Origin of the sequence: Streptomyces sp. NPDC005955 (genome assembly GCF_042871255.1) — a bacterium.
Classification (GTDB): domain Bacteria; phylum Actinomycetota; class Actinomycetes; order Streptomycetales; family Streptomycetaceae; genus Streptomyces.
In genome coordinates this window covers 519,813-576,064 of record NZ_JBIAIF010000004.1, presented here as the reverse complement: position 1 = coordinate 576,064, position 56,252 = coordinate 519,813, and the positions used below count along the sequence as shown (strand labels likewise).

Annotated in this window: 53 protein-coding genes and 2 riboswitches (2 of these 55 cut by a window edge); of the genes, 18 read left to right on the top strand and 35 right to left on the bottom strand. The window is 74.3% G+C overall.

All coding sequences use genetic code 11. The annotated features are described in order from the left end of the window. The 4 genes from ACFYOU_RS14240 to ACFYOU_RS14225 all read right to left on the bottom strand — a co-directional run. Positions 1-687, bottom strand: the 5' portion of a protein-coding gene (locus ACFYOU_RS14240) for an alpha/beta fold hydrolase (RefSeq protein WP_391305681.1). 210 nt of this gene lie to the left of the window's left edge; only the first 687 of its 897 coding nucleotides appear in the window; the start codon lies at positions 685-687; its stop codon lies beyond the left edge, outside the window. Between the two features lie 67 nt (positions 688-754). Continuing rightward, entirely contained in the window at positions 755-2,104 is a 1,350-nt protein-coding gene (locus ACFYOU_RS14235) for an MFS transporter (RefSeq protein WP_391305679.1), read from the bottom strand. Beyond that, complete coding sequence (locus ACFYOU_RS14230; RefSeq protein WP_391305678.1) at positions 2,101-2,760, bottom strand: helix-turn-helix domain-containing protein; 660 nt, start codon at positions 2,758-2,760, stop codon at positions 2,101-2,103. Before ACFYOU_RS14230 ends, ACFYOU_RS14235 begins: the two co-directional genes overlap by 4 nt. Positions 2,761-2,943: 183 nt before the next feature. Beyond that, positions 2,944-3,513: a TetR family transcriptional regulator gene (locus ACFYOU_RS14225; protein WP_391305676.1), complete on the bottom strand. Its 570-nt coding sequence runs from the start codon at positions 3,511-3,513 to the stop codon at positions 2,944-2,946. 90 nt (positions 3,514-3,603) lie between these two features. Between ACFYOU_RS14225 and ACFYOU_RS14220 the strand changes: the two genes are divergently transcribed. Continuing rightward, complete coding sequence (locus ACFYOU_RS14220) at positions 3,604-5,484, top strand: ATP-binding cassette domain-containing protein (RefSeq protein WP_391305674.1); 1,881 nt, start codon at positions 3,604-3,606, stop codon at positions 5,482-5,484. Between the two features lie 59 nt (positions 5,485-5,543). Here ACFYOU_RS14220 and ACFYOU_RS14215 read toward each other — a convergent pair whose 3' ends face one another. From ACFYOU_RS14215 to ACFYOU_RS14185, 7 genes are all read right to left on the bottom strand, one after another. Beyond that, positions 5,544-6,281, bottom strand: a complete 738-nt coding sequence (locus tag ACFYOU_RS14215; protein ID WP_391305806.1) for a (2Fe-2S)-binding protein — start codon at positions 6,279-6,281, stop codon at positions 5,544-5,546. A gap of 53 nt (positions 6,282-6,334) precedes the next feature. Further along, on the bottom strand, positions 6,335-7,183 hold the full coding sequence (locus ACFYOU_RS14210) for an ATP-binding cassette domain-containing protein (protein WP_391305672.1): 849 nt from the start codon (positions 7,181-7,183) through the stop codon (positions 6,335-6,337). Further along, positions 7,180-8,262, bottom strand: coding sequence for a FecCD family ABC transporter permease (locus tag ACFYOU_RS14205; RefSeq protein ID WP_389767614.1), 1,083 nt, complete (start codon positions 8,260-8,262; stop codon positions 7,180-7,182). The genes ACFYOU_RS14210 and ACFYOU_RS14205 overlap by 4 nt, the downstream gene beginning before the upstream one ends. 32 nt (positions 8,263-8,294) lie before the next feature. Beyond that, positions 8,295-9,275, bottom strand: a complete 981-nt coding sequence (locus ACFYOU_RS14200; protein ID WP_389767511.1) for an ABC transporter substrate-binding protein — start codon at positions 9,273-9,275, stop codon at positions 8,295-8,297. 59 nt (positions 9,276-9,334) lie between these two features. Then, complete coding sequence (locus tag ACFYOU_RS14195; protein WP_389767513.1) at positions 9,335-9,724, bottom strand: (2Fe-2S) ferredoxin domain-containing protein; 390 nt, start codon at positions 9,722-9,724, stop codon at positions 9,335-9,337. 60 nt (positions 9,725-9,784) lie between these two features. Further along, positions 9,785-9,912, bottom strand: a riboswitch (cobalamin riboswitch). Between the two features lie 148 nt (positions 9,913-10,060). Continuing rightward, positions 10,061-10,696 carry a sigma-70 family RNA polymerase sigma factor gene (locus tag ACFYOU_RS14190; RefSeq protein WP_385753506.1) on the bottom strand — a complete coding sequence of 212 codons (636 nt, stop codon included), beginning with the start codon at positions 10,694-10,696 and terminating at the stop codon, positions 10,061-10,063. Positions 10,697-10,757: 61 nt separating this feature from the next. After that, positions 10,758-11,423, bottom strand: coding sequence for a hypothetical protein (locus ACFYOU_RS14185; RefSeq protein WP_391305670.1), 666 nt, complete (start codon positions 11,421-11,423; stop codon positions 10,758-10,760). A gap of 182 nt (positions 11,424-11,605) precedes the next feature. On the opposite strand from ACFYOU_RS14185, the gene ACFYOU_RS14180 reads away from it, so the two are divergent. Then, entirely contained in the window at positions 11,606-12,631 is a 1,026-nt protein-coding gene (locus ACFYOU_RS14180) for a ferric reductase-like transmembrane domain-containing protein (protein ID WP_391305668.1), read from the top strand. A gap of 33 nt (positions 12,632-12,664) precedes the next feature. Here ACFYOU_RS14180 and ACFYOU_RS14175 read toward each other — a convergent pair whose 3' ends face one another. Both ACFYOU_RS14175 and ACFYOU_RS14170 read right to left on the bottom strand, forming a co-directional pair. Next, positions 12,665-13,177, bottom strand: coding sequence for a DUF4430 domain-containing protein (locus ACFYOU_RS14175; RefSeq protein ID WP_391305665.1), 513 nt, complete (start codon positions 13,175-13,177; stop codon positions 12,665-12,667). Positions 13,178-13,338: 161 nt separating this feature from the next. After that, positions 13,339-13,411: riboswitch (cobalamin riboswitch) on the bottom strand. A gap of 165 nt (positions 13,412-13,576) precedes the next feature. After that, positions 13,577-14,011, bottom strand: coding sequence for a VOC family protein (locus tag ACFYOU_RS14170; RefSeq protein ID WP_391305664.1), 435 nt, complete (start codon positions 14,009-14,011; stop codon positions 13,577-13,579). A gap of 208 nt (positions 14,012-14,219) precedes the next feature. On the opposite strand from ACFYOU_RS14170, the gene ACFYOU_RS14165 reads away from it, so the two are divergent. The 3 genes from ACFYOU_RS14165 (at position 14,220) to ACFYOU_RS14155 (ending at position 17,579) form a co-directional block, all read left to right on the top strand. Beyond that, entirely contained in the window at positions 14,220-15,230 is a 1,011-nt protein-coding gene (locus tag ACFYOU_RS14165) for an alcohol dehydrogenase catalytic domain-containing protein (RefSeq protein ID WP_389767522.1), read from the top strand. Positions 15,231-15,442: 212 nt separating this feature from the next. Next, positions 15,443-16,837, top strand: a complete 1,395-nt coding sequence (locus ACFYOU_RS14160) for a rhodanese-like domain-containing protein (RefSeq protein ID WP_391305661.1) — start codon at positions 15,443-15,445, stop codon at positions 16,835-16,837. Beyond that, complete coding sequence (locus ACFYOU_RS14155; protein WP_391305659.1) at positions 16,830-17,579, top strand: TSUP family transporter; 750 nt, start codon at positions 16,830-16,832, stop codon at positions 17,577-17,579. The genes ACFYOU_RS14160 and ACFYOU_RS14155 overlap by 8 nt, the downstream gene beginning before the upstream one ends. A 65-nt stretch (positions 17,580-17,644) precedes the next feature. Here ACFYOU_RS14155 and ACFYOU_RS14150 read toward each other — a convergent pair whose 3' ends face one another. Next, positions 17,645-17,926: a metal-sensitive transcriptional regulator gene (locus tag ACFYOU_RS14150; protein ID WP_385494482.1), complete on the bottom strand. Its 282-nt coding sequence runs from the start codon at positions 17,924-17,926 to the stop codon at positions 17,645-17,647. Between the two features lie 102 nt (positions 17,927-18,028). On the opposite strand from ACFYOU_RS14150, the gene ACFYOU_RS14145 reads away from it, so the two are divergent. Further along, complete coding sequence (locus ACFYOU_RS14145) at positions 18,029-18,613, top strand: rhodanese-like domain-containing protein (protein ID WP_391305657.1); 585 nt, start codon at positions 18,029-18,031, stop codon at positions 18,611-18,613. A gap of 395 nt (positions 18,614-19,008) precedes the next feature. On the opposite strand, the gene ACFYOU_RS14140 is transcribed toward ACFYOU_RS14145, so the two are convergent. Genes ACFYOU_RS14140 through ACFYOU_RS14130 form a run of 3 tightly spaced genes read right to left on the bottom strand, consistent with a single transcriptional unit; the run spans position 19,009 to position 22,671 of the window. Then, positions 19,009-21,315 carry an FtsX-like permease family protein gene (locus tag ACFYOU_RS14140; RefSeq protein ID WP_391305656.1) on the bottom strand — a complete coding sequence of 769 codons (2,307 nt, stop codon included), beginning with the start codon at positions 21,313-21,315 and terminating at the stop codon, positions 19,009-19,011. Between the two features lie 4 nt (positions 21,316-21,319). Continuing rightward, positions 21,320-22,165, bottom strand: a complete 846-nt coding sequence (locus ACFYOU_RS14135) for an ATP-binding cassette domain-containing protein (protein ID WP_391305654.1) — start codon at positions 22,163-22,165, stop codon at positions 21,320-21,322. Continuing rightward, positions 22,162-22,671, bottom strand: a complete 510-nt coding sequence (locus ACFYOU_RS14130; protein WP_391305652.1) for a helix-turn-helix transcriptional regulator — start codon at positions 22,669-22,671, stop codon at positions 22,162-22,164. Before ACFYOU_RS14130 ends, ACFYOU_RS14135 begins: the two co-directional genes overlap by 4 nt. Positions 22,672-22,872: 201 nt before the next feature. Between ACFYOU_RS14130 and ACFYOU_RS14125 the strand changes: the two genes are divergently transcribed. Together ACFYOU_RS14125 and ACFYOU_RS14120 are read left to right on the top strand one after the other, a co-directional pair. Further along, positions 22,873-24,162, top strand: coding sequence for an extracellular solute-binding protein (locus ACFYOU_RS14125; RefSeq protein WP_391305650.1), 1,290 nt, complete (start codon positions 22,873-22,875; stop codon positions 24,160-24,162). Between the two features lie 266 nt (positions 24,163-24,428). Next, complete coding sequence (locus ACFYOU_RS14120; RefSeq protein WP_391305648.1) at positions 24,429-25,157, top strand: hypothetical protein; 729 nt, start codon at positions 24,429-24,431, stop codon at positions 25,155-25,157. Positions 25,158-25,215: 58 nt separating this feature from the next. On the opposite strand, the gene ACFYOU_RS14115 is transcribed toward ACFYOU_RS14120, so the two are convergent. From ACFYOU_RS14115 to ACFYOU_RS14105, 3 genes are all read right to left on the bottom strand, one after another. Continuing rightward, entirely contained in the window at positions 25,216-26,217 is a 1,002-nt protein-coding gene (locus tag ACFYOU_RS14115) for an ABC transporter substrate-binding protein (RefSeq protein ID WP_391305646.1), read from the bottom strand. A gap of 91 nt (positions 26,218-26,308) precedes the next feature. After that, positions 26,309-28,117 carry an ATP-binding cassette domain-containing protein gene (locus ACFYOU_RS14110; RefSeq protein WP_391305644.1) on the bottom strand — a complete coding sequence of 603 codons (1,809 nt, stop codon included), beginning with the start codon at positions 28,115-28,117 and terminating at the stop codon, positions 26,309-26,311. Continuing rightward, positions 28,114-30,006: an ATP-binding cassette domain-containing protein gene (locus ACFYOU_RS14105; RefSeq protein ID WP_391305642.1), complete on the bottom strand. Its 1,893-nt coding sequence runs from the start codon at positions 30,004-30,006 to the stop codon at positions 28,114-28,116. The genes ACFYOU_RS14110 and ACFYOU_RS14105 overlap by 4 nt, the downstream gene beginning before the upstream one ends. Before the next feature lie 197 nt (positions 30,007-30,203). On the opposite strand from ACFYOU_RS14105, the gene ACFYOU_RS14100 reads away from it, so the two are divergent. From ACFYOU_RS14100 to ACFYOU_RS14090, 3 genes are all read left to right on the top strand, one after another. After that, positions 30,204-30,854, top strand: a complete 651-nt coding sequence (locus tag ACFYOU_RS14100; RefSeq protein WP_391305640.1) for a TetR/AcrR family transcriptional regulator — start codon at positions 30,204-30,206, stop codon at positions 30,852-30,854. Positions 30,855-30,998: 144 nt separating this feature from the next. Beyond that, entirely contained in the window at positions 30,999-31,847 is an 849-nt protein-coding gene (locus ACFYOU_RS14095; RefSeq protein WP_391305638.1) for a helix-turn-helix domain-containing protein, read from the top strand. Positions 31,848-31,935: 88 nt separating this feature from the next. Next, positions 31,936-32,703 carry a glucose 1-dehydrogenase gene (locus tag ACFYOU_RS14090; RefSeq protein WP_389767551.1) on the top strand — a complete coding sequence of 256 codons (768 nt, stop codon included), beginning with the start codon at positions 31,936-31,938 and terminating at the stop codon, positions 32,701-32,703. Positions 32,704-32,925: 222 nt separating this feature from the next. On the opposite strand, the gene ACFYOU_RS14085 is transcribed toward ACFYOU_RS14090, so the two are convergent. After that, complete coding sequence (locus tag ACFYOU_RS14085) at positions 32,926-33,312, bottom strand: VOC family protein (protein WP_391305636.1); 387 nt, start codon at positions 33,310-33,312, stop codon at positions 32,926-32,928. Positions 33,313-33,724: 412 nt separating this feature from the next. On the opposite strand from ACFYOU_RS14085, the gene ACFYOU_RS14080 reads away from it, so the two are divergent. Further along, on the top strand, positions 33,725-35,950 hold the full coding sequence (locus ACFYOU_RS14080; RefSeq protein WP_391305634.1) for a tetratricopeptide repeat protein: 2,226 nt from the start codon (positions 33,725-33,727) through the stop codon (positions 35,948-35,950). A gap of 31 nt (positions 35,951-35,981) precedes the next feature. Here the strand turns inward: ACFYOU_RS14080 and ACFYOU_RS14075 are convergent, their stop codons facing one another. From ACFYOU_RS14075 to ACFYOU_RS14065, 3 genes are all read right to left on the bottom strand, one after another. Further along, positions 35,982-37,856 carry a serine hydrolase gene (locus ACFYOU_RS14075; RefSeq protein WP_391305632.1) on the bottom strand — a complete coding sequence of 625 codons (1,875 nt, stop codon included), beginning with the start codon at positions 37,854-37,856 and terminating at the stop codon, positions 35,982-35,984. 262 nt (positions 37,857-38,118) lie between these two features. Then, positions 38,119-38,295, bottom strand: coding sequence for a hypothetical protein (locus ACFYOU_RS14070; protein ID WP_391305630.1), 177 nt, complete (start codon positions 38,293-38,295; stop codon positions 38,119-38,121). Beyond that, the gene (locus ACFYOU_RS14065) at positions 38,292-39,146 is read right to left on the bottom strand and encodes a methyltransferase domain-containing protein (protein ID WP_391305628.1); all 855 of its coding nucleotides are present in this window, start codon (positions 39,144-39,146) and stop codon (positions 38,292-38,294) included. The genes ACFYOU_RS14070 and ACFYOU_RS14065 overlap by 4 nt, the downstream gene beginning before the upstream one ends. Positions 39,147-39,174: 28 nt before the next feature. Here ACFYOU_RS14065 and ACFYOU_RS14060 point away from each other — a divergent pair, with 28 nt between their 5' ends. The 3 genes from ACFYOU_RS14060 to ACFYOU_RS14050 all read left to right on the top strand — a co-directional run bounded on the left by ACFYOU_RS14060 (position 39,175) and on the right by ACFYOU_RS14050 (position 42,230). Continuing rightward, complete coding sequence (locus ACFYOU_RS14060) at positions 39,175-40,668, top strand: aminotransferase class I/II-fold pyridoxal phosphate-dependent enzyme (protein WP_391305626.1); 1,494 nt, start codon at positions 39,175-39,177, stop codon at positions 40,666-40,668. A gap of 142 nt (positions 40,669-40,810) precedes the next feature. Beyond that, entirely contained in the window at positions 40,811-41,053 is a 243-nt protein-coding gene (locus tag ACFYOU_RS14055; RefSeq protein ID WP_387005297.1) for a DUF397 domain-containing protein, read from the top strand. Positions 41,054-41,324: 271 nt separating this feature from the next. Further along, positions 41,325-42,230: a universal stress protein gene (locus ACFYOU_RS14050; protein ID WP_391305624.1), complete on the top strand. Its 906-nt coding sequence runs from the start codon at positions 41,325-41,327 to the stop codon at positions 42,228-42,230. A 63-nt stretch (positions 42,231-42,293) separates the two neighbouring features. On the opposite strand, the gene ACFYOU_RS14045 is transcribed toward ACFYOU_RS14050, so the two are convergent. Beyond that, entirely contained in the window at positions 42,294-43,007 is a 714-nt protein-coding gene (locus ACFYOU_RS14045) for a pyridoxal 5'-phosphate synthase (protein WP_391305622.1), read from the bottom strand. 132 nt (positions 43,008-43,139) lie between these two features. Here ACFYOU_RS14045 and ACFYOU_RS14040 point away from each other — a divergent pair, with 132 nt between their 5' ends. After that, positions 43,140-43,760 (top strand): ABATE domain-containing protein, encoded by a 621-nt coding sequence (locus ACFYOU_RS14040; protein WP_391305620.1) that lies wholly within the window; start codon positions 43,140-43,142, stop codon positions 43,758-43,760. A gap of 64 nt (positions 43,761-43,824) precedes the next feature. After that, positions 43,825-44,325, top strand: coding sequence for a hypothetical protein (locus ACFYOU_RS14035; RefSeq protein WP_385494501.1), 501 nt, complete (start codon positions 43,825-43,827; stop codon positions 44,323-44,325). 46 nt (positions 44,326-44,371) lie between these two features. Here the strand turns inward: ACFYOU_RS14035 and ACFYOU_RS14030 are convergent, their stop codons facing one another. The 10 genes from ACFYOU_RS14030 to ACFYOU_RS13985 form a co-directional block, all read right to left on the bottom strand. Next, positions 44,372-45,739 (bottom strand): MFS transporter, encoded by a 1,368-nt coding sequence (locus ACFYOU_RS14030; protein ID WP_391305617.1) that lies wholly within the window; start codon positions 45,737-45,739, stop codon positions 44,372-44,374. Then, positions 45,736-46,554, bottom strand: a complete 819-nt coding sequence (locus ACFYOU_RS14025; RefSeq protein ID WP_389767577.1) for a Rossmann-like domain-containing protein — start codon at positions 46,552-46,554, stop codon at positions 45,736-45,738. Before ACFYOU_RS14025 ends, ACFYOU_RS14030 begins: the two co-directional genes overlap by 4 nt. 104 nt (positions 46,555-46,658) lie before the next feature. Beyond that, on the bottom strand, positions 46,659-47,447 hold the full coding sequence (locus ACFYOU_RS14020; protein ID WP_391305616.1) for a phytanoyl-CoA dioxygenase family protein: 789 nt from the start codon (positions 47,445-47,447) through the stop codon (positions 46,659-46,661). Positions 47,448-47,565: 118 nt separating this feature from the next. Beyond that, on the bottom strand, positions 47,566-48,597 hold the full coding sequence (locus ACFYOU_RS14015) for a pyridoxal-phosphate dependent enzyme (RefSeq protein ID WP_391305614.1): 1,032 nt from the start codon (positions 48,595-48,597) through the stop codon (positions 47,566-47,568). A 50-nt stretch (positions 48,598-48,647) separates the two neighbouring features. Beyond that, positions 48,648-49,418: a methyltransferase gene (locus ACFYOU_RS14010; protein ID WP_391305612.1), complete on the bottom strand. Its 771-nt coding sequence runs from the start codon at positions 49,416-49,418 to the stop codon at positions 48,648-48,650. After that, positions 49,415-51,046: an ATP-binding cassette domain-containing protein gene (locus tag ACFYOU_RS14005; RefSeq protein WP_391305610.1), complete on the bottom strand. Its 1,632-nt coding sequence runs from the start codon at positions 51,044-51,046 to the stop codon at positions 49,415-49,417. The genes ACFYOU_RS14010 and ACFYOU_RS14005 overlap by 4 nt, the downstream gene beginning before the upstream one ends. Beyond that, on the bottom strand, positions 51,043-51,894 hold the full coding sequence (locus ACFYOU_RS14000) for an ABC transporter permease subunit (RefSeq protein ID WP_391305608.1): 852 nt from the start codon (positions 51,892-51,894) through the stop codon (positions 51,043-51,045). The genes ACFYOU_RS14005 and ACFYOU_RS14000 overlap by 4 nt, the downstream gene beginning before the upstream one ends. Beyond that, positions 51,891-52,853 carry an ABC transporter permease subunit gene (locus ACFYOU_RS13995; protein ID WP_391305607.1) on the bottom strand — a complete coding sequence of 321 codons (963 nt, stop codon included), beginning with the start codon at positions 52,851-52,853 and terminating at the stop codon, positions 51,891-51,893. The genes ACFYOU_RS14000 and ACFYOU_RS13995 overlap by 4 nt, the downstream gene beginning before the upstream one ends. Then, positions 52,841-54,400, bottom strand: a complete 1,560-nt coding sequence (locus ACFYOU_RS13990; protein WP_391305605.1) for an ABC transporter substrate-binding protein — start codon at positions 54,398-54,400, stop codon at positions 52,841-52,843. Before ACFYOU_RS13990 ends, ACFYOU_RS13995 begins: the two co-directional genes overlap by 13 nt. A 308-nt stretch (positions 54,401-54,708) precedes the next feature. Beyond that, entirely contained in the window at positions 54,709-55,896 is a 1,188-nt protein-coding gene (locus tag ACFYOU_RS13985; RefSeq protein WP_389767591.1) for an aminoglycoside phosphotransferase family protein, read from the bottom strand. Positions 55,897-56,139: 243 nt separating this feature from the next. On the opposite strand from ACFYOU_RS13985, the gene ACFYOU_RS13980 reads away from it, so the two are divergent. Next, on the top strand, positions 56,140-56,252 hold the 5' portion of the coding sequence (locus tag ACFYOU_RS13980; RefSeq protein ID WP_385761605.1) for a hypothetical protein. 1,381 nt of this gene lie beyond the right edge of the window; only the first 113 of its 1,494 coding nucleotides appear in the window; its start codon is at positions 56,140-56,142; its stop codon lies off the right edge, out of view.

The window sequence follows — 56,252 nt, the reverse complement described above, 5'->3', positions numbered from 1 at the left end:
CTGCGGGGGCCGCTCCAGCAGCGACCGCAGACCGTCCGTCACCGCCGCGAGTTCGGCGCCACGGGTGCGCATGGCCCGCGGGGTGAAGCCCTCCCGACGCATGTCGGTCCCGGCGTCGGGCGGCAGCGCGTCGGTGAGCGGACGGAAGGCGGGCCCGAGTTGACCCGTACGGGCGAGCTCCGCGCTCTTGCGCTGGGCCGCACGCTCCAGCGCGCGGGACGCCGGGTCGAACAGCGGCTCGCACGCCTCGTCCGTGGCGTCGACCAGGACGACCCCTGCGATCCGCCCGGGGGCCGCCGCGGCGGCCACCCGGACCACCGGACCGCCCCAGCTGTGACCCGCCAGGACGAAGGGCCCCGGCCCCAGGTGGTCCAGCAGGTCGCCCAGGTCCCGGGCCAGCCGTTCGAGGGTGCGCGGCGCCCGGCCGCGCGGGCTGCGGCCGAGGCCGCTGCGGTCGTACACCACGGTGTCGGCGTCGTCCGCGAGCTCCTCCTGGACGAGCGCCCAGTACGAGCGGCTCGCCGCCAGTCCGCCCTCGAACACCACCGTCGCCGCGGCGCCCGGCGGCCTCGCGGTCCGCCGCTGGTAGTAGAGGGTGCGGCCGTCACGGGTGCGGGCCCGGCCCACGACCCCCTGGGTGTGCCGCGCCGTGTGCTCCGCTCCGGTCGCCGTCCGGTCCTGCCGCATCCGTTCGTCCTCCACGCATCAGTGCCCGGGGACCACATGACCCCGCGTCAGATTGGGTGAGGTAACCCTAACTTGCCGTCCGGATGGTCTCCGGCACCGGTGCGGAGGGGGCCGGCGGCACGTCCCGTTCCGGTGCCCGACACCACAACAGGGCAGCCGTGAGCAGCAGGGCCGTGGCGAGCAGCCAGGGCAACGGGCCCACCCCGAGCGACGCGACGAGCAGGCCGGTGACCGCGCCGGACAGTTGGAGGGCCAGGGACTGCACGGACAGGGCGGTGGCCCGGCCGGACGAGGTCACCGCGCGGTGCAGCAGTTCGTTCTGGTTGGGGCCCGCCGCCCCCAGCCCCAGGTACAGCAGCCCGTAGCCGAGGGCACCCAGCGCCCAGGCGGGCGGACCGGAGACGGCGGCGGTCACGCCGAGCGGCAACAGCCCGACCGCTGCGGTGGCCAGGGCCACCAGGACCGCCCGCTGTCCGCTGCCGGCACGTCGGGCGACCGGCGGGGCCAGGTGACTGCCGAGGGCCGAGCACGCGAAGCCGGCACAGGAGAGCGCGCCGAACACCAGCGTGCCGGACTCCGGAGCGCCCGTCAGCGTCGCCACCCGCCCCGGGGTGAGCAGTTCCGTGGTGGCGAGCGCGCCACCGATCGCCGCCGTGCTCCACAGCACCCGTCGGACCAGGGTGCTGCGCCCGCCGAGCCGCAGTCCTTCGGCCACGGTCGTGGGCACGCCCCGCAACACGCCGGGCAGGGTCACCGGGGCGCGCGGGGGTTCCCGCAGCGCGGTCAGCACGTATCCGGTGAAGCACAGGACGACGACGGTGCCCAGCAGCAGGGGCGCGGACAGCGGCAGCACCAGGTCCGAGGTGGCCGAGGCGATGCGGTCGCCCGGGCCGAGGTCCAGTAGCCAGGGCAGCGCACCCCCGATCAGGGTGCCGAGGGCGAGGGCCGCGGAGGTCGCCGCACCACCGCGCGCCAGACCGGTGCGCAGTTCGGCGTCGGGACCCCGGGACGCCTGGACGGCGTCGACGTACCAGGCTTCGGCGGGGCCGCTGGACAGGGCGCGGCCCGCACCCATCAGTGCCATGCCCAGGGCGAGTGCCCAGGCCGTGGTGGACAGCGCCTGGAGGGTGAAGGCCGCGGCGTTGAGCAGTCCGGCGGCGGCGAGGACCGCCCGGCGGCCGATGACGTCGGAGAGACCGCCGGTGGGCAGTTCGAGCACGGCGGCGGTGAGGGAGTGCGCGAGGAAGAAGCCCGCGACGGCGGTGAGGGCCATGCCGCGTTCGGTGAAGAGGAGGACGAGCGGTGCGATCGTCAGCCCCATGGGCAGCCAGAAGAGCGCGCAGGTCGTGACGTAGCGGCGGCGGGCCGACCGGGGGTCGATCCGCGGCCCGGCGATTATGCCGCCGGGGGCGCTCACCGGTGCTCCTCGGTGTCCGGTTCCGTGGCGCCTTCCGTCGCCCCGGTCGTGGGCGGGGCGGGCGGCGCGGGTGGCTCGGGGGCGAGCGGGAGGCCGGCGGTGATGAGGACGACCTGTCGGGCGCGCGGGTCCTCGGCGTCCCGGGCGGTCAGTTCGGCGAGCCGTTCCTCGAAGGCCAGCCACAGTTCGGTCACGGACTCGGGGGTGAGTCGGGGGAGCAGGTCGGTGATCCCGGAGGGTTCGCGCCACTCCTCCCCGAGCCGGCCCGCCTCCATGTCCTCCTCGTGCCGGGTCAGCGAGCTGGCGAGGTGCTCCAACTGGCGCCGGCGCAGCGCGCTGACGGCGGCGCGGCCCCCAGGCGAGGCACCCATGGCGGAGTTGCTCCAGGAGGTGACCGCATGGACCGCGCGCCACCGGCGTTCCCGCCCGTCCCGGTGCTCGGCCTCGGTGACGAAGGCGTACTTCGCCAGGACCCGCAGGTGGTAGCTGGTGGAGGCGGAGGACTCCCCGGTGCGCACGGCCAACTCGCTCGCGGTGGCGGGCCCGTACTGGCGCAGCAGACCGAGCAGGCGCGTCCGCAAGGGGTGGGTGAGGGCCTTGAGGGCGGCGGCGTCCGTCTCGGGGTCCAGGACGCGGTGGTGCTCTTGACTGGTCACTCATCGAGCATAGGACGCTCCCGACAGTTTCCCAAAGTATTTTTGCAGAATTTATTTGGGAGAATTTCTACGCCCGGGTCTCGCGGGGCGTCGGACCTCGTTCGGTGCCGGGTCCGAGGGGGCGGGTCTGAGGTGGGCGGGTCCGAGGGGGGATCGGGTGGCGGCCCGGGGTGCCCGGTGGGGCTACTCGGCGCGGACCGCCTTGGTGAGCGTGGTCAGACAGGCGGCCAGGGAGTCGTGCTTGGTGGCGCCGTGGTCGCGGACGTAGGTCCAGGCCGTGTACAGGGTCACCCACAGCACCTGCACGATCCATGTGTCGGTGAGTCGGTCGTCCAGGGCCTTCTCCGCCCGACCGCGCGCCAGGAGCGCGTGTAGGGCGACGTCCGTCGCCGACTCGGTGTCCCCGTCCTGCTCGTCCTCCCAGCCGGGGCTCACCAGCATCACGATGTCCCCGAGGTCGAACAGCTCGTGGATGAGGCGGCGTAGGGCGTCCAGGGGAGGACCCTCATCAGTCCGCGCCTGCCGGGTGGCCTCGTCGATCTGCTCGGACGCGTACGCGGAGAGTGCGGCGAGCAGGGCGGCGCGGTCGGCGAAGTAGCGCTGGAGCGTGCTGCGGGCCACTTGGGCGGCGTCGGCCACCTGGCTCAACGGCGCGGAGCGGTCCTCGCTGAAGACCGTGACGGCGGCGTCGAGGATCGCCCGGCGGGTTCGTGACCGGGTGCGGGACTCCTCCGGAGGCATCTGTTTCAGCACGGGGCCAGTGTATCGGTGCGGGTAATCAGTTGCCGGATATTGCTATGCCGTGCTCTTATCTGGGTCATGGATGACCGATTTAATGAACCGGTGGCCTCTTCGACCACCTCCCCGACCACGGAAGGACCGGCGCCCGTCCCGGCAGCCGCGAAGGGCAGTGCCTTCGCCCGGCTACGGATTCTGGGGAGCTTCGCCCGCCCGCACCGCCGGCGCCTCGCCCTCGGGCTGCTCCTCGCGCTCCTGGGCTCGGCGATGGAACTCGCCACCCCGATGACCACCAAACTGGTGCTCGACTCGCTGGGCGGCGACATGCGACTCGCCTGGCCGATCACCGTGCTGCTCGGCCTCCTCGTCATGGGAGCGGTCGTGGGGCTGTGGCAGACGATCCTGCTCGGCACCGTCGCCGAACGGATCGTGCTGGACGCCCGCGAGTCCGTCGTGCGCCGCTACTTCCGCGCCGCCCTGCTCCCGCTCAGCGCGCGCCCCACCGGGGAACTCACCACCCGCGTCACCTCCGACACCGTGCTGCTGCGCGAGGCCGCCTCCTCCAGCATCGTCGGCCTGATCAACGGCGGGGTGCTCCTGGTCGGCACCCTCGTGCTGATGGGCGTGCTCGACCTGGTGCTGCTCTCGGTCACGGTCGCTGCCGTCGTCCTGATCGCCGCCGTCTTCCTGCTGCTGATGCCGAAGATCGCCACCGAACAGGAGAAGGCGCAGGCAGCCCTCGGCAGCATGGGCGGGGCGCTCGAAGGGGCGTTGCGCGCCCTGCGGACCGTCAAGGCGGCCCGCGCCGAGGCCCGCGTCGCCGAACGCATCGTCGGCCACGCCCGGACGGCCGCCGCACACGGCGTCAACTCCGTGCGGCGCGAGGCGGTCGCCTGGACCGTCGCCTACGGCGGCATCCAACTCGCGCTGATCGGCATCCTCGGCTTCGGCGCCTGGCGGGTCTCCAACGGGAGCCTGGAGGTCTCCAGCCTGATCGCCTTCCTCCTCTACACCTTCGGACTCATGGGACCGGTCACCGAACTCTCCGGCCACGTGACCGCGCTCCAGTCGGGCATCGCCGCCGCCGCGCGCATCCGCGAGGTCGAGGACGTCCCCCTCGAACGGCAGGCGGAGCAGGTGCCCGACACACGCCGCCCGGGCGCCACGGCCGCGGCGGCGGTCCCCGTGCGCCCGGAGGAAGACGGCGGGCGCCCGCTGATCGAACTCCGCGGGATCACCGCCCGCTACGCACCCGGCGGGCAACCCGCCGTGCGCGGGGTGGACCTCGACATCCCGGCCCGCGGCCACACCGCGATCGTCGGCCCCTCCGGCGCCGGCAAGACGACCCTGTTCTCGTTGCTGCTGCGCTTCGTCCACCCCGAGCACGGCCGGCTCCGGCTCGACGGCACCGACTACGCGGACCTGTCGGTCGCCGACATCCGCCGTCGCTTCGCCTACGTGGAGCAGGACACCCCGCTCGTCCCCGGGTCGGTCCGCGACAACATGCTGCTCGCCCACCCGGACGCCACCGAGGAGGAGTTGTACCGCGCCCTGGACGAGGTGCGGCTCGGTGACCACGTCCGCACGCTGCCCGACGGACTCGACACCGAGCTGAGTCCGACCTCGCTCTCCGGTGGCCAGCGCCAACGCGTCGCCCTCGCCCGGGCCCTGCTGCACGCGCCGGACGTCCTGCTCCTGGACGAGGCCACCGCCCAGATCGACGCCCTGACGGAGGCCGCCATCACCGAACACGTCCGTGCCCACGCGGACCGTGCGGCCGTGCTGTCCATAGCCCACCGGCTGTCCACGGTCGTCGGCGCCGACCGGATCGTCGTGATGGAGGAGGGCGGCATCCGCGCGGTCGGCACCCATCGGGAACTCCTGCGCAGCGACCGGCTCTACCGGGACCTCGTCGAGGCGCTGCACATGACCGGGCCCGCGACCGCCGAGCCGTCCGTGGAGTACGCGGGCCGCGCCGGGCGGTGACCGGGTGGGCCGGGCGGTGACCGGGAGCGGTCAGGTCGCCGGGCGGCCGACCCGGGAGGTCAGGGCTGCTGTTCCGCCAGACCGCAGTCCCCGCACTTCGCCCCTGCCGGGGCCCGGTAGTACAGACAACAACTGCGCCGTCGGAACGTCAGGTCCGGGCCGGTGACCGAACCCGTACCGGTGAGGCGGCCCGTGCCCAGCAGCCGGTCCACCAGGGGCTCCAGCCGCCCGCGCACGCCCGGCCGGGCGGCCAGGACGGCCCGCCCCGCCTCGACCAGCGCGGAGGCGGCGTTCCCGTCCAGGAGCCGGGGGGACACCTTGACGGGGAGCCCGGCGCGCAAGACGTCCAGCCGCCGGGTCACCACCGTGTCGTACAGCTCGTCCACGAGTCGCGGGACCCGGGCCGCGTACCGCCCGGTGGCCCGCGGCAGCCGCAGCGCCGGCCCTTCGTCGGCGCGTTGCAGACGGGACAGATCGGGCACGATGCCGTGCAGCACCGTGCACGCGAGGAGCGGTGACCACAGCCGGGCCGCCTGCCCGAGCTGGGTGATCGACGCGGCGACCCGCGGTTCCTCGCTGCGGTGGCGGGCCGTGGTCGCCGCGATCAGATCGGGCACGCCGCGCGCGTACGCCTCCCCGAGGGAGTGCCAGCCGGTGTCGGGTCCACCCACCCGGACCGAGAAGAAGCCGCCGAGTTCCGCCACGTCGCGCAGGGCCGCGGCGACCTCGGCCGGCGGGGCCGTCGCCTCGCCGGGGTGGCCGGGGTCGACGGGGGCGTCCGGCTCGCCGGGGTCCACGGCGTCCGGGCGCTCGTCCGCCCGGCGGTGCCCGACCGGGTGCCGGGAGCCCGTCACGGGCGGAACGCCCGGGTCGGACCCTCGTCCCCGGTCACCAGGGTGATGTGCGGGACCCCCGTGACCGGATGTGCGTCGACCTCGGCCTCCACCCGGTACACCTCGGACAGCAACTCCCGGGTGAGGACCTCCGCCGGCGGGCCGAGCGCGACGACCCGACCGGCCGCGAGCACGCAGAGCCGGTCGCAGAAGGCGGCGGCGAGGTTCAGGTCGTGCAGGGCGACGACCGTGGTGACGCCGAGGTGCCGCACCAGCCGCAGCACGTCCAACTGGTGGCGCAGGTCCAGGTGGTTGGTCGGCTCGTCCAAGACCATCGTGCCGGCCTGCTGGGCGAGGGCGCGGGCGATCAGGACGCGCTGCTTCTCCCCACCGGAGAGCCGGTTGAAGGGCGCGTCCGCGAGCCCGTCCACGTCGAGGCGGGCCAGTGCCGAGGCGATCACGGCCCGGTCGTCGGCGTCATCGCCGGCGAAGGCCCGTTTGTGCGGGGTGCGCCCCATCGCCACCACGTCGTACACGGTGAGTTCGAAGTCCCCCGCGCTCTCCTGGAGGACGGCGGCCAGCTGCCTCGCCAGTCGCTTGCCGGGCATGCGCCACACGTCCTCGCCGTCCAGCAGCACCCGCCCCGAGGTGGGCCGCAGCGTGCGGTACACCGTGCGCAGCAGGGTGGACTTCCCCGCGCCGTTGGGGCCCGCGAGTCCGAGCACCTCACCCGGGGCCACCCGGAGCGACACCCCGGTGACCAGGGCCCGGCCGCCCACGGCGACCGTCACGTCCTCGATCTCCAGGGCGCCGGGCACGGCCGTGCCGGGCAGCTGCGCGCCCTCCTTCTCGATCGGCGCCGTCATGACGTCCTCCGTCGCATCAGCCACAGGAAGAAGGGGCCGCCGACCAGTGCGGTGAGGATGCCGACCGGGACCTCCTCGGGGCTCATCAAGGTCCGTGCCGCGAGGTCCGCGGCGATGAGGAACGCCGCGCCCAGCAGCGCGGCGGCGGGCAGCGCCCGGCGGTGGTCGGCGCCCACCAGCAGCCGCACGACGTGCGGCATGATGAGGCCGACGAAGCCGATCTGACCGCTGACCGCGACGATGGTGCCGATCATCAGGGCGACGACGGTGAACATGGCCGCTCGGAAGCGGTGCACGTCGAGCCCGAGCGCGGTCGCCGCCTCCTCGCCGGCCAGCAGCAGGTTCAACGGACGGCTCACCCCGAGCAGCACCACCGTGCCGGCGAGCACGACCACGGCCGGTATCCACAGCATCGACCACGTGGTCCCGGCGAGCCCGCCGAGCATCCAGCGCAGCGCCGACTGCGTCTTGTGCGGGTCGTTGGAGGTGACGATCAGGAAGCTGGCGAGCGCCGACAGCACCTCGGCGGTGGCGACGCCCGCGAGCACCAGACGGATGGTGGTCATCCGCCCGCCCGACCGGGCGAGGAAGTACACGGCGATCAGCGCGGCGAGCGCCCCGCAGAACGCCGCCAGCGGCAGGGTCACCAGGCCGAACGCCGTCAGGTTGAACACCAGGACGCTCACCGCGCCGACCGAGGCGCCCGAGGAGACCCCGAGCAGCATCGGATCGGCCAGCGGATTGCGGACCAGGGCCTGGAGCGCGGTCCCGGCGACGGCGAGTCCGGCGCCGACCACCGCGCACAGCAGGACGCGCGGCAGCCGCACGTCCATGACGATCGTCTCCCGCACCGGGGTCCAGGTCGCCTCGGCCAGTCCCGGGTGCACCCGGTGCAGCAGGATGCTCCAGACCTGGCCCGCGGGGACGTTGACCGAGCCGACGGCGACGCCCGCCGTACCCGCCACCGCCACCAGGGCGGCCAGCAGCACGAGGACCAGTGCGTACGGCGGCTTGGCCCGACCCGTCCGGACCTCCGACGAGTCGGGCGACGGGGCCGGGTCCCGTCGGGTGGTGTGCAGCGCACCGGCCCCGGCCGTCCGGGGCGCGCCGGTCACTGGAAGCGGTCCGGGTGCAGCTGACGGGCGAGGTCCGACACCCCGGCCGGCACCCGGACGCCGAGCACCGTCGAGGACAGCGGCAGCACCGCGAACCGCTTGTTCTTGATCGCCGGGACGTCCTTCAACGCGGGGTGCGCGAGCAGGAACTTCTTCTTCTCGGCGACGGTCTTGTCCCCGTAGTCGTAGATGACGACGGCTTCCGGTGCCCGCTCGGCGACCTGCTCGAACGAGACGTCGCCGAACTGCTTGTCCAGGTCGTCGAACTGGTTCCGGCCGCCCGCCTCCTTGATCATCTCGTTGCCGATGCCGGCACCGCCCGCGGTGAACGCCGTCTTGTCGCCGCTGTCGTAGACGAACACCTCGACCGGGTCGACGCCCTTGAGCTTCCCCTCGACACCGCTCAGCGTCGTGCGGACCTTCTTGACCTCGCGTTCGGCGCGGTCCTTCACCCCGAAGATCTTCCCGATCGAGCGGAGTTCCGTCTCGATCTGGTCCATCGTCACCGGACCCTCGGGGCACTCCTCCACATTGAGGTAGGAGTTGACGCCCGCCTTGGTCAGCGCGGCGCGGCTGCGGCCCTCCTGCTCGTCGAAGGTGCTCGCGAACCCCGCGTAGGCGAAGTCGGGTTCGGCGGCGAGCAGCGCCTCGAAGGACGGGTACTCGTCCGCGAGGACCTTGATGCCGCGGTAGGCGTCCGCGTACTCGGGCAGGATCTCGTCGTCCAAGTAGGCGGTGCCCACCATGGACTTCTCCAGTCCGAGCGCCAACAGCACCTCGGTGGCGTGCTGGTTCAGGGAGACCGCCCGCTGCGGGGGACGCTGGTACGTCGTCTTCACCCCGCAGTTGGTGACGGTGACCGGGAAGCCCTCGGGCGCGGAGGCCGCGCCGTCGGTCTTCTCGTCGGTGCCACCGCCACCGCAACCCGCTATCAGGAAGGCGGCTGCGGCGAGCAGGGCGACGGAGCGTCTGGCCATGGTGTGGTCGGTCCTCTCACCACGGACGGCACGGCGCCGCCCGCGGTCGGTTCGTGGGTTCAGCGCGTCGCGTCGGACTGCGCGGTACGGACCCGCCGCGGCGGGGTGAAGACGTAGAGGTCGAGGACGTCCGGTGGTGCGGCGACCCCCGGACCGCCGGCGCGGACCCAGGAGACGATGTCCTCGGTCGCGGCGGAGTCGTTGACGAGGCCGAGCCAGACGGGACGCGCCCCGGCCGCGCGTCCGGCGGCCGACGGGCGGACGACGATCACATTGGCCTGATCGCAGACGTCCAGGCAGGCGGCGACCGTCACGGAGGTCGCCTCGCTCAGCCGCGCCACCTGCGCGGAGTGATCGACTCCGGTCACCTTCGCGCTGCCGCAGCAGCAGTCCCGGCACACCACGACCCGGCACGGTACCGGATCGTCGGCCAGCGGCCCTTCGGGCATTCCGACTCACGCTCCCCTCTGGGGAGATCCGCCCCAGTTCTGTCGAGGAGGCGACCGCGTGAGTCTCCTGGCTCTCGGGTCACCGCTCGCCCCGCCCTTCCCACCCGCATAGGGGCAGTGGGCCGTTCGGGGTTCGCTCGCCGATCACAGTGGCGGGACCGCACCGGATTCACACCGGTTTCCTCGTTCCGCCGTCGCCTTTCCGCGTCATCATGACAGACCCGGCGCCCGGAACCCATGCCTGGGGCGCGGTTGCTGCGCAGGTCACACGGGCGGAACGGGGGAGCGGGCCGGTCCCGGTGCGCGCGGCGAGCGCCGCCCGCACCGGGAGGGCGGTCAGGCCGCCACGAGGGCGGGGGCTCCGCTGGGTTGCTCCAGCCAGCTGGCGGCCAGGTCCCGACGGGCACGTGCCACCCGGGAGCGGATGGTTCCCACGGGGCAGTCGAGGGCCTCCGCGGCCTCCGCGTAGGACAGGCCGAGGAGCCGGGTCAGGGCGAACGCCTGGCGCCGTCCGGGTTCCAGCGAGTCGAGCGCGTCCATGAAGGCCACCGATTCCTCGAAGCCGGGGAGGTGGCGGGGCTGCGCGCGCTCCGCCGCGGTCAGCCAGTCGGCGCTGTCGGCGATCCTGGGCCGTGCGGAGGCCCGGCGCAGCCGGTCCACGACGACCCGGCGGGCGATCGCCAGCAGCCAGGTGCGTGCGCAGGAGCGTCCAGCGAATCCGCTGAGGCTGGTCAGCGCGCGCAGAAAGGTTTCCTGGGCCAGGTCCTCCGAACCCGGTACATCGGTGGTCAGATGGGCGACGAACCGCCGTACGTCGTCATAGGTGGCGTGGACGAAGAGTTCGGCGGCGCGCTGGTCGCCGAGGCCGGCGGCCAGTGCCCAGGTGGTGATCTCCGCGTCGCGGTGTGCGTGCCGGGCGGCGGCAGCGCCGCTGCGGGTGGATCGTGCGCCTTCTCCAGGTGAATAAGGCATGACAAATCGCCCTTCGCGTCCGGGACTTAACCCGTCAAAGGTGAAATAAGTGGACAAAACCTCAGGACGCGAAAAGAGGGGGCCCTCGTCGAGGGGCCGCGCGCAACAGGGCGAGCGGAGACGGGAGGCGGTCGGACGCGCGACGCTCGACCGGGGCGGGCGTCGCCGCCGGCAGGACCTGCGCCCCGCACAGGGCGGCCACGGCGAACCGCAACAGGCCCCCGAGGAACAACGCCAGCGCCCGGCCGAGTTGGGCGAGCGAGCGCTCCCCCCGCCACAGCCACCAGCCGCACACCGCACCCGCGAGCACGTGCGCGCTGGCCATGCCCGAAGTGACCGAAGAGAGGTCGAACAGGCCGCGCAGGGAGCGGAAGAGGGCGAGCGCGGTGCTCCCGGCCAGACCCGTGCCGTCCGTGGTGACGGGGCGCGGATGGGCCGTGTGGACCCCGTGGCCCGTGCCGCCCGGCCCGTGGGTCAGACCGAACAGCGCGTGCAGCATGACCTGGGCCCCGGCGCTCGCCCCGATCACCGCACCCGCGGACCGTTCCCGGCGGGTCAGGCGCCAGGCGAGCAGGGACACCGGGGGAACCGCGATCACGTACCCCTGGAGCGAGGGCGAGACCCCCGACGCCAGGGCGTGGCCGAGCCCGGACACCACGACGCACACGGCGACGAGGATCGTCGTGTGCGTGAGGCGGAGTGCGGTTCCGGCTCCCATGAGAGTCATGGTGCCAGTGGGATACGGGTCCCGGGTAAGGGCTTTGACCGGACAGTTGGCGCGATCGCCCCCGTTTGTGGACACCGTGTGTCGTGACCCATGTCACTACCCGCTCCCGGGAACTTTCCGCCCTCCGCATCCGACTACGTGTGCGACCGGCCCCACCCGGTCGTGCGCGACCTCATTGACACGTGACAGAAGCGGAGCCGCCCGCCGTGAACCCCACAAACGACCGTGCTGCGCCCGGTACCGAGCCCCCGCCCGCCGCAGGTACGAACCCCGGACCGTCGGGCGTGTCGACGCCGCCCCGCCCCCGGGTGACCCTCCGCGGCGACCTGCGGGCGGGGGTCCTCGACGGCTCCTTCGCCCTGCTCGTCACGGGCGCCGTCTTCGTGCTGCTCTACGTCCGGATCGAGGCCGAAACCTCGTCCACGCTCACCGTGATGCCGTTCATGGCCGACACCGGTGCCTTCTGGATGTACTTCCTCAGCCAGGCGTTCGGCTGGTCCGCGCTGCTGTGGGCCTGGGGCACCGTGGTCCTCGGACTGCTGCTGTCCGGCCCCCGCCCGAGCTGGCTGCCCCTGTCCGGCCCCCGCCTCGAACGGCTCCACCGCACCACGAGCATCAACACCATCGCGCTGATCGCCGCTCATGCACTGCTGTTCGCCGCCGAGTTGGTCCGGCACGACACCGACGCCTGGTACGCCGGCACCGCCACGGCCTTCGTCGAGGCCTTCGTGCCCGGCGGTTACGCCTCCGGAACCGGCCGGATCGCGATCCCCGTCGGTCAGGCCGCGCTCTACCTCGCGATCCCCCTCGGTCTGCTCTTCTACGTCCGGCACCGCATCGGCGCCAGGGCCTGGCGGGTCATGCACCGCTTCGTCCTCGTGGTGTACGTCCTCAGCGTCTGGCACACCCTGCTGTACGGCACGAACGTGTGGTACGACGGCTGGTTCCGCACCACGGTGTGGCTGCTCCAACTCCCCGTCGCCGCACTGTTCCTGGCGCGGCTGATGAGCCCGGCCCGGCGTTCCCAGCGGCTCGCGGCCCCCGGTGTCCGGTCGGGGGCCAAGGCCGTCTGGACGTTGCGGTTGGGCGGGCGGCTGGCCGTGGTCGCCGTCCTCGGGGTGCTCGTGGCCGTCCTGGTCACGGGCCGGGACGGCGGACGCACCGAGCCGCCCGCCGACACCACGTCCAGCCACACCGAACACGGCTGATGCCGGGGCCGCTCCGGGGTCGGCGCCGGAGGGTTACAGGGCGGTCCAGGTGAAGGCCACCCGGTCCCCGGCGTGGATTCTGAACTGGCAGCCGCCGACGGGGGTCGGCGTCCCGTTCACGGAGATGTTCCAGTAGGCGGTCGCGCCCCCCTCGACGTTCTTGATGGACTGCACGAAGTAGTCCTCGAACGACGGGTACCAGGTGCCGTCCCAGGCGAACCCGCGCTTGCGGGCCGCGTCGTCGAGGGCGGCCGTCGGCGTGGGCACCGCACTGGGGTGGGCGCCGCCGTTCGTGCCGTCGCAGCGCTGGGTGCCGCCGGTGGTCGGGGTGACGTCGTGGCCCTTCGTCCGGATCTTGCCCCGGAACAGCACCCCGTCGGGCCCGCGCACGGTCAGCGTGACCTTCACCGGGGTGTTGGTCCCGGCCGTCAGGGTGCTCCCCGCGGCGGGCGCGGTGCCGGGGGCGGCCAGCGCGGGGGCGCCGGTGAGGACGAGACCGAGCAGGGCCGCGGCGACGGCGGTGCGACGGAAGAGGTGGTGACGCATGGGGCCTCCTGGCGGGTACGGGCCCACGGGGTGAAGGCCCCGCACTTCCCCCTGCGTTGACCCGTCCGTCCCTCTCCTCATGGACGGGCGGCCGGTGCGCGGGACGCCAGGGCTCCACCTCCGCAGACCATGACAGAGGGAAGCGGTGTACGGGGAACTCCGGGCGCTCCGACTCACGGCACCGCAGTGCCGCACACGGTTGCAGGTCAGCGCCGGATTCCCACCGGCTTCCCCCGGACGTCCCCCATGCCGTTGTGGTGTCCGGCGGCCCGCGCCGAACAGGGGCATCGTACGGCCGTCGGGCCCCCCGGGTCCGGTGATCGGGAGGTTCCGGTGCGGCGCACTGCCGTCACCGCGACCGTGCGGCGCGACGGGTGGGGCGCAGGAGGCCCGGGGTGCTCAGCGTTGCGCGAGGGGCGTCGGCGCTTCTTGGACGGCCCAACCGTTGCCGTCCGGGTCGGCGAACGGGAAGAAGGAACTCCACGCCTCCTCCGCGTACCCCTCGACCCAGCCCTCGGCGCCCAGATGGCTCAGCGGGCCGACCGGGACGCCCCGCTCCGCGAGTTGGGCGTGCGCCCGCCGCAGATCGGGTACGCAGAGCTGGAGCCCGTGCAGGGCTCCCGGCGCGGTGACCGCGGTGCCGGGCAGGGGCGGGACGCCGGTGCCGATCACGATCGAACAGCGGGAGCCGGGTGGGGTGAGCTGGACGATGCGCACCCCTGGACCCGGTGCCGTGTCGTGGTCGACCGTGAAGCCGCAGCGGTCCGCGTAGAACTCCTTGGCGCGGTCCACGTCGGCGACGGGGACCACGACCAGTTCCAAGGTCCAATCCATGACGGCCTCCTCGGTAACTGCCGCTCGTGCGGCGCGTGTTGCCGGATCCGCCCAGCGTGCCACGAGCCACTGACAACGCCGCCCGACCGGCGCGGCGAGGCAGCGGCCGCTCCGTCGTCTCGCCGGGCCCGGCGATGACCGGGCCCGGCGGGTGCCGTCCGGATGCCCCCCGCCGGCACTCCGCGCACGATGGAAGCGGGAGGCCGTCATGAAAGCTGCCGTGGTCCGTGCGTTCCGTGAACCCCTGGTCATCGAGGAGCGGCCCGACCCCGTGCCGGGCCCGGGACAGGTACTGATCGCCGTCGAGGCGTCGGGCCTGTGCCACACCGACATCCACGCGGCGCACGGTGACTGGCCGGTGAAGCCGACGCCGCCGTTCGTGCCCGGCCACGAGGCCGTCGGAACCGTGGAGACGCTGGGTGACGGGGTGAGCCACCTCTGTGTCGGCGACCGGGTCGCCGTGCCCTGGCTCGGCTGGGCCTGCGGGCGCTGCGAGCACTGTCTGTCGGGCTGGGAGACGCTCTGTGAGCAGCAGGTCAACACCGGGTACGGCACCGACGGCGGGTACGCCGAGAAGATGCTCGCCTGGGCCGACTTCGCGCGCCCGGTGCCGGACGGCGTCGACCCCCGGGACGCGGCACCCCTGACCTGCGCGGGAGTGACCACGTACAAGGCGCTCAAGGTCGGCGGGGTGCGGCCCGCCCAACTGGTCGCGATCTCGGGCGTGGGCGGGCTCGGCCACCTCGCGGTGCAGTACGCCAAGATCGCCGGGGCGACCGTCGCGGCGATCGACGTCACCGACGAGAAGCTCGCCCTCGCCCGTTCCCTCGGCGCGGACATCCTCGTCAACGCCGCCACCGAGGACCCGGCGGAGGTGCTGCGCGCCCACGGGGGTGCGCACATCGGGCTCGCCCTCGCCGTGAACGAGGCCGCGTTCGGTGCGCTGAACGCGGGGCTCAGGCGGGGCGGCCGGTTGGTGATGGTCGCCATGCCCGCGGGCGGAACGATCAAGGTGCCGATCTTCGAAACGGTACTGGGCGGCACCGCCGTGCTCGGGTCGATCGTCGGAACCCGGCAGGACCTGGACGAGGTCTTCCGGCTGCACGCGGCGGGGCGCACCCGGGTCATCCGCGAGACGAGGCCCCTGGAGTCGGTGAACGACTCCATCGCCCAGGTGCTGGCGGGGGACGTACGGGCGAGGATCGTCTTCACCTTCTGACCGGCCGGGTGAGGCGCGGTCCCTGCTCCTCGTGCCCCCGCCCCTGCCTAGTGCTGCCTCCCACCCCTCCCACCAGCGGTCCTTCCGGCCGTCCCGGGTTCCTGCGCGCTGTTCCGAGCCGGCAGCTCCGGGGTCGTTCTATACCCCCCTGGGTATTTGTTAGGGTGCAGGTATGGATACCCCGGGGGGTACAGCGAGAGGAGTGTGCAGCCGTGTTCTTCGTCGACACCCTGGAGTTCGAGGGCCTGGGCAACCGCAGCTATCTGGCGGGCGGCCCGGACGCGGCCGTGGCCGTCGACCCGCCGCGTGACATCGACCGGGTCATCGCCGCGGCGGCACGCCGGGGCGTACGGATCGCCCACGTCGTGGAGACGCACCTGCACAACGACTACGTGACCGGAGGGCTGGAGCTGGCCCGGGTCACCGGGGCGCACTACCTGGTGCCCGCCGCCGCCTCGGTCTCCTTCGCCCGCACGCCCGTCAGCGACGGCGACACCGTCCAGGTGGACGAGGGCCTGGTGCTCCGGGCCGTCGCCACCCCGGGCCACACCCCCCACCACACCTCGTACGTGCTGGTCGAGCAGGGGCGTGACGTCGCCGCGTTCACCGGGGGCTCGCTCCTCATCGGCGGGGTCGGCCGCCCCGACCTGGTGGAACCCCGCCTCACGACGGAGCTGGCCCGGGCGCAGCACGCCTCTGCCCACCGACTCGCGGACACCCTCGACGACGACGTCGCGGTGCTGCCCACCCACGGCTTCGGAAGCTTCTGCTCCTCGGGCCCGGGCGGCGGCTCGGCCTCCACCATCGGCACCGAACGCCTCGTCAACGCCGCGCTGACCCAGGACGCCGACACCTTCGTCGCCGAACTCCTGGCCGGTCTGGAGGACGTCCCCGCGTACTACGCGCACATGGGCCCCGCGAACGCCGCAGGCCCCGCCCCCGTGGACCTGACCCCGCCGCGCCCCGCCGACGCGGACGAGATAGCCGCCCGGCTCGCCGCGGGGGAGTGGGTGGTCGACCTGCGCGGTCGGGTCGCCTTCGCCCGCGGTCACGTCGCCGGAACGCTGAACTTCGAGGGCGACGGCCGGCTCGCCACCTACCTGGCCTGGTTGATCCCGTGGGGCAAGCCCGTCACCCTGCTCGCCGAGACGCCGGAGCAGATCGCCGCCGCCCAACGGGAACTGGTCCGGGTCGGAGTGGACCGGCCCGCCGCCGCGGCGACCGGCGACCCCCGAACCTGGGTGCGCGAGGGCGACTCCCTGACCGCCTTCCCGCGCGCCACCTTCGCCGAACTGGCCGCGGCGCGCGCCGACGACGCCACGGGCGGTGCGGGGGCCGACCCGGTGGTCCTCGATGTCCGACGGGACTCCGAGCGGGCGGCGGGCGCCGTCACCGGATCGGTCCACATCCCCCTCCACGAACTGCGCGGCCGGCTGGCCGAGGTGCCGCCGGGCGTGGTGTGGGTGCACTGCGCGGGCGGGATGCGGGCCGCGATCGCGGCGTCCCTGCTCGACGCCGCGGGGCGCACGGTCGTCGCCGTCGACGACGGGTTCGACGCGGCCGTGCGGGCCTCGCTCACCGGGACGGACGCGTCCCGCGGTGAGTGAACTGATCCTCGCCCTGCTCGCCGGAGGCACCGTCGGGATCACCCTCGGCGCCCTCGGCGCGGGCGGCGGCATCATCGCCGTTCCCGCACTGGTCTACCTGCTCGGCTTCACCCCCGTCGAGGCGACCACCGCGAGCCTGCTCATCGTCTCCGCCACCTCGCTGACGGCCCTGTACGCACATGCGCGCACCGGTGCCGTCCAATGGCGCGGCGGCCTCCTCCTCGCCGCGGCCGGAGCGCTCCCGGCGGCGCTCGCCGGTGTGCTCGCGGCGCGGTTGCCCGCCGCCCTGCTGACGGCCGCCTTCGGGCTGGTCGCCGGGCTCGCCGGACTGCGGATGCTGCGCCCGGTACCGCCGGCCGCCCCCACGGCCACCGCCGTGCAACCGGTGAAGGTGGTTGCGGCGGGCGCCGGGCTGGGGGCGCTGACCGGGCTGCTCGGAGTCGGCGGGGGATTCCTCGCCGTACCGGCACTGACGGGGGTGCTGGCGTTCCGGATCCGTGCCGCCGTCGCGACGAGCCTGCTGGTCGTCTCCGTGAACGCACTGGTCGCGCTCGCCGCCCGCGGGGGCACGGCGACGGGGGTCGACTGGGCGGTCGTGGGCCCCTTCGCGGCAGCGGCCGTGCTCGGCGCGTGGGACGGGAAGCGGCTCGGCGCGAAGCTGCCGGAGGCGGTACTGCACCGGGTGTTCGCGGGCGTGCTGCTCGCGGTCGCCCTGCTGATGCTCGTGGACGCGGTCCGATGACCCCCCGCCGGGCGGCCTCCCGGTCGCCGTCGCCGGGCGCCGGACCTCGGCGTCGGCCGCGGCACCTAGGCCAGGGACAGGAACAGCTTCTCCAACCGGGCCCGCATCCGCTCCCGGTCCTCCGGGGCGGACATGTTCTCGTCGGTCAGACAGTGTTCGAGGCCTGTGGCGATGATCGCGAACCCGGCCCGGTCCAGGGCGCGGGACGCGGCGGCGAGCTGGGTGACCACGTCGGCGCAGTCCCGGCCCTCCTCGATCATCTTGATCACTCCCGTGATCTGACCCTGGGCCCGGCGCAGCCGGTTGACCACGGTCTTCAATTCCTCGGCCGCCAAAGCCAGTTCCACGACAGACTCCGTTCGATATACCCCTACGGGTATTCTACCGGAGGGGCGCGGCACACCGGAATCACCACCACCCCAGTACCACCGATGGAAGGACACGACACCGTGACGACATCCCCCGCACTCACCCCCGACCAGGCCGCCCAGCGGCTCGGCGCGCTGACCGTGATCGACGTGCGCACCCCCGGGGAGTACGCGTCGGGCCACCTCCCGTACGCCCTCAACATCCCCCTCGACGACCTGCGCGCCGCCCTGCCCGACCTCCGGGACGCCGCGGACCGGGGCGACCTGCTCGTCGTCTGCGCCTCCGGGAACCGCTCCGTGCAGGCGTGCGCCGTGCTCGCCGAGGAAGGCGTGGCCGCCGCGACGCTCACCGGCGGCACCACCGAGTGGGCCCGCCTCGGGTACGACCTCGACCGGCCGGAGGGCGGCCGCGCGGTCTGGGCGATGGAACGCCAGGTCCGCCTGGCCGCCGGCACGCTGGTGCTCGCCGGGCTGCTCGCCGGGCGCCGTTGGTCCGGGGCGCGCTGGGCCTCCGCGGGGATCGCCGGCGGGCTGGTGTTCTCGGCGGTCACCAACACCTGCGGGATGGCCACGGTCCTGTCCCGGCTGCCGCACAACCGCTCCCGCGCCTGTGACCTGGACACCGCCCGCGCGACGCTGCGCACCCGCACCGCGCCCGCGGAGTAGTCCCGGACCCCGGGCGGCGGGCGGACCGTCCGCCACCCGGGGCGGGGGTCACGCCCCGGCGTCCGGGGCCAGCGCGCCGGACCGGCCCTCGGGCGTGCGCCAGCGCAACTCGACGCCGTGCACCCGACGGCCCGCTCGGCCCGCCCCGGCGGCCGCCTGCTGTTTCCCGAAGGTGACGTCCGCCCGCGGTGACGTGCTCGTGCGTGTTCCCTCACCGGTGCGCGACGGTCCCGTGCCTGACGGTCCCGTCCGGGTCGGTCCCGTGCAGATCGATCCCGTGCGGGTCGGTCGCGACGCACCGGTAGCCGGGACGACACGGCCGGTCGGGCTCCGGCCGGCCGTCTGACCCGGGCGGAACCGCGCCGGCGACCGTCCCGCGGGGCGGCCGGGTCGGGTCACCCCGGCGGCGCCGTCGGGTCCGGTGCGCGACGGCGTTGCGCACGCACCGCGGGCACCAGGGCCAGCGCGACCGCCGCCAACACCGGTCCGGCCGCGTCGAGCGCCAGGGAGGACACCGCGGGCAGCACGGCGATGCCGGCGCCCACCCCACTGCCGTGGCCCTCCGCGTCGATCAGCGGCCCGGCGAGCAGCAGACCCAGGGCGGTCCCGACGGCCGTCGCCGCGACGGCGGTCACCGCACAGTGCGTGACGATCACCCCCACCAGCTGACGTGGCGTCAGGCCCAGCGCGCGCAGCGCGGGCAGCTCACGGCCGTGGTGCCGGACGGAGGCGCTCACCGACCCCGCCAACTCCACCACCGCGACCAGCCCGAGGACGCCGATCAGCCCGCCCAGCACCCCGGTGACCAATGCGGCCGGTGCCGGGGCGGACGGCCCCCGCCGGACGTCGGCACCGGGCAGGGCCGCCCGCAGCGAGCGGGCCACCGCGTCCGGGTCGGCGCCGGGGCGCAGCAGCACCGCGTACGACTGCGGGGCGCCCGCGGTGCCGCCCGCCCGCAGCGTGTCCAGGGTGGTGGTGATGACCTGTCCGTTGTGTTCCGGCTCGATCGAACGGCCCACGACGTGCAGGATGTGCGGGGTCCCGCCGACGGTGAGCCGCACCCAGTCACCGACCCCGGTGCCCGTCGCGTCGAGCAGGCCCTGCCCGGCCACGGCCTCGTGGGGCGCGAGCGGGGCCCGCCCCTCCACCGTCACGAACGGATAGGGGAGGGCCGCGGTACCGAGCCCGCGCAGGGTCACCGAACGGGTCTGCCCGGGGATCAGGGCCGTGACCTCCGCCGCCGGGTACACGGCCCGCACCCGGGAGTCTTCCGCGATCCGGGCGACCTGCCCGGCCGCCGCGCCCGGCCGGACGGTCAGCGGGGGCGCCGGGTTCACCTGTCCACCGCTGCCGCTGCGCAGCGCCTCCAGCGTGGAGAGCGCGGCCAGTGCCACGGTGATCAGCATGATCGGCACCGCGAGCCGCACCACCGACCCGGTGAACCGCGCGCCGCGGTGCGTCGCCCCGCGCCAGCCGAGCACCAGGTGCGGCGGCACGCCCCGGCGCAGCGCGCGACGGGCCGGGCGCGACATGCGGCGCGCCCGCGGCCGGGCCGTGCGGGCCATCGGGCTCGGCGGGACCCGGGCCGCCCGCCACGCGGAGAACGCGGTCGCCGCCGCGATCACCGCCACCGTGACCGCGCCGATCGCCCCCGCCCCCGGCACGGAGCTCGGGAGGCCCACCCCGTACGAGACCGCCTCGCCGAGCGGCCCCGGCACCCATGAGCCCACCGCACGCACCAGCAGACCCCCGAGCACCACCCCCACCAGGGCCAACGCCGCGTGTTGGGCGACGAACATCACCGCGACCTGACGCGGCGTCATGCCGATGACCTTGAGCACCGCGATGTCCCGGACCTGCCCCCTGATCCGGCCACTGACCCCGCCGGTCACCGCGAGCGCCGCCGCCACCAGCGAACCGACGCCGAACCCCCGGAGCAACCGCCCCGACAGCCGGTGTTCCGCCGCCGCCGCGGCCCGCGCCTCCCGCCAGGTGGAGACGCGCACCACGTGCTCCGGGCCCGCCACGGCCACCGCCTGCTGCACCACGAAGTCGGTGTCCGTCGCATCGGCGAGCCGCAGGCCCACCGTCCGCCCGGGCGCGCCCCCCGCGGCGTAGCGGGCGGCCGTGCCCGCCGCCGTCCACGCCGTGCCCGGGCGCTGGGCCCGGGCGTCGCCGGTGTACCCCGCCTCCGACGAGGTCATGACCCCGACGACCCGCAGGACGCCCGGCGGCGCGCCCGCGGCCCGTATCCGGAGGTCGTCACCGGGGCGCGCCCACAAGGCCTCGGCGGTGGCCCGGTCGAGCACCGCCTCGCCGGGCGCACCGGACAACCACCGTCCGGTGAGGAACCGTCGTTCCCGCCCGGTCGGTCCGTCGGGCCGCACCGACCGCAGTTCGAGCGCGGCCCGCGCCGTGGTGCTCCGTGCCGTCACCGGGACGGTGCCGTAGGGACCGGACACGCTCTCCACCCCGGGGAGGTCCGACAGCGGACGGGTCTCGGCACCGGGACCGAGCCGCAACCAGACGTGGTTGCCGCGGGTCTGGGTGAACACCTGCTGCCAGGGGCTCGCCGCGAACTGGAGGAGCGCCGCCGACAGCAGCAGCGCCGCCATCACCCCCGCCGTCGCCAGCGTCAGCGTCGCCGCCCGGCCCCGGTGGGTGCGCAGATCGGCCCACGCCCAGCGTCCCAGGGCCCGCACCGGCTCACTCCGCCAGTTCGACGAGTCCGGCGGCACCGCAGGCGTCGGACCCGGGGTCGTCGCCGAGACGGATCTCGTCCACGATCCGACCGTCGCTGAGGGTCAGCACCCGCTCGGCGGCGCTCGCGACCCGTGCGTCATGGGTGACCAGGACGATCGTCTGACCCGCCGCGTGGAACTCGGTGAGCAGCCGCACCACCTCACGGGTGCCCCGGCTGTCCAGACTGCCGGTGGGCTCGTCCGCGAGCAGTAGGTCGGGCCGGTTGACCAGGGCGCGGGCGAGGGCGACGCGTTGCTGCTCACCGCCCGACAGATCACCCGGCAGGGCGTCCTCCCGGCCGGTGAGGCCCAACTCGCCCAGCAACTCCCGTACGGCCGCGCGACCCGTACGGGAACCGCGTCCGGCGAGCAGGGCGGGCATCTCCACGTTGTCCGCCACGGTGAGCGTGGAGACCAGGTTGAAGAACTGGAAGACGATCCCCAGCCGGCGGCGGCGCAACACCGCCCAGCGGGCCTCGCTCAGGGCGTCGACCCGGTGTCCGGCGAGCCGGATCGTGCCGCCGTCGGGACGTTCGAGACCGGCGAACAGCCGCAGGAGCGTCGACTTGCCGGCGCCCGAGGTCCCGGTGATCGCGACGAACTCCCCGGGCGCCACGTCGAGATCGACCCCGCGGACCGCGTGCACCACACCCGCCTCGCCGGCGTGGGACTTGGTCAGGCCCCGCACGCTCAGCAGCGGCGGCGCCCCGGCCGCGGACGCACCCTCCGCGCCGTCGGGCCCGGCTGCTGGGACACCGCTCCCGGTCGACCTCCCGCCATCGGGACCCGCGCCCGGGACGTTGACGCTCATTCGAGTTCCTCCTGACAGCGTTCCAGCCAGTCGAGGTCGGCCTGGAGGTGCAGCGACGCACCCTCGACGAGGAGCCGGGCGATGCGCTGCTCCGGGCCCTGCTCCGCGCGCTCCAACCGGGACAGGACGCGCATCAGGGTGAGGTAGTGCCGTCGCTGACGGTGGATCAGCGCGATCTGGTCGGCGGTCCCGGTCAGATGGGCGAGGGCCAGCTTCATGAAGAAGTCGTCGCGCACGCGCGGCGCTTCGGACGGGGTCTCGTACCAGAGGTCCACCGCTTCCCGGCCCGCCACGGTGATCTCGTAGATCTTCTTGTCCGGCCGGTCCGGCTGGCTCACGTGCTTCCCCTCGATGAGCCCCGCCTGTTCCAACCTGCCGAGCGTCACGTAGATCTGCCCGATGTTCGGCTGAGGGTACGCCGCGCCGAGGAGTTTCTCCAGGGCCTGCCCCAGCTCGTAACCGTGGGCGGGACCACCGGCGAGCAGCGCCAGCAGATGTAGACGCACGGTGCCGGGTCCCTCCTAGGCGAGTGGGGCGGACGCGCTGCCGGGGCCGCCGGGTCGCTCCGGCACCCGCGCGCTCGGACCGTGGCCGACCGGTGGGTGGCGCGTCGATTCCGCAGGTATACATGATGCCTGGTGCGGCACCGGTGGGAACGTACCGGTTGCGGGGGGTTCCCGCAGTCGGACCGGCGGAGGGCGGAAACGATGCGCGGTGGTGCCGTCGGCGGGCGCGCGGTCCGGATCTGCGGCGTCCTGCTGCTGACCCTGCTGGTGCTGACCGCGGCGACGGCCTCCGGAGCGCCCCGGGGCGGCCCTGCCGGGGCGACCGGCGGACGTGGTCCGCTGACCGTGGTCACCGGCCGGGACCTCACCGGCTACCTCCACGAGGTCCTCGCCGACTGGAACCGCGCCCGCCCCGCCGAGCGGGTCGAACTCGTCGAACTCCCGGAGGCCGCCGACGAGGTGCACGCCCAACTGCGGGACAGCCTGCGCTCCGGCAGCGCCCGCTACGACGTCCTCAACATCGACGTGGCGTGGACGGCGGAGTTCGCGGGCAACGGCTGGATCGCCCCCGTGGACCGGACCGGGGTGCCCGACTCCGCGCTGCTGCCCTCGGTCCTCGACACCGTCACCTACCGGGGCCGCCGCTACGCCGTCCCGTACGTCACCAACGCGGCCCTGCTGTACTACCGCAAGGACGTCCTCGACCGGGAGGGCCTGGAACCGCCCCGCACCTGGGACGAACTGGCCCGGCAGGCGTCGACCCTGTCCCGGAAGTACCGCATGCACGGGTACGCCGGTCAACTCCTCCCGTACGAGGGCCTGACCGTCAACGTCACCGAGGCGATCCAGTCGGCGGGCGGCTCGCTCACCGGTCCTGACGGCGAGGTCACCGTGGACACTCCGGCCGCGCTCGCCGGGCTGCGGTTCCTCACCGAAGGGCTGCGTGCGGGCTGGATCCCCGAAGCGGCGCTCGGCTACAAGGAGGAGAGCTCGCGACAGGCCTTCCAGGCCGGTGAGTTGCTGTTCCTGCGCAACTGGCCCTATGTGCACACCCTGTCGTCCGCGCCCGGCTCGCCGGTCGCGGGCAAGGTCGGCGTGGTGCCCCTGCCCGGACGCCACGGCACCGGCCAGGGCGTGCTCGGCGGGTCCAACCTCGCGGTCAACGCCCGCTCCCCGCACCCGCGTTCCGCCGCCGACCTGCTCGCCTACCTGCTGAGCGAGGACGTCCAGCGACGGGTGCTCACCGAAGGAGCGCTGCCGCCGGTGCGGGCCTCGCTGTACACCGACCCCGCCCTGGTGCGGCGCTACCCCTACCTGCCCGTCCTCGCCCGTAGCGTCGCCTCCTCCCGGGTGCGGATGAAGAGCGCCCGCTACGAACAGGTGAGCCTGGCGATCGCCGCCGTCACCCACGGGGCGTTGACCGGACGGGTCGCTCCCGAGGACGCCCTGCGGCGACTCGACCGCGAGGTACGGGACATCCTGCTGAAGTAGATGCATGTTAGGTAAAGATCGGGGCTGAGGGGCGCCACGTCCAGACCCCCGACCCCCGACGCCCACCTGCGGACCCTTCCCCGACGACGCCCACCTGCCCGCGATTCGCCGCTCGCGCGGCCGGTCCGGGCCACGGAAGCGGCGCATGACACGGCAACCGTCGGGTACCTAACACGTAGGTAGGGATTCTTCCGGTGGTCACGGGTGCCCCGTGCACCCCGGACGCCCCCGGTCCCGCGCGCGGAGCCCGAACGGAGGACGCCTTGTTGACCATCGACCCACCCCGCGTCACCGCCCCGCCCCGTCCGAGACCGCTGCCCCGGCTCCCGCGGGCCAGCGCGGGCCCCCGCGTGGTGATCATCTCGCCGGACGTCGACGCCAGCGTCGAATGGGCCCGACGGCTGCACCGGGCCGGTCCGCCCCGGTTCATCGTCCGCCGCTGGGGCGACCAACGCGGCTACGAGTACCTGCACCGGGCCCCCGGCGTCCTCGCCCTGCTGGACACCCCACGACACGAGTCGGGGGACGAACTCGTCCAACGCGTGCGGTCGTTGCGCCTCCTGGCGCCCGTCGCGGTGGCCACGGCCCACCGCGTCGACAGTGCGGCGCTGCTCGCCGCCGGAGCGGTCAACGTGCTGCGCCGGGACAGTGCCGAGACCGCGATCGCCGCGCGCATCGAAGCGGACCTGCGCTGGTTGCGACGCGACCTGGGCCCGGACCCGGGCCGGCGCGAGCCGTTGCGGCCCTACCGGAGCCAATCGCTGCTGATGGAGATCCTGTTGGCGGTGCGCTCCCCGTTGTGCTGCCACGACATGCGCTGGCTGCTGGGGGACACCGCCCGGCCCATGAGCCTGCGGGCCCTGCGCGCCCGGGTGGAGCGGCTCGCGCCCCACCTGGCCCGGCACGGACTGGAGTGTCGCCGCCAGGTGCGGTGGGGCGCCGACACGCTCACCGTGCGACCGGTCGGGCACCGGGCGGCCCCGTTGGCGGCGTGAGGTGCGCCGCGGGACCACCCGCACGCCCCGGTCGACACGGGCGCACGGGGAGCAACGGTCAGGAGGCGGCTGCCGCCAGCGCCGGGCCGAGCCGGTCCAACAGCCCCTCGGTGACCGCCGGGTTGGGGCCGAGCAGCATCATCGCCTCGTTGAGGTCCAGGAAGTGCAGATCGCGGTCCTTCACCAAGGCGAGGTCCGCCACCAGGGGGCGCTTCGTGAACTTGGCCCGCTCGTCGTCCCCGTAGACGCCGAAGAACGCCACGTCCGCCGTGTCCAACAGATCGAGCCGTTCGGGTGCGATCGGTGCCCCGCCGCCGGCGGCGACCTCCAGCGACGCCAGCTCCTTGGGCAGCGCCATCCCCAGCTCACCGAAGAAGGTGGCCGTGGGGCCGCCCCGGGCGACCACCGCGTAGACCGTGCCGCTGTACTGCTGGCCGAAGGCGTACCGCTTGCCCTTGAGCCCCGGGTGCTTCCGGGCGAACGCGGTCAGCGCCTCCCGTGACGAGTCGATCAGCTTCTGCGCCTTCTCCTCCTCGCCGAGCGCCGCGCCGATGAGCCTGGTCAGCTCGTCGCCCGAGTCGTGCAGCAGCTGCTCCTTGTACGAGACCACCGGAGCGATCGCGGACAGCTTCGCGTACGCGGTGCCGAAGGCCGGCTGGGCGGTGGTCATCAGGATGAGGTCGGGATCGAGCGCGGCGATCTTCTCCAGATTCGGATTGAGCGAATCCAGCGTGACGACGTCCTTCGGGTAGGCGGGTGACACACCCGGCCAGTTCCCGTCCGGAGCGGCGGTGTTGCGGGCGACCCCGACCACGGGGGCGTCCAGCGCCGCGGCTATCTGGGCGTCCGCGAAACCGAGCGCGATCACCCGCTCGGGCTTGCGGGGGACGGTCGCCTTGCCCTGGGCGTGCGTCACCGTCACCGGGAACCCCCCGTCGGACGCCGGGGCGCCGCTCGCACCGGCGCGGCCGGACCCGTCGCCCTCACCACAGCCGGTGATCACGACCGCGGCCACGGCGGCGAGCGCAACGGCGCGGACCCTACGGAGACGTCTGAGCATGGTGGACCTCACTTCGTGCGGGTACGGGGGGAGTTGATGGAGAGGGGGAGGAAGGGAGTAGGGGAGGGCGCCGCCGTGCCGACGACAGTGGTCAGGGCGCGGCGCCGTCCAACGGAACGGGGTCCAACGGAACGGGGTCCGACGGAACGGGGTCCGACGGGACGGAGTCCAACCGCCACCCCTCCGCTTCCGTGCGCGTCCGCCACATCCGGGCGTACCGACCGTCGAGCGCCAGCAGTTCCTCATGGGTGCCGCGTTCGACGATCCCGCCGACCGGGTCGTCACCGAGGACCACGATCTGATCGGCGTTCGCGGTGGTGTGCAGCTCGTGGGCGACCACCAACAGCGTCGTCCGCCCGGAGAGGGAGGCGATCCAGCACGCCACGATCCGCTCGCTGACCGGATCCAGGGCGGCCGTCGCCTCGTCCAACAGCACCACCCTGCCCTCCCGCAGCGCGGCCCGGGCCAGCGCGACCCGCTGCCGTTCACCGCCCGACAGGGCCCCGCCCCGGTCACCGACCGGGGTGTCCCAGCCGCGCGGCAGCCGGGCCACCATCGCGTCGACGCCGGCCGACCCCGCGGCCCGCGCCAGCTCCCCGGGACTGATGTCCGGCCGCCCGGCCAGCACGTTCTCACGGACGGTGCCCTCGGTGAGGACCACGTCCTGAAGCACCACGGACAGCGCCCCGTACAGCGTGTCGGGAGCCAACTCCCGTACGTCGACACCGCCGATGAGGACCTGGCCCGCGTCCGGATCGGCGAACCGGGCCGCCAGCCGCAGCACCGTCGTCTTGCCCGCGCCCGAGGGGCCGACCAAGGCGGTCGTCGTGCCCGCCGGCACCCTCAGGTCGAAGCCGTCGAGCACCGGGGTCCCCGCGGGGCCGAAGCCCACCGCACGGAACTCCACGTCGAGCGGCCCGTCCGGCAGCGGGGACGGGACGGCCGGCAGGGGCAGCGGTGCGACGCGGTACAGCTCCTCGATCCGCGCCAGGTGCCCGCGTCCGGCCCGCATGTCCCGAGCCACGTCCCCGAGCGTGGCGATCGGCTCCGCGAACCGCACCGCCAGGACCAACAGGGCGACCAGCAGGGCGACGTGCGTCGGCTCCCTCAGCAGCACCCACGCCACTGCGGCGACCACCGCGCCGACCGCGAGCTGCACCGCCACCCCGAAGCCGACCCGAGCGGTGATCTCCCGGCGCACATCGGCCCGCCGTGCCGCGCCCGCCGCGTCCAGGGCGTCGGTGAGCAGCGCCCGACCCAGTCGTTCGGTACCCGAAGCGCGCAGCGTGGCCTGCGCCTCGGCGAACTCCACCACCCGCGCGGACGCTTCGGCGTCGGCCGCGTGGGTGCGCGCCTCCACCTCGTCCACCACGGAGGTCGTCCGGTGGTGCACCCAGTACAGCAGGGGAGCGCTGAGCAGCATGACCAGTGCGGGTCGCCAGTCCACCAGGGCGGCGGCGCCCAACACCACCGCGGGCGTGAGCACCCCGCCGACCAGGGAGATGAACTGGTACGGCACCCCCCGCCCGGTCGCCACCGCGCCCTGCGCGGCGATCCGGGGCAGCGCCGCCGCCCGGTCCGGCGTGAACCAGGCCAGGGGCAGCGCCGCGGTGTGGGAGGCGATGCGTCGCTGGAGCGCGTGGATCGTGCCGATCGCCGTGGCGGCGCCCTGCACGACCTGTCGTCGGCGCGTGAACATGGTGGCGAGCGTGGCCGCGACCAGGGCGACCAGCCAGCGCCCCGCCGCGGACAGGTCATCGCGCAACAGCGCCGCGAGCACCGGCAGTGCGAGCCCGTAGGACACTCCTTCCAGCACCGCCAGCGCGGTGACCCGCAGCAGTTGACGGCGGTTGGCGCGGACCGTGTCCTCGTCCAGGACGGCGAACAGGGTGCGGATCACCGGGGAACCTCTCCGTGCACGGGTACGGGGGACGTCACGACGGCGGTCCGCGGGACGGAGTCCGCCCCCGCCCGGGCCGTGACGGCTGCGGTGGGTGCGTCGGCCGGGTGATCGAGGGGGGCTTCGCCCTCCAGGGCCCGCCACAGCTGCCGGTACACCCCGTCCCGGGCGAGGAGGTCCGGGTGCCGTCCCCGCTCGACGATCCGGCCCCGGTCGAGGACGACGATGTGGTCCGCGCGGGTGACGGTGGCCAGTCGATGGGCGACGACGAGGACGGTGCGGCCCGCCGCCAGGCGGGACAGCGCGCGCTGGACGTGGGCCTCCGCCTCCGGGTCCACCTGGGCGGTGGGTTCGTCCAACACCAGCACCGGAGGGTCGGCGAGCAGCGCCCGGGCGATCGCCACCCGTTGGCGCTCGCCGCCGGACAGCACCGCGTCCTCGCCGGCGACCGCGTCGTAGCCCTTCGGCAGTGCCTGGATGCGCTCGTGCACCCCGGCCGCGCGGGCCGCCGCCACGACCCTGTCGTGCGGGGCGTCGGGAACGGCGAGCCGGATGTTGTCGCGCAGGGACGTCCGCAGCAACACCGAGTCCTGGAGGACGAACCCGATCCTTCGGTACAGCGTCTCGGGTGCCATCTCGCGCAGGTCGACCCCGCCGAGCCGGACCCGGCCGGTGTCCGGGTCGTGGAAGCGGGCGATGAGCGCGGCCAGGGTGGACTTGCCCGCTCCGGACGGGCCGACCAGTGCGGTGACCGTCCCCGGTTCCAGGACCAGGTCGATTCCGTGCAGGACCGGTGAGCCCGGCTCGTGTCCGTACCCCACGTCGGACAACTCCACCCGGTGCCCCTCCGGTTCGCGCGGCGCGTCGGTGCGGGGCAGCGTGGGGAGGTCGAGCACCGCGCGCAGGCGTCCCGCCGCGGCGTGGCCGACGCGCAGCGAGGCGCCCGTTTCGGCGATGCGCTGCACCCCCGAGACGGTGACCGCCAGCAGCAGGAACGGCAGCAGGTCCACGGGGCGCGACCAGCCCGCGGCGACGAACCAGGTCCCGGTGCCGAGCACCAGGGTGAGCGTCACGGCCGGGGAGATCAGGGCGCCCGCGCGGCTGCCGCGCGCCTCCTGTTCGGCGACGGCGATCCGCAGTCCGTCCCGCAGTCCGTCGGCCGCCCGGTGCGCCGCCGCCTCGGGCCGGGTGCCCGGTCCGCCCAGCACCCGCAGGGTGGGCAGGTCGCGGACGAGCGCGCCGACCGTCGAGGTGACCGCGAGCAGCCCGAGCGGCACCAGTCGCATCCGTTCCTCGGCACCCGACAACGCCCGTACGTACAGTCCGAACGACGTGGCGACCGGGAGGGCCACCACCAGCGCGAGGCGCCAGTCGGCGGCCAGCAACCAGCCGAAGGCCGCCACCGGGGCGATGATCGACGCGGCGACGTCCAGCTTCCCGTGCGCGACGGCGGGGTGCAGGTCACCCACGTCGTTGTGGAGCGCGTCGAGACTGCGACCCGCGGCGCCCGAGGTGAACCAGCCGAGCGGGACCCGTGACAGGTGGTCCGCGATCCGCCGCCGTACGGTGTCCGCGACCTGGAGGTCGGCCCGGTGGCTGAGTCCGTACGCGGCGAGCCGGGCGGCGCAGGCGAACACCGCGCCCGCCACGACGACCGCCACCCAGGTCCAGACCCGGGCGGCGGTGGCCCGGTCGTCGAGGGCCGCGTCGGCGATCGCCCAGATGCCCAGGAACGGGACGAGCCCGAGGACGGTCGCCACGCACTGGAGGGCCAGCGCGGCGCGCAGCCGTCCGGCCACCGGCGCGGTCAGCTCGGCGAAGGCGGCGGCCCCCTCGCCACTGCGCACCGCCCCGGCCCTGCGCAGTGCATCGCTCAGCCTGTGCAGCACGAAACCCCCTCCGGTAAGTTAGGTGCACCTTACTTAATGGCGAACGTGATTCGCAATTGTGTGCGGCACGCCGTCACCACTCCCGGCGCGCCGTCACCACCCCCGGCACGCCGCACCGGCATCCCCGGCGCACCCCCTCGGCGCTCCGGGGCACGGGCGCGCTCCCCACGGCCGGCGACGGGGGATACCCTCGCGGGATGCCGTCCCAGACCACCCCGCGTCCCGGCCGGCGGCCGGGCCCCAAGCCGCGGCTCACCCGGCAGAAGATCGTCGAGGCCGCGGTCGACCTCGGGATCGAGCAGCTCTCCGTCCAGGCGGTCGCGTCCGCCCTCGGGGTCGCGCCCGCCAGCCTCTACCGCTACGTCGAGAGCCTGGACGACCTCGTCGGCGCGGCCCTGGAAGCCGTCTTCCGGTCGGCGCCGCTGCCCGACCCCGCACTCGGTTGGCGCGGCTACTTGGAGGCGGAGGCCGAAACCCGCCTCGATCTGCTGGTGCGGTACGCGGGACTGCTCCGGAAGCACCCCGCGGGCCTCCTCGCCGGGATCGCCGCCCGCCGCTTCGACCGGTCGGTGCGGGACCTGGTGACCCTGGGCTTCGACCCCGACGAGGCGGTGCTCGCCGTCGACGCGGTGGCCGACCTGATCCACGACGGGGCGACCCAGATCGCCCGCATCCGCGACCCCGGCGATCCGGAGCGGCTCTCCCCCGAACTGGTCGCCTCGCTGTCCCGCTACTCACCCGAGGTGTCGGCCGCGGTCGCCCGGATCGCCGCCGACCCGCACCGCCACCTCCGACGCAAACTCGCCCTCGTACTCGACGGTCTGACGGCGCGACACCCACAGTCCTGACCCCGCCCCCGGCCCCGCCGTCCCTGTGGCCCCGCCGTCCGGCGGTCGGCCCGGTGCGCGGCACCCTCCGGCCGGTGCGTCCGCCGTGCCCGGCCCGGCGGCTACCCCTGCGCCCGGCCCCACCACCGTTGCTACCGTGGGGGCATGGTCAGCGACATCCGGTCCCCGCACGGCCGCCGCGCGCAGCTGCGGGACTTCCTGCGCACCCGGCGAGCCCGACTCACCCCCGCGGACGTGGGACTCCCGACGGCCGCCCGGCGCCGCACGCCGGGCCTGCGTCGGGAAGAGGTCGCGGTGCTGGCCGGGGTGGGCGTGTCCTGGTACACCTGGCTCGAACAGGGACGCGACATCAACGTGTCCGGCGAGATCCTGGACGCCATCGGCCGGGCGCTACGGCTCGACGGGCCGGAACGGGCGCACCTGTACCTGCTCGCCGGTCTCAACCCGCCGCGGACGACCCCGGCCCGCGCCGAGGTCACCCCCGAGTTGCGGCGGCTGATCGACGCCTGGGAGCCCCGTCCGGCGATCCTGCGGGACCGGCACTGGAACCTCGTCGCGGTCAACGGCGCGGCGCGGCTGGTGTTCGGCTACGACGACTCGGACCACAACTGCCTCTTCACCTTCTTCACCAACGACCGCTACCGGTCCATGCACCTCCAGTGGGAACAGATCGCCCCCAGCGTGGTCGCCGCGTTCCGCGCCGATGCGGCCCGCCACCCCGCGGACCCCGTGTTCGGTCGGATCGTCGACGAGCTCCATGCGATGAGTCCCGAGTTCGCGCGACTGTGGGCCCAGCACGACGTGGCCGAGGTGACCCAGGCGGTCAAGGCGGTGCGCCACCCCGAGGTGGGGGAGATGGTCTTCGACACCACGGTCCTGTCCCTGGCCGAGTGGCCCGACCACCGCATGGAGTTGCAGAACCCGCGCCCCGGCAGCGGCACGGCGGCCCGGCTGGAGGCACTGGTCGCGGACCGGCCCGCCACGGCGGTCTGAGCGAGCCGCGCGGGGCGCAGGGTGGTGGTGCGGGTACCAGGTTGAGCCGGCACTGTCAGCCGCCCCGCCGGGGCCGCAAGGTGGAGCCATGACCAACACCACCGCTCGTTTCGAGAACAAGACCGCACTCGTCACCGGAGGCGCCTCCGGGATGGGATTCGCCACCGCCCGCCGGCTGCTGGCCGAAGGCGCCCGGGTCGTGATCACCGGCCGTGACCAGGGCCGGCTCGACGCCGCCGTCAAGGAACTGGACGCCGGTGACCGGGTCCTGGCCGTACGCGGCGACGTGTCGAACACCGTCGACGCACAGGCCCTCGCGGATCAGGTCCGGGAGCGCTACGGACGGATCGACGCGCTCTTCGCGAACGCCGGCGTCGCCTCCTTCGAGTCCGCCGCGGAGGTGACCGAGGCCGAGTTCGACCGGGTCGTCGACATCAACTTCAAGGGGGTGTTCTTCACCGTCCAGCGGCTCCTGCCGGTCCTCGCCGACGGGGCGGCCATCGTGATCAACTCCTCCTGGACCGCACACCGGGGCCTGCCGAACGGCTCGCTGTACTCGGCCACCAAGGCGGCGGTCCAGAGCCTGGCCCGGACGTTCGCGGCCGAGTTGGGCCCCCGCGGCATCCGGGTGAACACGGTCAGCCCCGGCTACATAGACACCCCCATGTACCGCAAGGAGGTCGCCGAGGAGACGGAGGCCGCCGTGGTCGCCCAGATCGTCGCGGGCCGCGTCGGCACGGCCGACGACGTCGCCGACGCGGTCGCCTTCCTCGTGTCGGACCAGTCCTCCTACGTCAACGGGCAGGACCTGATCATCGACGGCGGGCTCGTCGCCGCCGTCCCCGCGGCCCTCTGAACCGGGCGCCGGCCGCCCCGGATCCGTGCAGCCCCCGCCCCGCCACCCGCTCGGCATCCGTCCCGGGAGGGTGCGCGGGGGCCGCTGCCGGCACCGAACGCAGGGTCACCCTGGCGGACCTGGCCCCGGACGTCTCCGACATCGGCCGTCCGCGGACCGGCCGACGGCCGACCTGACCGCTCCGCCCGGCACCTCGGGGGACGCCGGAGCCGACCCGTGGCCTCACTGCTGCTCGGGGACGACCCACGCGACCAGTTGGAGGACGACCCCGTTCGGGTCGGTGACCTGGAAGAGGCGTTCGCCCCACGGCTCTTCGCGCAGCGCCATGGTGATGGGGGCGCCCTCGCTCCGCAACCGCTCGAACTCGGCATCCAGATCGGTCACCGTGAAGGCGAGGATCACCCCCGCGGCCCGCTGCTCCCGTACGTCTTCGGGCAGGACCTCGGTGCCGCGCTGAAGGAAGATCACCTGAACCGCGTCCTCACGGACCAGCGAGGCGAAGCCGTCGGCGGCCGCGGCCTCCTGGAAGCCGAAGTGCTCGACCAGGAAGGCGGCGGAGGCGGACACGTCGTCAACGGTCAGGGAGACGGCGGTGGAAGTGATGTTCATGGCCTGCCCTAGGGTCGGAAACGATCTCTATACGTCGTACATTGTACTGCGTAGAGAGTGGAGGGCGGGACGGCCACGGGCAAGGGGCGGCCGAGGGCCCGACGCCCGACGCCGTGCAGCCTCGCCGTGCAGCCCCGACCGCACCCGGAGCGGAACGCGCGCGAACCGGGCACCGCAACCGCCCGCCCCACCCACCGCCCGCCCCGTCCCCCGACCGCTCCCGTCCCCCGACCGCTCCCACCGCATGCGCCGTCACCACCCCCGCGCCCCGCCTCCGTTCCGGTGCACCACGCCCCCGCAGGCAGGAACCGTGCCGGTAGCCGGCCCGCCCCGTACCCTCTCGCCACCGGGGTGGCCATACTGGACGGGGCCGATGGGCGCTGACGGGTGACGACGGGGGCAACGACGGGAGATGACCGACACCAGGTTGATCCAGGGCCGCTACCGACTGATCGAGGTGATCGGACGGGGCGGCATGGGCGAGGTGTGGCGGGCCAAGGACGAGTCCCTGGGCCGCGGGGTGGCGGTGAAGTGCCTGAAACCGCTCAGCCCGCACCACGACCAGTCGCACGCCCGGGTGCTCAGGGAACGGTTCCGGCGCGAGGCCCGGGTGGCGGCGGGGCTCCAGCACCGGGGCGTCACCGTCGTCCATGACTTCGGCGAGTCCGACGGTGCGCTGTTCCTCGTCATGGAACTCCTGGAGGGCCGCAACCTCAGCCAACTCCTGGAGGACAACACCCGGCTCCCGCTGCCCGTCGCCGAGGTCGTCGACATCGCCGAACAGGTGGCCTCGGCGCTCGCGTACACGCACGAACAGGGCATCGTGCACCGCGACCTGAAGCCCGCGAACATCATGCGGACGGCCGACGGCACCGTGAAGATCTGCGACTTCGGCATCGCCCGGTTCGGCGACGCGGAATTCACCTCCCGACTCACCGGCACCGGCATCGCCATGGGCACGCCCCACTACATGTCACCGGAGCAGATCGGCGGCTCCGAGGTCGACCAGCGCAGTGACCTGTACTCCTTCGGCTGCGTCCTCTACGAGATCGCCACCGGCGCCCCGCCGTTCGACCTCGACGACGCCTGGGCCGTCCTCATCGGCCACCGCGACACCGCGCCCGAGCCACCGCGTCACCACCGCGCGGAGCTGCCCCCCTACTTCGAGACGATCGTCCTCGACCTGCTGGCCAAGGAACCCCACGAGCGGCCCCGGGACGCCCGCGAACTCGCCCGCAGACTCACCGCAGGACGGCACCCCGGCGTCCCGTTTCCCCTCCCCGGCGTCCCGGCGCGCGACGGAGCGGGCCACCGGGCCGCGCGCCCGCCCCGGCTGCCCTCCTGGACCGAGGGCATGACCACCGGACGCAAGGCCGCCGGCGCCGCCCCGCGGCCGCACCCGCCCACCCCGGCCGCCGGGTTGACCGACGAGTGGATCCCCCGGCTGCCCACCAGCCGCATCCGGGCCGTGGCCGTGCACGAACGGCCCGCGCCCGCCCCGGAGACCGTGGCCGTCCTGGTGTCCCGGCACAACGCGGGACTGAGCCTCGGTCGGCTCGGCCGCTGGTCCGAGGCGGGTGAGGTGCACCGCGCCGTCGCCGCCGAGCGCGAACACGCCCTCGGCCCCGACCACCCGGACACCCTCGCCAGCCGCTACGAGGTGGCGTTCACCCTCAGCCGCACCGGTCGCGCCAGCGACGCGCTGCGCGAGTACGACCGGGTCATCGACGGACGGGAGCGGGTCCTCGGCGCCGACCACCCCGACACCCTCGCCGCCCGCCAGGAGACGGCCTACGTCCTGGGGCAGTTGGGTCGGCACTTCGAGGCGCACCAGATGTACACGGCCGTACTCGCCGTCCGGGAACGCGCCATGGGCGCCGATCACCCCGACACCCTGCGCTGTCGGCACAACCTCGCCTTCAACCTCAGCCGGCTCGGGCGGTTGGAGGACGCGCACCGGTTGGCCGTCGAGGTGGCCGCCGCCCGTACCCGGGTGCTCGGCGCCGATCACCCGGACACCCTCGTCACCCGCTACGAGGTCGCCTACGCGCTCGGTCAACTCGGCCGTTGGAACGAGGCGCTGGACACCTACCGCGCGGTGGCCCGGGCCCGCGCCGCCGCGCTGGGCGCCGACCACCCCGACACCCTCGCCGCCCGCTACGAGGTGGGCATCAGCCTCGGTCGGCTCGGACACGGCGAACCGGCGCTGGAGCTGTACCGGGAACTCGTCGCGGACCGCACCCGCATCCACGGCGCCGCACACCCGGAGACCCTGCGCGCCCGCCACGGCCTCGGAGTCAACCTGGGCCGCCTCGGTCGCTGGGACCGGGCCCTCGCCGAGGCCCGTGACGTGTCCGCGATCCGGGACCGGGTGCTCGGGGGCCACCACCCGGACACCCTGGTCAGCCGGCGCGAGGTGGCCGTGGGCCTGGGCTGGCTGGGGCGCTGGGGCGACGCCCTCACCGAGTACCGGGCGGTGGCCGCGGCCCGGGAACAGGTCCTCGGCGCCGACCACCCGGACGCCCTCGCCAGCCGCAACGACGAGGCGCACTGCCTGGAACAACTCGGGCGGGGCGCCGAAGCCGTGGAGCTCTACCGACGGGTCGCCGCACTGCGCCACGGCACCACCGGAGGCTGATCCGGCGGTCCCGTGGCGAGGGGCGGGCCCCTCAGTCCGCGGACCGCGTCCAGCCCACGGCGGTGACGGCCGCCGCGTCCCGCGCCCGCCGTTCGTCGAAGACCCGCCGCCCGTCGTCCACCCGCAGAGCCGCCACGTACACCCCGCGCCCCACGTACGCACGGTCGGTGTCGTAGCGCCAGCGCAGGCGCACCGGAGCGCCCCGCCAGGCGCTCAGGTCCGCGGTCACGGCGTACCAGAGGCGTCCGGACCACCCGCTGACCGTCCCGTCGACGCCGTGGACCGGCCCGCCCTCCTGCGCAGCCCGCCGTCCGCCGTGCCGTTCGTCGTGTTGTTCGCCATGCTGTTCGGTGTGTCGTTCGGTGCGGAAGGGCACCGGCCGCCACGTCCCCCCGTCGTCGTCGGACGCCTCCAAGCGCAGCACGTCCGTCCGGGGCTCGGTGTCCCACCACAGGTCGCAGCGCAGCCGCGCCCGCTCGCCGCTGACGGTCAGGGCGGGCAGCGTCAGCGTCGCCGTGCCGTCGTTCGCCATGCCGCCGAACCAGGCGGTGCCACCACGCGGCGGCCGGACCGGCACCGCACGGGCGAGGTGGTTGGCGGCGGCGACCCGGGGCGCCGACCCGGACCGCCAACTACGCACGGGATGGACGGAGTTGCCCAGGAGGACCAGGAACGAGTCGGTACTCGGGTCGAGGACGAGGCACGTCCCGGTGAACCCGGTGTGGCCCGCCGTGCGCGGGGTGGCCATCGCCCCCATGTACCAGTGCTGGTAGAGGTCGAAGCCCAGTCCGTGTTCGTCCCCCGGGAAGGCGGTGTTGAAGTCGGTGAACATCAGCTCCACGGACGCCGCCCGCAGGATCCGGGTCCGTCCGTACGCCCCGCCGTTCAACAGGGTGCGCCCCAGCACCGCGAGGTCCCACGCGGACGAGAACACCCCCGCGTGTCCCGCGACCCCGCCGAACGCATGGGCGTTCTCGTCGTGCACCTCGCCCCAGACCAGCCCCCGTTCCACCCCCGACCAGGGCGCCCGGGCGTCCTCGGTGGCGGCGATGCGCGGCTTCCAGGAGGGCGGCGGGTTGAAGCGGGTGTCGCGCAACCCCAGCGGGCCGGTCACCTCCTCGTCCAGCAGCACGTCCAGGGCGCGCCCGGTCAGGCGTTCCAGGACGAGTTGCAGGGCGATCAGATTGAGGTCCGAGTACAGGTACCGGGAGCCCGGCGGGTACTGCGGCGCCTCCCGCCACAGCCGGGCCAGCCGGGCCTGCGGCGTGGGCTCGGCGTAGAACGGCACCCAGGAGCGCAACCCCGAGGTGTGGGTGAGGAGTTGACGCACGGTGATGTCCTGCTTCCCGGCCGCCGCGAACTCCGGCAGGTACGAGGCGACGGTCGCCCCCAGCGCCAGCGCACCCCGCTCCACCTGTTGGACGGCGAGGAGCGAGGTGAACAGCTTGGAGACGGACGCCAGGTCGAACACGGTGTCCGCCGCCATCGGGACCTGTTGTTCGGGCGGGAACTCCACCCCCGTGTCGGTGGTCTCGTCGTACGCCGCGTAGCGCACCGCCATCCCGATCGGCCGGTGCAGGGCGACGGTGTCGCCGCGCCCGGCCAGCAGCACGGCCCCCGCGTACCAGGGGTGGGCGGGGGAGGGGCGCAGGAACCGCTCCGCGTCGGTGACGAGCCGGTCGAGGTGTCCGGGGAGCAGGCCGGCCCGACGCGCGCTGCCCCGGTGCAGGGTCGGTGCCTTCCGCGAGCCGCCCGGCGCCGGAGCCGCCCTGGCCGTCCCCGCGGCGAGCGGCGCCAACACCAGCGCCCCGCCCAGGGCCAGGGCGCCCGCCCCGAGGCCGCGCCGGGTCACCGCGCCCCCTCCCGTCGGTGCATCCGTGGCGCGGTCCTGGGGGGCAGCGGTCATGTCGTTCCTCCTGGGGGGCGTCCGGGAACTCGGCACACGGGCCCGAGACTGTTGCCGCATCCGGGACGTGTCAACCCCGCCCCGGAGCGCGCGGCCGGACGGCGGACCGTGCCCGCGGACGGTGCTCGACCTTCGCACGTGCCCCCTCCGGGGACCGTGCCGCACGGACCCGGCACGCCGCGGGGTACGGCACACGGACGACGGGCCGGGCCGGGCCGGGCCGGGCCGGGGTACGGCGGGGCCGGCCGGGACGGCGGGGCCGTCAGCCCGGCCGGTCGGCGGCGGCGCGGAGTTCGGCCCGGGCCCGTGCCGAGTCCCGGTCCCGCCCGTCCGCCCCGCCGGCCTGCGCGGGGTCCCGCCGTGCCCGGCGCCGATGGGTGCGCTCCAACCCCCAGACGATCAGGGCGGCCCACAGGACGAGCGCACTGAGTCCGATCACGGGGACGCCGTGGGGGAAGCGGGATTCACGGCCAGCGCCTTGAAGAACGTGTAGTGGAACGTGCCGTCGTCGGCGGCCCGGTGCAGATCGGCGATGCCCCGGTCCCACGCGGTCCTGGTGGTGAGGGCGGCGGCCAGCGCCTGGTGCCGGACGGACTCGACCATGGCGATGAAGGTGTTGCGGGTGAAGCCGTCCACCCACGCCGGCCGGGTCGGGTCCGTGTAGACGGTGTGCGGGCGGGCCACCACGTCCTCGTACCCGGCCCCGGCCAGCAGCGGCTGGAGCTGCCGACCGAGCAGTGCGTTGCCCCCCGCTGCCGCCTGGAAGCGGACCTGGAGGTCGATCACCGCCCGGGCGTACGCGCTGTCGGGGTGGAAGAACACCGATCCGTGGTCCCCCTCGATCACGGTCAGGGTGCCCCCGGGCCGCAGCACGCGCCGCAGCGCGGTCAACGCCCCCTCGGGGTCGGGCAGGTGCTCCAGCACGAAGCACACGAAGACGTGGTCGAACTCCGCGTCGGCGAAGGGCAGGTCGAACACGTCGGCCTGCTGCCACTCCACCTGCGCCCCGGGTGCCACGGCCGTGAGGTGGGCGCGGGCCCGGGCGAGCGTCTGCGCGGACCGGTCGACCGCGACGATCCGCGCCCCGGGACTGGAACGCAGCAGATGGACCGTCTGGGCGCCCACCCCGCAGCCGACCTCCAGCACCCGGCTGCCCGCGGGGTACGCCGTGCCCGTGTGCAGCAGGCGGGCCAGGGTGTCCGCCTGGTCGCCCAGCCGGCGGCTCTCGCGCTGCGAGTACCCGTGCACGTAGTCGGTCGCCGGGACCTCAGATGTCGTCGCTGTGTTCATGTGCCCAGCCTGCTGCCACTATGGCCCGATGGACAGATCCAATGAGGGCGCTCTCCATCGGTCCAAAGAGGCCGGCTCCGACTTCCTCCACCTGGTGATCGAGGAGGCGCCCCGGGGCGGGAAGGCCGACTGGCTGGCCCGTCGGATCAGGCGCGCGCTGGCGGACGGCCGCCTGCCGGTGGGCAGCAGACTGCCGGCCACCCGGGTCCTCGCCGGCGAACTGGGCGTATCGCGCGGCGTGGTCACCGAGGCGTACCAACGCCTGGTCGAGGACGGACACCTCGCCGGACGCGGGCGCAACGGAACCGTCGTGGTCGCCGCTCCCGCGGTGACGCCCACGGAGGCCGGGCCGCCCGCACCCGCCGAGGGACCGCCGCCGCGTTCGGTGTTCGCCGCCGACCCCGGCCCGGACGTCTTCGACGCGGTGCGCTCGGCCGGCGCCCGGATCGACCTCTCCCCGGGGGTCCCCGACCTCGCCGCGTTCCCGCGGGCCGCATGGCTGCGTGCCGAACGCCGCGTGCTCAGCCGGCTCGCGGCGTCCGACCTCGGGTACGGGGACCCGCGCGGTACGCCCGCACTGCGGCTGGCCGTCGCCCACTGGATCGCCCGCAACCGCGGCATCCGGGTGGACCCCGCCGACGTCCTCGTCGTCTCCGGAACCGCCCAGACGCTCACCCTGCTCGGGCGGGTCCTGCACGACGCCGGCCTGCGCGCGGTGGCCGTGGAGGACCCCGGCTCGCTGGGCGCCCGGCAACACCTGCACGCCTGCGGGTTGGCGACCCCGCCCGTCGCCGTCGACTCGGAGGGCGTGCGCGTCGACGAACTCCGCGCCACCGGCGAAGCGGCCGTGCTGCTGACCCCCGCACACCAGTTCCCCACCGGAGTGGTCCTGCGCGGCGGCCGACGCGCCGAGCTGATGCGCTGGGCCCGCGAAGCCGACGCACTGGTCATCGAGGACGACTACGACGCGGAGCACCGCTACGACCGGACCCCGGTCCCCGCCCTGCGGTCCGTCCTCCCCGAGAACGTCTGCTACGCCGGCAGCGTGTCCAAACTCCTCGCCCCCGCCCTGCGCATCGGCTGGGTCATCGCCCCGCCGAAGTACCGTGACGCCCTCGTGGACGCCAAACGGTTCGCCGACCTCGGCAACGCCGCCCTCCCGCAACTGGTCCTGGCCGACTTCATGGAATCGGGGGCCATGGAACGCCAACTGCGCCAGCTGCGCGGGCACCACCGCCGACGCAGGGACGCCATGATCGCGGCCATCGGCAGCCACCTGCCCAGTGCGACCGTGCAGGGCGCCGCGGCCGGCCTGCACCTGACCGTCACCTTCGACGCCGACTTCGCCGACACCGAGCTGGCCGCCGCGGCCCTCGCCCGCCGGGTGAAGGTGCACCCCCTGTCCTGGCACGGACAGCGCGCCCACCGTCCGGGACTGGTCCTCGGCTACGCCGCGAGCACCCCCGCCGACATCGGCGAAGGGATCGCGATCCTCGGCGAGGTCCTGCGGCGGCTGCCCTGACCGGGGGGTCGTCGCCCGGCCGTGCCGCCCGCGGCCGCCCGTCCGCGCCGCCCACCGACAACCGTGCGTTCCACGGCCTGTTCCGGCCCCGGGGCCCTCGCTAGGCTGGCCGCGGCACCGACGCACCGGGAGGAGCACGGACGTGGCCGAGAGCACCACCCAGCAGCATCCACTCGCGGGCTGGGAGAAACCGGAACTGGATCTGAGCAACGCCGACTGGAGGTCGAGCAGCCGCGGCCGGGGCGATGTGCAGATCGCCTTCGTGGAGGGGTTCATCGCGATGCGCAACAGCCGCCGCCCCGAGAGCCCGTCACTGATCTTCACCCCGGCCGAATGGGGCGCCTTCGTGCTGAACGCCCGGGAAGGCGAGTTCGACCTCACCTGAGCCGCCGCCCCGTCGGTGCACCCCCCGCCGCCCCGCCGCGGCCCCCCTGAGGAGCCGTCACCTCCTCCGTCGGACCCGGGACGGCCCGACCCGCGCGCCCGACCGGATCGCGCTGCGGGGACGGTTCCGGTGATTCTTCGGGACACGTGACCTTCGACCCTGTCCCGGGGTACCCCGGTGCGACAGGGTGGCAGCAGAAACAGGTCACGAGGGTCGTGCGGCTGGGGCCGCGCGACCGCGTGCCGACGCAGTCGCCGGAGACGAGGATTCCATGAGCACCCTGCCCGTCATCGCCGCAGTGGACGGATCGGACAGCAGCCTGCGCGCCCTGGACTGGGCGTTGGCGGAGGCGGAGCGGCGCGACACCGGTCTGCGCATCGTGCACGTACGCCAGTACGCGCCGTCGAACCAGCCCGAAGTCCTGGTCTCCGGGGCGCCGGAGCCCACCGTCGACCCCGTCCTCACCCAGGTGCGGAACCGACTGGCCGACCGGACGGGACTGCCCGCGGTGGAGTACGTCGACTACGAGGGCGCGCCCGGTTCGGTGATCCCCGGCCTCGGCGAGTCGGCCCAGCTCATCGTGCTCGGCTCGCGGGGCCGGGGCGGATTCGCGAGTCTGCTGCTCGGTTCGAACGGCATGGCCGCGGCCCGTGACGCCGCCTGCCCGGTGGTGATCGTGCCGCAGGAGGGCCGCGAGGTCCACAACCCCGCCGAGGTCGAGCCCGGCCCGCGCGTGGTGGTCGGCGCGTCGGCCGAGGCGCCCGACGCCCGCACCCTGGCCTTCGCCTTCGCCGCCGCCGACCGGATGGGCGCCCGGCTCGACGTGGTGTCCGCCTTCCCGTGGCCCGAGTACGTGTGGACGGCCGCCGGCGGTTTCGTTCCGTCGGAGTCGGACCAGCAGGCCGCGCAGGACGAGACGGTCGCCCTGGTCCGGGACGTCGTCGCCCCCTACCGCAAGGAGCACCCGGACGTCCGGGTCGCCGTCATCGCGGCTCCCGGCGACGCGGCCGGACACATCGTCGGCGCCTCCAAGGACGCCGAGTTGATCGTCGTGGGCCGTCACCGCCGCCGCCTGCTCAAGCCCGCACGGCTGCTCGGCTCGGTCACCCAGGCGGTGCTGCTCCACGCGGCGAGCCCCGTGGCGGTCGTCCCGCCGGAAGAGGGCGAGGACGCCTGACCGGCGGGGTGGGCCGGGCCACCGACCCGGCCCACCCCGAAGCGCCGGACGGGCCCGTCCGGCTCACGGCCAGAGCAACTCCCGGCGCCAACCGGCGCCCTCGCGCACGTACTGGAGTCGGGTGTGCCGCCGGGAACGGTCGCCCTGCCAGAACTCGACCGTGTCGGGCCGCACGGTGTGCAGGATCCAGCCCGGGGCGACGAGCCCCGGCTCCCGCTCCACCCGGGCGAGGGAATCCGCCACGGCCCGCTCCCGCTCGACGGGATCCGTGAGGGGACGGGACTGCCGGCCGAGCAGCGCCTCGGCCCGCGCCCCGGCGCCCCGGGCGAGGAAGTCGGCCGCCGCGCGCTCGGCGCTCTCCCGGACCACCGGGCCCCGCACCCGTACCTGCCGGGCCAGCTCCGACCAGTAGAAGGTGAGTGCGGCGTGCGGGCGGGCCGCGAGCTGGCGCCCCTTGGGACTGCTCGCCTCCGAGGCGAACCGCCAGCCCTCGGGTCCCACGTCCTTGAGGATCAGCACCCGGGCCGCCGGCCGCCCGTCGGAGTCGGCCGTGGACACGGTCATCGCGTGCGGCTCACGGACACCGGCCCGGATCGCATGGCGCAGCCACCGGGTGAACAGCTCCACCGGGGTGTCCGGCGCCCGTGACGGGTCGAAGTCGGGCAGCTCGCCGGCGAACACCTCCAGCCCGCGCAGGAGGTGACGCAGTTCCTCGCCCTCCGTCGTACCGTCGGCCTGCTCCGTCGAACCGTCGTGCACGGTCACTGACTCCTGCATCCGTTACCCCCTGCGTGCGTGCCCGGTCCCTCCGTACGTGCACGGTGCGGCGGGCACGCGGGCTCCGGACCCCTTTCTCTCAGATTAATGGAAGGGGGTGATCTGGGCATTAGTTTCCGTAGCATGGCTGACATGGACCGCCCAAACCCCGCCCCCGATCCGGCCCTCGCACTGGAACTGGCGCTCACCATCCGCCACGACGGCCACGGCGGGGTCGCCGACGACCTCACCGATCCCACGGGGCTCACCGACTGGGTCCGGCGACGTCCCACCTCCTTCGGGTACGGTTTCGACGCCGCCGGCTACACCGCTGATCCGGCCAACCTCGGCCAGGTGCGCCAACTGCGCAACGCGGTCCGGGCGCTGTTCGCCCGTGCCGTGCGACCGGCTCCCCCGAGCAGCGCCGACGCGTCCCGGCTGCTCCCCGTACCGGACGCCCTGGAGGTGCTGAACGCCGCCGCCGGCCGGGCCCCCGCCGTGCCCGTCCTGCGCTGGCCCGAGGGGGGCCGGCCCGTCCTCAGCCCAGCCCCCGCGGGCCCGGCCGCCCCCGGTGACCTGCTGCTGACCGCCCTGGCCACCGCCGCCGGGGTCTTCCTGGCGAGCCCCGACGCCGCCCGGCTGCGGGCCTGCCACGCACCGCGCTGCGTCCGCTACTTCCTCAAGGAGCACCCCCGTCAGGAGTGGTGCAAGCCGGCCTGCGGGAATCGGGCGCGGGTCGCCCGGCACCACGAACGGCACCGCCCGGCGGGCTGAGAACCGTCCGTGAACCTGACCAACCCCACGACGGAATCCGGCCCGCGACACGTACCATGTCCGCATGTCCTTCCTCCGCCGACGCAGCGCCGCGACACCCGCCGGCCCCGACTTCGACGTTCTGGCCATGGAGCCGGGCGACTGGCCCGGGAACCTCGGTGCCGGACTGCTCCCGGCCCCCGACGGAAGCTGCCAGGGCGTGTTCCTCCGGTACGACCTGTTCGGTGGCCGCGGACCCGCGATGATCATCGGGAACCTCCCCGAGGGGTCCCCCGCCCGTGAGGTCGCCCCCGGGCAGATCCCCTTCGAGGTGGCCCAGCTGCTGCTCGCTCTGGAGAACGACGAGGAGGTCACCGTCACCGGCTCCGAAGACGTACCGGTGATGCAGGGCGACAACCTCCTGATCGTGCGCCGCATCAAGCTCTCCGAGGGCCGGATCTCCTGCGTCCAGTTCGACCGCAGCGACGGGGTGCTCGTCACCATCGCGGCCTGGGACCGACCGATCACCGACGACCTCTACGCCCTGCTCAAGCCCCTGCCCGCCGAGCTGTTCCAGCAGGGCTGACCGACCTCCCCCGACCCCGCGCGGCCCGTGGCCCCGCGGGGTTCCTTCACTCTCCCGGCGCACCCTCCCCGGCGCGACCGCTCCGGCGGCACAGCCGGGCGCAGCCCAGCGCCGCCAGCGTCAGGGCCCCGAGCGCCGCGGCCGTCCCCGGGTACCCGCCGAGGGCGAGCCCCGTGCCACCGAGCGCGGCGCCCACGAAGACGCCGAAGCTCATGCCCGCCGCATTGACGCTCAACGCCATCCCGCGCAGCGGGCCGCAGCGCCGCACTAGCAGGGTGGTGACACAGGCGGCCACCGCCGCGTGTCCCGCGCCCACGAGCGCGGTCAACGGCAGCGCGAGCACGAGCGACCGGCTGAAGAAGACCGCCACCAGCGCCGTCAGCGCCACCACCAGCCCGATGGTCATCAGCCGTTCGCCCGACACCCTCGGGCGTTCGGCGCCGAGCACCCGCCCGGTGAGGAGGTTGCCGACGAAGAACGACGCCCCGCTCAACGTCCAGACCAGGGCGAACGGGCCGGGCGCCAGGTCGAACCGCTCGTCGTAGAAGGCGGCCAGATAGGCGAGGTACCCCATGAACGCGGCCGTGCGCAGCATCGCCACGCCCAGCAGCGGAACGACACCGGGCAGGGCGGCCAGGGCCCGGAAGGACGCGAGGTAGCCCGGCCGGGCCGCCCCGTCCTGGCCCCCGCGCGCGACGGGTGCCGCAGCAGCAGCCTCCTCCCCGGCCGGTCGTGCGGAGCGCCGGGCCCGCCCCGGCCGCAACAGGGCCAGGGCGAGCACCACCGAGACGGCGGCCACGGCCCACAGGTCCCCCTGCCAGCCCCAGAACGCGGCGGGCAGCGCGAGCAGCGGGGCGGCCAACAGTGCGGTCAGCGACTGCGTGGCGGTGACGAGCGTCGCCGCCCGGCCCGCCGCGGCGCCGCTCCCGAAGCGGTCGGCGGCCGCCGCGGTGAGCGCCGGGTTCAGCACCGCGGTCCCGGCCCCCACGAGCAGACAGAACGCCGCCAGCAGCAGGAAGTCACCCGATGCGCCGAGGGCCGCGGCGAGCGCCAGCACCCCGAGCCCGGCCGCGACGGCCCGCTCCTTGCGGACCCGGTCGATCAACGGGGCCAGTGCGGTGCCGACGGCCAGCGCGGCCAGCCCGCCGAGCCCCCGCAGCTGGCCCAGGGCGGCCACGCTGCCGTCCGCCGCCGAGGCGATCGGCACCAGGAAGGTGCTGTAGACGGTGAAGGGCACCAGCCCCACCGCCGACGCCAGCAGCAACGGCCACAGGGCGCGGACCATCCGCAGATCGCCCGGCACGGCCTCGCCGGGCCCGCCCTGTGCCGGACCGCCGGGCGCGTCCGGTCCGTTGGGCGCGGCGCCCGTCGTACCCCCGGGAGCGGCGACGGGGTGCGGGGTGTCGCCGCTCACGCCGCCGCCCGGTACCGGTACAGGGCCGTCCGGTCCGCGCTGAACTGCGAGAACGGGAAGGGCTCCGCGGACAGGGCGTGGACCCCGGAGCCCAGGAAGGCGCGGGCCACCGCGCTTCCGGTCTGTGCGTACACCACCAGCGGCGTCCGCCGGGTGCGGCAGTGGTCGAGGAGGACGTCGAAGCTGCCGTTGCCGAGGGTCATGCCGGTGGCGACCACCGCATCGGCTTCGGCGAGGACCTGGTGCATGTCGTCGGTGACGGGGTCGCCCCACTGGGTGGTGCGCAGATTGAAGTCGCAGGGCAAGCACACGCCGCCCTGCTCGCGTATCGCCGCCACCAGCGGGTTCACCACCCCGATCAGGGCGACCCGGGCGCCGGGCGCGATGTCGAGCAGTCCGGCGACGGCCGCGTCCCGGGCCCTGGCCCGCTGTTCGGGGGTACCGGTCGGCAGGATGACGGACTCGGCGCTGCCGGTGTCGCGGTGCGGTCGGACGCGGGCCAGATAGGCGTCCAGGGCGGCGATCCCCACGCACGGCACCTCGTGCCGGATCAGTTCGTCGAGGGTCCGGCCCGAGGCGTCCGCGCAGAGGTCGGGGGGCGGGCCGTCGGCTTCGAAGGAGCAGGCACCGAAGGCGTCCCCGGAGCGCAGCAGCAGGTAGTGGTTGCGATAGGTGACGTCGCCCCCGGCCAGCCGGGTGGTGTGGTGCAGCCAGAACGCGCTGGTGACGGTCAACTCGCGGGGTGACGGACCGTAGGCGCCGTCGAGGACCGCGCGCCGGAGTTCGGGAACGGAGCGTGGTGAGGGTAGGGACATGTCGATTCTTCTCTCGTTCTGGTGGTCACGGGCAGGGGGGCGGGCAGGGTCAGGCGCCGGCGCACGGAGCGCGGGGCTGCCGGCCGGGGTGGTGCGGGATCGACTCAGGGCAGGTCGGCCAGGCGCTCGGGCCGGTAGGGCAGCTCGGCGAGCGGCGGCCGCCCCGCGGGTTGGAAGCACAGCAGCAGCGAACGGCGGTCCGTGCCACTGGTGTTGGGAGCGGAGCGGTGGACGATGAGACCGGGGAACACCAGCACGGAACCGGCCGGCGCCTCGACGGTCACGGCGCCGCTCACCCCGGTGCGCGCGGTGTCCACCAACAGCCCCGTGGGCTCGGCCCGGTCGCGGGGTGCGGGTCCGGCGCGGTGGCTACCGGGCACCAGGGACAGGGCGCCGTTGGCGACGGTCACCTCGTCCAGGTAGATCATCGCCGTGACCACGTCCCGTGCCGTGGGGCCCGCGCAGCAGTACCAGTACGGGAAGTCCTGGTGCCAGGGGAACGCCGAACCGACCCCCGCGCGCTTGAAGTTGAGCTTCGAGGTGAACGGTCCGAGCCGGTCGTGCCCGAGCAGCCGCCGCACCGGTGCGGTGAGGCGCGGCTCGGTCCACAGGGCGTCCAGCACGGCACTGAGCTGGGTGACGGGGGAGAGGCTGCGCACCACCGGGACGTCGGTGTCCGGCTCCCAGTGGAGCGTGGCGCCGTCCACCCGCTCCAGCCGGTGACCGTCCGGCCAGACGGTCACCTCCGCCCGCCCGTGCAGCGCCCGCTCCGTCACCCGGGCGAGCACCGCTTCGGCGGCCTCGCCCAGCGCGGCGGTCTCCGCGGGGTCGAAGAGCCGGGGGAGCAACGCGAACCCGCGGGTCCGCGGGTCGTGGAGGGGCGTGACGGACATGGGGGTGCCCTTTCGTTCGGGGTGCGGGGCGGGGCGGTCGGCAGCCGGTGGGGGAGGGACGGCCGGGCGCGGTGGAGCCGGACGGTCGTGCTCCGGCCCTCCCCGGCCCGCCGGTACGCTAGGCCGCTCTCGGCGTCAGGAGTTCCACGCCACGCCGGTCCCCGTCGAGGGGCGGCCAGTCCATCGTCGACCAGGGGTGCCGCAACTCCTCCTGCGCGGTCACCTCGTACGGGCGCAGCGCGTCGAGCCCGTGGGCCCGGGCGTGCCGTGCGTAGGCGCTGTCGACGTAGCGGTGTCCGGTGTCGGCGGCGAGGAACACGTACGTCCGACCGGGGTCCCGGCTCCGTTCCCAGCGCGTGGCCAGGTACGCGGCTCCGGCCGACAGCCCGGCGAAGACCCCGCTGGCCCGCAGCAGCCCGACGGCCCCCGACATGGCGTAGTCGAAGTTCACCCAGTGCACCCGGTCGTACAGGTCGTGCCGGACGTTGTGGAACGGGATCGAGCTGCCGATGCCCGCGATGATCATGTCCGGATCGCTGACGTGCCCGGCGCCGAAGGTCACGCTGCCGAACGGCTGCACCCCGACGAGCCGGACGTCGCGCCCCGCCTCGCGCAGATAGGTGGCGATGGCCCCGGTCGACGCGCCGGTGCCCACCCCGCCCACCACCGTCAGGGGCCCCTCAGGGACCTCCTTGCCGACCAGGTCGGCGACGTCGCGGTAGCCGAGGTAGTGGATGGAGTCGTGGTACTGCCGCATCCAGTGGTGGCCCGGGTGCTGGCGCAACAGCTCCTGGACGCGGGCCACCCGCAGGTTCTGGTCCAGGCGCAGGTCCTGGGAGGGGCGGACCTGCTCCAGGGTGGCCCCGAGGACCTCCAACTGGACGCGGAGCGTGCGGTCCACCGTGGTCGAACCGACGATGTGGCACCGCAGTCCGTAGCGGTGGCAGGCGAGGGCCAACGCATGGGCGTAGATCCCGCTGGAGCTGTCGACCAGGGTGTCGCCCCGTTCGATCTGCCCGGTCTCCAACAGGTGGCGCACGGCGCCGAGCGCCGAGTACAGCTTCATCGTCTCGAAGCGCAGACAGACCGCGCCGGGCGGCACGGCGACGACCTGGGGTTCCTTGACCGCTTCCGCTACGTGCTCGTACATGTCCTGGTCCTTCGGTGTCGAATGGGGTCCGGGGCTCGGTGCGGGGGCGGTCAGCCGGTCCGGGTCAGCTTGAACAGGTACGCCTGGCAGTCGTCGGTGGGCCAGGTCTGACGGTGCGTCACCTCGGGTCGGAAGCCCGCGTCGACGGCGTGCGCGACGATGCGCCGCAGTTCCGCGGTGTTCGAGACGATCAGATGGACCTCGCCCCCGGGAGCCAGGAGTTCGCGCTCGACCACCTGGTCGAAGAAACGGATCACGATGTCCGTCCCCACGCAGACGTTGCGGACCACCGTGGGGTCGTCGCTCGTCGGGGTGCTCACCGCGGGCGGGTTGAAGGTGATGACCTCCAGCCGGGCGCCGGACGGGAACCCTTCGAAGAGGTCGGAGACCAGCGGGCGGAAGACGGTGTCGGGACGTTCGCCCACCAGGCGCGCGTAGTGCTCGGCGGCGGTGGCGACGCTGTCCGGGTGGATGTCGGACGCCCAGACCTCCCGGGCGCCCCGGGTTCCCGCTATCACCGCCTCGACGCCGAGCCCGGCCCCGATCGCCGCGTACGCCCGTCCCCGTACCGGGATCGTGCCGTCGAGCAGCCGGTCGTGGACGATCCGGCTGGTGTCCCCGGGACCGAACACGCCGGGCGGCAGGGCGAACGTCCACCCGTTGTAGACGTAGGTCCGCCGGGAGTGGAGGTTCGACTTCGCGCTGTTGATGGCGAGGATCTCCGTACGCGGCAGGGTCTCGGGCAGCGCGTCGAGCAGGGCCCGCGTCCCGGAGTCGTGGCCCGGCGCGGTGCGGCGGGGCGTGGTCAGGTCGTCGGTCATGGGGTGCTGTCCTTCGTGGTCGGGAACGGATGTCGCAGGGGGTGGTGACGGGAACCGGCGGTCACGGGGGCGGCCGTGGCCGCCCCCAGGTCCATGGCCCGGACCAACTGCCGGGTGAGCGGGGCCCGGGGAGAGCGCAGCACCCGTTCGGGCCCGCCGCTCTCGACGACGCGCCCACCGTCGATGACGACGAGGTGGTGGGCGACCACGGCGAGCAGTTCCAGGTCGTGGCTGACCCAGAGCAGCGCGGTGCCGTGGCGCTCGCGCAGTGCGGCCAACTCCCCGAGCACCAGTCGGGTCGCGGTCGGGTCCAGTGCGGTGGTGACCTCGTCGCACACCAGGACGTCGGGTGCGGCGATCACGGCACGGGCGAGCGCCGCGCGTTGCAACTCGCCCCCGGACAGGGCACCCGGCCGGCGTTCGACGGTCACCGGCGCGAGCCCCAGCCGTTCCAGCAGCTCCAGGGCCTCGTGCCGGGCCGTGTCGGGGTCGCGCCCGCGCAGCCGTACGGCGGTGCGGGCGACCTGCTCGGCGACCGGGCGCCGTTCGTCGAAGGAGGAGCGCACCTCCTGCCACACGTACTGGACCCGCCGCTTCTGTTCGGTGCTGCGGCGCCGCAGCACCGGCAGTGCGGCCCCGTCGAGCAGGACGTGACCGTCGTGCCGTTCGTGGAGCCCCGCGACGCACCGGGCGAGCGTCGTCTTGCCGCTGCCCGACGGCCCGGCCACCCCCACACAGCCCCCTGCCGGCAGGGACAGGTCCACTCCGTGCAGGACGGGGTCCCGCCCCCGGCCCGGCAGCCGCGCGCTGAGGCCGCGCACCTGAAGGACCGGCGGGGCGTCCGCCGCCTCGCCGGGGGCGGGACGGGGGGTGTGCCGGACGGCTGTCACCGGGCGTCGGGCGGGCAGGGCGTGCGCGGGGGCGCTGCGCGCCGTGACCCGGCCCCGGTCGAGGACGACCACCTCGTCGGCGAGGGCGCGCACCAGATCGTGGTCGTGGCTCAGCAGCAGGACCGCCGGTCCGGTGCGGGCCAGTTCGGCCAGTTCGTCGGCGAGCCGCATCCGGGTGACGGTGTCGAGTCCGGTGCTGGGCTCGTCCAGGACGAGCAACCGGGGCCCGCACACGAGGGTCTGCGCGAGCGCGACCCGCTGGCGTTGACCGCCCGAGAACTGGTGCGGGAACCGTCGCTCGGTGTCCGGCCCGGGCGGCAGTTGGGCCGCCACCAGGGCGTCGGCGACCGGCGTGCGGTACGCGCCCCGGTGCAGCCGGGCCAACTCGCGCAGCACGGCTCCGGTGCGTCGGGCCGGGTTGAGCGCGCCGCCCGGGTGCTGCGGCATGTACGCCACCACCCGGCCGCGCAGTGCGGCGGCGGCCCGGGTGACACCCTCCGCGTCCACGACCGGGACGTCCCCCGCGCTCACCCGTCCGGTCAGCCGGATGCCCGGCCCGGCCTCGCCGAGCAGCGCGAGGGCGGCCGTGGTCTTGCCGCTGCCGGACGGTCCGACGAGGGCGGTGATCCGGCCCGGGTGCAGATCCAGGTCGAGCGCGTCGAGCAGCACGGCGTCCCTGGCCCGCGCGGTGAGGGCGCGGACCGTGACGACGGGCGGAACGGGCGGCGGAGCGGTCATCGGGCACCCTCCCGGGTCCGGCGGGTTCGGGCGAGCAGCCGATCGGCGAGCAGGTTGAGCCCCACGGTGAACATGACGAGCATCGCGGCGGGCGCCAACACCGCCCAGGGCTGGATCAGCAGGCCCTCACTGCTCCGGGACACGCTCACCGCCCAGTCCGGCGAGGTCGGGTCCAGGCCCAGACCGAGGAAGTTCGCGGAGGCCACCAGGAAGACGGCGAGGGTGATCCGGGTACCGGCGTCCGCGGCCACCGGGGACAGCGCCGAACGCGCCACGTGACCCAGGTGGATGCGGGCCCGGGACTCGCCCTGCATCCACAGCGCCTCGGTCACCGGACCGCTCGCCGCGTCGAGGGCCGCCGCCCGCACCAGTCGTGCCACGGCGGGCACGTTCACGCTCGCGACGGCGAGGGCGATCGCCACCGGCGAGCCGCGCCACCCCACCGCCACCACACTGATGACCAGCAGGCTCGGCAACGGCAGCAGGACGTCCAGCGGACGCATCAGCGACTCGTCGATCCAGCGTCGCCGGGACGTGGCCGCCAGCAGCCCGAGCGCCCCACCGACCAGATAGGCGACCGCCACCGCACCGAGCGACATGCCCAGCGCGCTACGCCCTCCGTGCAACAGCAGGGCCAGTACGTCGCGCCCCAACCCGTCCGTCCCCAAGGGGTGTTCACCGCCCCGGCCGGTGTACGGGGCGAAGGCGCCGGCGGTCGCCGGTGCGGTCAGCGCCGGTCCGAGCAGGGCCACGCCGAGCGGCACCACCAGCAGCAGCGCTCCCAGGGGCGCGATCCGTCCGCTCCGTCCGTTGCGTGGACGGGTCGGTGTCGTGTGCCCGTGGTTCACCGCATCTCCTCCGTCCGGGGAACGAGCCGGTGGCAGACCAGGTCGGCTGCCACGCTGAACAGCAGGGCCGCCGCCGCCACGACCAGGGCGAGGCCCTGCACGGTGGGCACGTCACGTGCCTCCACGGCCCGGACCAGGGCGGTCGCGACACCGGGGACGGCGAAGACCGCCTCCACGATGAGCACCCCGCCGATCAGGTTGTCCCCGGTGCGGGCCAGTTCCTGGACCCCGGGGACGGCCGCGTTCGGCAGGACGTGCCGCAGCAGCAGCGTCCGGCGCGGCACGCCCAACCGCCGCGCCTGGACGACGTATCCCGCGCCGAGGACGTCGACCACGCCCGCCCGGACCTGCCGGGAGAGCAGGCACACCGCGCGCGAGGCCACCACGGCCACCGGCAGCACCAACAGGGTGGGCTGCGCGACCAGGACGGCCGCGTCCACCCCCACCCAGGTCGCGGGCAGCCAGCCCAGCTCCAGCGAGAGACCGGTCACGAGCAGCAGGGCGAGGAGGAAGTCCGGCACCGCGTTGAGCGCGAGCGTCACCGCGGTGACCGTGCGGTCGAGCGTGCCGTCCTCACGGAGTCCGGCGGCGACGCCGAGCAGGATCGACAGCGGGACGACCACGGCGAGGGTGACCGCGCCGAGGAGCAGGGTGGTGCCCGCCGACGAGGTCAGCACGTCCCGCACCGGGCCGCCGCTGACCAGGGAGGTCCCCAGGTCGCCGGTGAGGACGTCGCCCACCCAGTCGACGAAGCGTTCCACGGCCGGTCGGTCCAGATCGAGTCGTTCGCGCAGCGCGGCCACCTGCTCCGGCGTGGCGTCCTCGTTGTTGCGGACGTCGGCGGCGTCGCCGGGCAGCAGGGACGTCAACGCGAACACCAGGGCGGCCAGCAGCAGGAGTTGGACTCCGCCGAGGGCGAGCCGCCCCAGGGCGTAGCGGCGCATCCTCAGGCCAGCCACACGGTGTCGAAGCGGGCGGAGTCCAGGGTGTTGGGCGGCGCGGCCCGCACTCCGCGCACCCGGGCCGCGACCGCGTTCAGCCAGTCCGCGTGCCCCCACATCAGCAGTCCGCCTTCCTCGTGCACGGTGCGCTGGAGGTCCTCGAACCGTCGGGTGCGGGCGTCCTCGGCAGTGGTGGCCTGGGCCTTCGCGTAGTCGGCGTCGAAGTCGCGGCGGCGCCACGCCGAGGCGTTGAACGCGGACCGGGTGAGCAGCCGGTCGTGGAGGTACACGGGGATCGTCATCGCTCCGGAGCGGTGGCTGCCCAGGGCGCCCCGGGTGAGCTGGTCCTTGAAGTAGGTCTCGGACGCCCCGGTGGTGACCTTCACCCGCAGCCCCGCGTCGGCCGCCTGCTCGGCGAAGAGGGTGGCCGCCTCCACGAACCCGGCGGCCACGGAGGAGGTGTACAGCGACAGGGTCTTGTTGAGGGCACCGGCCCGCCGCAGCAGTGCACGGGCCTCGGCGACGTCGCGTTCCCGCTGCGGGACGTCCCGCGGGTAGTACTGGTAACCCTTGCCGAACATGTCGTTGCCGATGACGCCCTGCCCCCCCAGCACCACCTTCACCAGGGCCTCCCGGTCGGCCAGCAGCTTGAACGCCGTCCTGACGTCGGGGTGGTCGAAGGGTTCCCGGTCGCACTTCATGACGAGGGCGTGGGCGGTGCTGCCCGCGGCGGAGACCACGCGTACCGACCGGTCGGCGCGGGCGGTGCGGGCGAAGGTGGGCGTCACCTCGTAGGCGTACTCGGCCTCCCCGCCGCGCAGCGCGTTGCCCCGGGCCTCCGCGTCGGCGGACAGGACGCGCAACTCGTCGACGTGGGCGCCGCCGCCCCAGTGGTCGTCGAACCGCCGGGCGACGAAGGACCGGCCGGCGGTGAACGAGGTCAACCGGAACGCACCGGTGCCGACCGGCCGGGCCGGATCGCGGTACCGGGCGCTGACGATCGCGGTGCCCAAGGTGCCCAGCAGCGCCGGGAACTCGGCGTTGGGGGAGCGCAGGGCGACCTCGACGGTGTTCCGGCCGACGGCGCGGCTGGCCCGCAGGTCGACGACGGACAGCAGGCTCCGGGCGAAGTGGTTGGTCGCCGCGGGGTCGAGGATGCGGCCGAAGGTGAACAGCACGTCATCGGGGTGGAGTCGCCTACCGTCGTGGAAGAGGGCTTCGCGCAGGGTGAAGCGCCAGAGCGTCGCGTCGTCGTTGGACTCCCACCGCTTCGCCAGTTGCGGGACGGGCGCCATGTTCGTGTCGAGGGCGACGAGTCGGTCGAAGAGGGCTTTGGTGCGGGCCATGTCGATGGCCAGCGACTCGGCGTGCGGGTCGATCGTCTCCTGCTCGCCGCCGCCGGTGAACAGGGCGCGGAACGTCCCTCCGCGCCGGGGCGTCGAGCCGGCGCCGGTGGCGCCACCGGGCGGGTCCCCGGCCCCGCACCCGGTGAGGGCGAGGGCCCCGGCCGCGCTGGTGGCGCCGGCCAGGGCGAGGAATTCCCGTCGGTCACGAAACGTCTGCATGCCGCTCCCCTGAGTAACTGTGCGTGGGCCGCGCACAGCGGGGTCGGGGGTCGGCGCGGTCGGCGCACGGCCCGACTGCCGGGGCGGCGCGGCGAGCATCCCATCAGATGAAAATGATTGTCAATACGATCTGAAGGGTAGGGGGTGCTCATGGACGGGTCGGGAACGGCCGAAGGCCCGCGGAACGCCCCCGTACTGAGGGTGCTCCGCGGGCCTTCGGCCCGATCCGCCCGGGCGCGCGCCCGGTGGCGGCCGTCCGGGCCTTTGGGTACGGCCGCCCGGTGGCGGCCGGCGTGGTCCCGGCCGGCTCAGCGGGTGCCCACCGCCGCCCGTACCGCACGGCGGGCCATCTGGCAGTCGTCGTGCAACCGCCGCAGCAGCAGCCGCTGTTCCTCGCCGGAGGGCAGCCCGCCCGGCCGGCCCGCTCCCTGGGCGACCGGCGGCGGACCGTCCTGCATCGACCGCTGCACTGCCGTCTCGTACATCCGGATCTCCCGGGTCAGCACGAGCATCAGGTTCACCAGGAACGCGTCCCGGGAGGCCGTGCCCTCCGCGTGGGCCAGGGTGATGATCTGACGACGGGCCATCGGTGCGTCACCCAGGACCGCCCAGAGCGTCGCCAGGTCGTAGCCGGGCAGGTACCACCCCGCGTGCTCCCAGTCGACCAGCACCGGTCCCGGCGGCGACAACAGCATGTTCGACAACAGGGCGTCCCCGTGGCAGAACTGGAGCATGCCCTGACGCCCCGTCGACTGCGCCGCCTGGGCGATGCCGTGCAACAACTTCTGGAGGTCGCCCAGGTCCCGGTCCGTCAACAGCCCCAACTCGTAGTACCGGTTGATGCGGTTGACGTAGTCCAGGGGCCGACCGAACGCCCCCTCCGGGGGTTGCCAACGGTTCAACTTGCACACCGCACCCAGGGCGGCCCGCAGGTCCGTCCGGGGCGGCGCCTCCACCGGATGCCGTTGCAGGGCGGCGGCGCGCCCCGGCATCCGCTCGATGACGAGGGTGCAGTTCTCCGGGTCCGCTGCGATCAGCCGCGGCGCCCGTACGGGCGGCCGGTGCCGGACGAACGAGCGGTATGCCGCTATTTCGTGCCTGCTCCGCTCCGCCCACACCGGCGACCGGTCCAACAGGCACTTGGCGACCGCGGTGCTGCGGCCGGTGGTGCCGACCAGCAGGACCGAACGTCCGCTGCGCCTGAGGACCTGCACCGGCGCGAACTCGGGGCAGACCCGGTGCACCGATGCGATGGCCGCCCGCAGTTGGGTGCCCTGGGGGCCGGACAGGTCGAGCCGTCCGCTGAGGGGGCCCGTGCCGAGTCCCGGTACGCGCCGTGTCCGGCCCCCCGACGCGGAGCGCGTGGGGTCCAGGTAGGGCCCGCCGCCCGGCTGCGGGGGTGCCTCGCGCGTCCGTCCCGCCGGCGCGGCGGAACGGGGTGCGGAGGAGCGTGGGAGCCGGGGCGGAGCGGACACGGAGGACGACGCTGCGTACATGGGCGAAACAGATCCCTTCGTGTGCCGACGGTTTGCCTGCGCCCCCCGACCCGGCGGCCGACGGGCACCCTGGGGAGTGTCCTTCGGCCGCCGGGTCAAGGTGGCGCCTTCCTACCTGACACCCGGGGTGTGGTGGCACACCATGTGGCGGACCCTGGCGAACCCTGGCGAATAGTCGCTCAGCAACTGCCCCGGGAGTTACCGGCGATACTGTCGACCCAGCCGAGATCCTGGGGGCTTGACGTGAGCGGACAACCCAACACCCGCCTTGCGGACCTGTTCGGCCTGGCCGGCTGGTCCAAGGGCGAACTCGCGAGGATGGTGAACCGGCAGGCGGCGGCCATGGGCCATCCGCA

Excerpts from the sequence above, each read along its gene's own strand:
- ACFYOU_RS14210 (WP_391305672.1), bottom strand. The coding sequence starts at position 7,183 with ATGACGGCGCCGATCGAGAAGGAGGGCGCGCAGCTGCCCGGCACGGCC.
- ACFYOU_RS14200 (WP_389767511.1), bottom strand. The coding sequence starts at position 9,275 with ATGGCCAGACGCTCCGTCGCCCTGCTCGCCGCAGCCGCCTTCCTGATA.
- ACFYOU_RS14195 (WP_389767513.1), bottom strand. The coding sequence starts at position 9,724 with ATGCCCGAAGGGCCGCTGGCCGACGATCCGGTACCGTGCCGGGTCGTG.
- ACFYOU_RS14190 (WP_385753506.1), bottom strand. The coding sequence starts at position 10,696 with ATGCCTTATTCACCTGGAGAAGGCGCACGATCCACCCGCAGCGGCGCT.
- ACFYOU_RS14185 (WP_391305670.1), bottom strand. The coding sequence starts at position 11,423 with ATGACTCTCATGGGAGCCGGAACCGCACTCCGCCTCACGCACACGACG.
- ACFYOU_RS14175 (WP_391305665.1), bottom strand. The coding sequence starts at position 13,177 with ATGCGTCACCACCTCTTCCGTCGCACCGCCGTCGCCGCGGCCCTGCTC.
- ACFYOU_RS14170 (WP_391305664.1), bottom strand. The coding sequence starts at position 14,011 with ATGGATTGGACCTTGGAACTGGTCGTGGTCCCCGTCGCCGACGTGGAC.
- ACFYOU_RS14165 (WP_389767522.1), top strand. The coding sequence starts at position 14,220 with ATGAAAGCTGCCGTGGTCCGTGCGTTCCGTGAACCCCTGGTCATCGAG.
- ACFYOU_RS14135 (WP_391305654.1), bottom strand. The coding sequence starts at position 22,165 with ATGAGCGTCAACGTCCCGGGCGCGGGTCCCGATGGCGGGAGGTCGACC.
- ACFYOU_RS14125 (WP_391305650.1), top strand. The coding sequence starts at position 22,873 with ATGCGCGGTGGTGCCGTCGGCGGGCGCGCGGTCCGGATCTGCGGCGTC.
- ACFYOU_RS14115 (WP_391305646.1), bottom strand. The coding sequence starts at position 26,217 with ATGCTCAGACGTCTCCGTAGGGTCCGCGCCGTTGCGCTCGCCGCCGTG.
- ACFYOU_RS14100 (WP_391305640.1), top strand. The coding sequence starts at position 30,204 with ATGCCGTCCCAGACCACCCCGCGTCCCGGCCGGCGGCCGGGCCCCAAG.
- ACFYOU_RS14095 (WP_391305638.1), top strand. The coding sequence starts at position 30,999 with ATGGTCAGCGACATCCGGTCCCCGCACGGCCGCCGCGCGCAGCTGCGG.
- ACFYOU_RS14090 (WP_389767551.1), top strand. The coding sequence starts at position 31,936 with ATGACCAACACCACCGCTCGTTTCGAGAACAAGACCGCACTCGTCACC.
- ACFYOU_RS14085 (WP_391305636.1), bottom strand. The coding sequence starts at position 33,312 with ATGAACATCACTTCCACCGCCGTCTCCCTGACCGTTGACGACGTGTCC.
- ACFYOU_RS14080 (WP_391305634.1), top strand. The coding sequence starts at position 33,725 with ATGACCGACACCAGGTTGATCCAGGGCCGCTACCGACTGATCGAGGTG.
- ACFYOU_RS14075 (WP_391305632.1), bottom strand. The coding sequence starts at position 37,856 with ATGACCGCTGCCCCCCAGGACCGCGCCACGGATGCACCGACGGGAGGG.
- ACFYOU_RS14065 (WP_391305628.1), bottom strand. The coding sequence starts at position 39,146 with ATGAACACAGCGACGACATCTGAGGTCCCGGCGACCGACTACGTGCAC.
- ACFYOU_RS14060 (WP_391305626.1), top strand. The coding sequence starts at position 39,175 with ATGGACAGATCCAATGAGGGCGCTCTCCATCGGTCCAAAGAGGCCGGC.
- ACFYOU_RS14050 (WP_391305624.1), top strand. The coding sequence starts at position 41,325 with ATGAGCACCCTGCCCGTCATCGCCGCAGTGGACGGATCGGACAGCAGC.
- ACFYOU_RS14045 (WP_391305622.1), bottom strand. The coding sequence starts at position 43,007 with ATGCAGGAGTCAGTGACCGTGCACGACGGTTCGACGGAGCAGGCCGAC.
- ACFYOU_RS14040 (WP_391305620.1), top strand. The coding sequence starts at position 43,140 with ATGGACCGCCCAAACCCCGCCCCCGATCCGGCCCTCGCACTGGAACTG.
- ACFYOU_RS14035 (WP_385494501.1), top strand. The coding sequence starts at position 43,825 with ATGTCCTTCCTCCGCCGACGCAGCGCCGCGACACCCGCCGGCCCCGAC.
- ACFYOU_RS14025 (WP_389767577.1), bottom strand. The coding sequence starts at position 46,554 with ATGTCCCTACCCTCACCACGCTCCGTTCCCGAACTCCGGCGCGCGGTC.
- ACFYOU_RS14020 (WP_391305616.1), bottom strand. The coding sequence starts at position 47,447 with ATGTCCGTCACGCCCCTCCACGACCCGCGGACCCGCGGGTTCGCGTTG.
- ACFYOU_RS14015 (WP_391305614.1), bottom strand. The coding sequence starts at position 48,597 with ATGTACGAGCACGTAGCGGAAGCGGTCAAGGAACCCCAGGTCGTCGCC.
- ACFYOU_RS14010 (WP_391305612.1), bottom strand. The coding sequence starts at position 49,418 with ATGACCGACGACCTGACCACGCCCCGCCGCACCGCGCCGGGCCACGAC.
- ACFYOU_RS14005 (WP_391305610.1), bottom strand. The coding sequence starts at position 51,046 with ATGACCGCTCCGCCGCCCGTTCCGCCCGTCGTCACGGTCCGCGCCCTC.
- ACFYOU_RS13990 (WP_391305605.1), bottom strand. The coding sequence starts at position 54,400 with ATGCAGACGTTTCGTGACCGACGGGAATTCCTCGCCCTGGCCGGCGCC.
- ACFYOU_RS13985 (WP_389767591.1), bottom strand. The coding sequence starts at position 55,896 with ATGTACGCAGCGTCGTCCTCCGTGTCCGCTCCGCCCCGGCTCCCACGC.